This window comes from Actinospica durhamensis (assembly GCF_018139695.1).
Classification (GTDB): Bacteria; Actinomycetota; Actinomycetes; order Streptomycetales; family Catenulisporaceae; genus Actinospica; species Actinospica durhamensis.
Map to the genome: position 1 here is coordinate 1 of NZ_JAGSOG010000003.1, position 57,671 is coordinate 57,671.

General features: G+C 70.7%; 50 protein-coding genes (1 of these 50 running past the window's edge). 27 read left to right on the forward strand and 23 right to left on the reverse strand.

What is annotated here, in order from left to right:
- On the forward strand, positions 1 to 3,414 hold a 3,414-nt coding region (locus tag KDL01_RS00985), incomplete at its 5' end, for a GH92 family glycosyl hydrolase (RefSeq protein WP_212526347.1).
- A 64-nt stretch (positions 3,415 to 3,478) separates the two neighbouring features.
- On the opposite strand, the gene KDL01_RS00990 is transcribed toward KDL01_RS00985, so the two are convergent.
- Positions 3,479 to 4,300, reverse strand: coding sequence for a MerR family transcriptional regulator (locus KDL01_RS00990; protein ID WP_212526348.1), 822 nt, complete (start codon positions 4,298 to 4,300; stop codon positions 3,479 to 3,481).
- 138 nt (positions 4,301 to 4,438) lie between these two features.
- On the opposite strand from KDL01_RS00990, the gene KDL01_RS00995 reads away from it, so the two are divergent.
- Positions 4,439 to 4,798 carry a nuclear transport factor 2 family protein gene (locus tag KDL01_RS00995; protein WP_212526349.1) on the forward strand — a complete coding sequence of 120 codons (360 nt, stop codon included), beginning with the start codon at positions 4,439 to 4,441 and terminating at the stop codon, positions 4,796 to 4,798.
- Here the strand turns inward: KDL01_RS00995 and KDL01_RS01000 are convergent.
- Together KDL01_RS01000 and KDL01_RS01005 are read right to left on the reverse strand one after the other, a co-directional pair.
- Positions 4,792 to 4,965, reverse strand: a complete 174-nt coding sequence (locus KDL01_RS01000) for a hypothetical protein (protein ID WP_307846003.1) — start codon at positions 4,963 to 4,965, stop codon at positions 4,792 to 4,794. The two genes, KDL01_RS00995 and KDL01_RS01000, sit on opposite strands and share 7 nt — an antisense overlap.
- The gene (locus tag KDL01_RS01005; RefSeq protein ID WP_212526350.1) at positions 4,962 to 5,756 is read right to left on the reverse strand and encodes an Lrp/AsnC family transcriptional regulator; all 795 of its coding nucleotides are present in this window, start codon (positions 5,754 to 5,756) and stop codon (positions 4,962 to 4,964) included. Before KDL01_RS01005 ends, KDL01_RS01000 begins: the two co-directional genes overlap by 4 nt.
- Before the next feature lie 99 nt (positions 5,757 to 5,855).
- Here KDL01_RS01005 and KDL01_RS01010 point away from each other — a divergent pair, with 99 nt between their 5' ends.
- From KDL01_RS01010 to KDL01_RS45030, 4 genes are all read left to right on the forward strand, one after another.
- The gene (locus KDL01_RS01010) at positions 5,856 to 6,644 is read left to right on the forward strand and encodes an inositol monophosphatase family protein (protein ID WP_212526351.1); all 789 of its coding nucleotides are present in this window, start codon (positions 5,856 to 5,858) and stop codon (positions 6,642 to 6,644) included.
- 42 nt (positions 6,645 to 6,686) lie between these two features.
- Positions 6,687 to 7,211, forward strand: coding sequence for a hypothetical protein (locus KDL01_RS01015; RefSeq protein ID WP_212526352.1), 525 nt, complete (start codon positions 6,687 to 6,689; stop codon positions 7,209 to 7,211).
- Between the two features lie 176 nt (positions 7,212 to 7,387).
- Entirely contained in the window at positions 7,388 to 8,284 is an 897-nt protein-coding gene (locus KDL01_RS01020; protein ID WP_212526353.1) for a hypothetical protein, read from the forward strand.
- Positions 8,285 to 8,315: 31 nt separating this feature from the next.
- Complete coding sequence (locus tag KDL01_RS45030; RefSeq protein WP_212526354.1) at positions 8,316 to 12,791, forward strand: FtsK/SpoIIIE domain-containing protein; 4,476 nt, start codon at positions 8,316 to 8,318, stop codon at positions 12,789 to 12,791.
- 7 nt (positions 12,792 to 12,798) lie between these two features.
- Here KDL01_RS45030 and KDL01_RS01030 read toward each other — a convergent pair whose 3' ends face one another.
- The 5 genes from KDL01_RS01030 to KDL01_RS01050 all read right to left on the reverse strand — a co-directional run bounded on the left by KDL01_RS01030 (position 12,799) and on the right by KDL01_RS01050 (position 16,890).
- Complete coding sequence (locus tag KDL01_RS01030) at positions 12,799 to 13,203, reverse strand: phosphodiester glycosidase family protein (protein WP_212526355.1); 405 nt, start codon at positions 13,201 to 13,203, stop codon at positions 12,799 to 12,801.
- Positions 13,107 to 14,936 carry a protein kinase domain-containing protein gene (locus KDL01_RS01035; protein ID WP_212526356.1) on the reverse strand — a complete coding sequence of 610 codons (1,830 nt, stop codon included), beginning with the start codon at positions 14,934 to 14,936 and terminating at the stop codon, positions 13,107 to 13,109. The genes KDL01_RS01030 and KDL01_RS01035 overlap by 97 nt, the downstream gene beginning before the upstream one ends.
- 14 nt (positions 14,937 to 14,950) lie before the next feature.
- Complete coding sequence (locus KDL01_RS01040) at positions 14,951 to 15,268, reverse strand: hypothetical protein (protein WP_212526357.1); 318 nt, start codon at positions 15,266 to 15,268, stop codon at positions 14,951 to 14,953.
- A 29-nt stretch (positions 15,269 to 15,297) separates the two neighbouring features.
- Positions 15,298 to 16,206, reverse strand: coding sequence for a hypothetical protein (locus KDL01_RS01045; protein WP_212526358.1), 909 nt, complete (start codon positions 16,204 to 16,206; stop codon positions 15,298 to 15,300).
- 99 nt (positions 16,207 to 16,305) lie between these two features.
- The gene (locus tag KDL01_RS01050; protein ID WP_212526359.1) at positions 16,306 to 16,890 is read right to left on the reverse strand and encodes a sigma-70 family RNA polymerase sigma factor; all 585 of its coding nucleotides are present in this window, start codon (positions 16,888 to 16,890) and stop codon (positions 16,306 to 16,308) included.
- A gap of 199 nt (positions 16,891 to 17,089) precedes the next feature.
- On the opposite strand from KDL01_RS01050, the gene KDL01_RS01055 reads away from it, so the two are divergent.
- Positions 17,090 to 18,955: a right-handed parallel beta-helix repeat-containing protein gene (locus tag KDL01_RS01055; RefSeq protein ID WP_212526360.1), complete on the forward strand. Its 1,866-nt coding sequence runs from the start codon at positions 17,090 to 17,092 to the stop codon at positions 18,953 to 18,955.
- Between the two features lie 20 nt (positions 18,956 to 18,975).
- On the opposite strand, the gene KDL01_RS01060 is transcribed toward KDL01_RS01055, so the two are convergent.
- Positions 18,976 to 20,025, reverse strand: coding sequence for a LamG domain-containing protein (locus tag KDL01_RS01060; protein ID WP_212526361.1), 1,050 nt, complete (start codon positions 20,023 to 20,025; stop codon positions 18,976 to 18,978).
- 131 nt (positions 20,026 to 20,156) lie between these two features.
- On the opposite strand from KDL01_RS01060, the gene KDL01_RS01065 reads away from it, so the two are divergent.
- Entirely contained in the window at positions 20,157 to 28,241 is an 8,085-nt protein-coding gene (locus KDL01_RS01065; RefSeq protein WP_212526362.1) for an RHS repeat domain-containing protein, read from the forward strand.
- Between the two features lie 49 nt (positions 28,242 to 28,290).
- Here the strand turns inward: KDL01_RS01065 and KDL01_RS01070 are convergent, their stop codons facing one another.
- The 3 genes from KDL01_RS01070 to KDL01_RS01080 all read right to left on the reverse strand — a co-directional run bounded on the left by KDL01_RS01070 (position 28,291) and on the right by KDL01_RS01080 (position 30,273).
- Positions 28,291 to 28,737 (reverse strand): hypothetical protein, encoded by a 447-nt coding sequence (locus KDL01_RS01070; protein WP_212526363.1) that lies wholly within the window; start codon positions 28,735 to 28,737, stop codon positions 28,291 to 28,293.
- A gap of 157 nt (positions 28,738 to 28,894) precedes the next feature.
- Complete coding sequence (locus KDL01_RS01075) at positions 28,895 to 29,314, reverse strand: nuclear transport factor 2 family protein (protein WP_212526364.1); 420 nt, start codon at positions 29,312 to 29,314, stop codon at positions 28,895 to 28,897.
- Between the two features lie 38 nt (positions 29,315 to 29,352).
- Positions 29,353 to 30,273, reverse strand: a complete 921-nt coding sequence (locus KDL01_RS01080) for a zinc-binding dehydrogenase (RefSeq protein WP_212526365.1) — start codon at positions 30,271 to 30,273, stop codon at positions 29,353 to 29,355.
- Between the two features lie 152 nt (positions 30,274 to 30,425).
- On the opposite strand from KDL01_RS01080, the gene KDL01_RS01085 reads away from it, so the two are divergent.
- A complete protein-coding gene (locus tag KDL01_RS01085) occupies positions 30,426 to 31,412 on the forward strand; it encodes a LysR family transcriptional regulator (RefSeq protein WP_212526366.1) in 987 nt (328 codons plus the stop codon).
- 91 nt (positions 31,413 to 31,503) lie between these two features.
- On the forward strand, positions 31,504 to 31,677 hold the full coding sequence (locus tag KDL01_RS01090; protein WP_212526367.1) for a hypothetical protein: 174 nt from the start codon (positions 31,504 to 31,506) through the stop codon (positions 31,675 to 31,677).
- A gap of 44 nt (positions 31,678 to 31,721) precedes the next feature.
- Here the strand turns inward: KDL01_RS01090 and KDL01_RS01095 are convergent, their stop codons facing one another.
- Together KDL01_RS01095 and KDL01_RS01100 are read right to left on the reverse strand one after the other, a co-directional pair.
- Positions 31,722 to 32,111 (reverse strand): S26 family signal peptidase, encoded by a 390-nt coding sequence (locus KDL01_RS01095; RefSeq protein ID WP_212526368.1) that lies wholly within the window; start codon positions 32,109 to 32,111, stop codon positions 31,722 to 31,724.
- Between the two features lie 66 nt (positions 32,112 to 32,177).
- Positions 32,178 to 32,381 carry a hypothetical protein gene (locus tag KDL01_RS01100; RefSeq protein ID WP_212526369.1) on the reverse strand — a complete coding sequence of 68 codons (204 nt, stop codon included), beginning with the start codon at positions 32,379 to 32,381 and terminating at the stop codon, positions 32,178 to 32,180.
- Between the two features lie 203 nt (positions 32,382 to 32,584).
- On the opposite strand from KDL01_RS01100, the gene KDL01_RS01105 reads away from it, so the two are divergent.
- From KDL01_RS01105 to KDL01_RS45035, 3 genes are read left to right on the forward strand one after another with little or no spacing between them, the layout of a single operon-like run.
- A complete protein-coding gene (locus KDL01_RS01105; RefSeq protein ID WP_212526370.1) occupies positions 32,585 to 33,166 on the forward strand; it encodes a MauE/DoxX family redox-associated membrane protein in 582 nt (193 codons plus the stop codon).
- Positions 33,163 to 33,705 carry a peroxiredoxin family protein gene (locus KDL01_RS01110; RefSeq protein WP_212526371.1) on the forward strand — a complete coding sequence of 181 codons (543 nt, stop codon included), beginning with the start codon at positions 33,163 to 33,165 and terminating at the stop codon, positions 33,703 to 33,705. Before KDL01_RS01105 ends, KDL01_RS01110 begins: the two co-directional genes overlap by 4 nt.
- Positions 33,698 to 35,626: an ABC transporter ATP-binding protein gene (locus tag KDL01_RS45035; protein WP_212526372.1), complete on the forward strand. Its 1,929-nt coding sequence runs from the start codon at positions 33,698 to 33,700 to the stop codon at positions 35,624 to 35,626. Before KDL01_RS01110 ends, KDL01_RS45035 begins: the two co-directional genes overlap by 8 nt.
- Here the strand turns inward: KDL01_RS45035 and KDL01_RS01120 are convergent.
- Both KDL01_RS01120 and KDL01_RS01125 read right to left on the reverse strand, forming a co-directional pair.
- A complete protein-coding gene (locus KDL01_RS01120) occupies positions 35,593 to 36,504 on the reverse strand; it encodes a hypothetical protein (RefSeq protein ID WP_212526373.1) in 912 nt (303 codons plus the stop codon). The two genes, KDL01_RS45035 and KDL01_RS01120, sit on opposite strands and share 34 nt — an antisense overlap.
- A gap of 82 nt (positions 36,505 to 36,586) precedes the next feature.
- The gene (locus tag KDL01_RS01125) at positions 36,587 to 36,985 is read right to left on the reverse strand and encodes a hypothetical protein (RefSeq protein WP_212526374.1); all 399 of its coding nucleotides are present in this window, start codon (positions 36,983 to 36,985) and stop codon (positions 36,587 to 36,589) included.
- Between the two features lie 274 nt (positions 36,986 to 37,259).
- Here KDL01_RS01125 and KDL01_RS01130 point away from each other — a divergent pair, with 274 nt between their 5' ends.
- The 3 genes from KDL01_RS01130 (at position 37,260) to KDL01_RS01140 (ending at position 40,480) form a co-directional block, all read left to right on the forward strand.
- Positions 37,260 to 38,783 (forward strand): hypothetical protein, encoded by a 1,524-nt coding sequence (locus tag KDL01_RS01130; RefSeq protein ID WP_212526375.1) that lies wholly within the window; start codon positions 37,260 to 37,262, stop codon positions 38,781 to 38,783.
- An 82-nt stretch (positions 38,784 to 38,865) separates the two neighbouring features.
- Positions 38,866 to 39,648, forward strand: coding sequence for an SDR family NAD(P)-dependent oxidoreductase (locus KDL01_RS01135; RefSeq protein WP_212526376.1), 783 nt, complete (start codon positions 38,866 to 38,868; stop codon positions 39,646 to 39,648).
- Between the two features lie 61 nt (positions 39,649 to 39,709).
- Positions 39,710 to 40,480: an SDR family NAD(P)-dependent oxidoreductase gene (locus KDL01_RS01140; RefSeq protein WP_212526377.1), complete on the forward strand. Its 771-nt coding sequence runs from the start codon at positions 39,710 to 39,712 to the stop codon at positions 40,478 to 40,480.
- A gap of 8 nt (positions 40,481 to 40,488) precedes the next feature.
- Here the strand turns inward: KDL01_RS01140 and KDL01_RS01145 are convergent, their stop codons facing one another.
- Together KDL01_RS01145 and KDL01_RS01150 are read right to left on the reverse strand one after the other, a co-directional pair.
- Positions 40,489 to 41,361, reverse strand: a complete 873-nt coding sequence (locus tag KDL01_RS01145) for a YwqG family protein (protein WP_212526378.1) — start codon at positions 41,359 to 41,361, stop codon at positions 40,489 to 40,491.
- A gap of 74 nt (positions 41,362 to 41,435) precedes the next feature.
- The gene (locus tag KDL01_RS01150; protein ID WP_212526379.1) at positions 41,436 to 42,656 is read right to left on the reverse strand and encodes a PucR family transcriptional regulator; all 1,221 of its coding nucleotides are present in this window, start codon (positions 42,654 to 42,656) and stop codon (positions 41,436 to 41,438) included.
- A 289-nt stretch (positions 42,657 to 42,945) separates the two neighbouring features.
- Here KDL01_RS01150 and KDL01_RS01155 point away from each other — a divergent pair, with 289 nt between their 5' ends.
- The 4 genes from KDL01_RS01155 to KDL01_RS01170 all read left to right on the forward strand — a co-directional run bounded on the left by KDL01_RS01155 (position 42,946) and on the right by KDL01_RS01170 (position 46,944).
- Positions 42,946 to 44,043 carry a GH12 family glycosyl hydrolase domain-containing protein gene (locus KDL01_RS01155; RefSeq protein ID WP_212526380.1) on the forward strand — a complete coding sequence of 366 codons (1,098 nt, stop codon included), beginning with the start codon at positions 42,946 to 42,948 and terminating at the stop codon, positions 44,041 to 44,043.
- 66 nt (positions 44,044 to 44,109) lie between these two features.
- Positions 44,110 to 45,966 (forward strand): DUF6461 domain-containing protein, encoded by a 1,857-nt coding sequence (locus KDL01_RS45040; protein ID WP_212526381.1) that lies wholly within the window; start codon positions 44,110 to 44,112, stop codon positions 45,964 to 45,966.
- Between the two features lie 109 nt (positions 45,967 to 46,075).
- On the forward strand, positions 46,076 to 46,549 hold the full coding sequence (locus KDL01_RS01165) for a DUF6884 domain-containing protein (RefSeq protein WP_212526382.1): 474 nt from the start codon (positions 46,076 to 46,078) through the stop codon (positions 46,547 to 46,549).
- Positions 46,546 to 46,944 carry a TIR domain-containing protein gene (locus tag KDL01_RS01170; protein WP_212526383.1) on the forward strand — a complete coding sequence of 133 codons (399 nt, stop codon included), beginning with the start codon at positions 46,546 to 46,548 and terminating at the stop codon, positions 46,942 to 46,944. Before KDL01_RS01165 ends, KDL01_RS01170 begins: the two co-directional genes overlap by 4 nt.
- 49 nt (positions 46,945 to 46,993) lie before the next feature.
- On the opposite strand, the gene KDL01_RS01175 is transcribed toward KDL01_RS01170, so the two are convergent.
- Positions 46,994 to 48,058 (reverse strand): helix-turn-helix transcriptional regulator, encoded by a 1,065-nt coding sequence (locus tag KDL01_RS01175; protein WP_212526384.1) that lies wholly within the window; start codon positions 48,056 to 48,058, stop codon positions 46,994 to 46,996.
- A gap of 104 nt (positions 48,059 to 48,162) precedes the next feature.
- Here KDL01_RS01175 and KDL01_RS01180 point away from each other — a divergent pair, with 104 nt between their 5' ends.
- The 4 genes from KDL01_RS01180 (at position 48,163) to KDL01_RS01195 (ending at position 51,356) form a co-directional block, all read left to right on the forward strand.
- Entirely contained in the window at positions 48,163 to 48,564 is a 402-nt protein-coding gene (locus tag KDL01_RS01180; RefSeq protein WP_307846004.1) for a VOC family protein, read from the forward strand.
- A gap of 116 nt (positions 48,565 to 48,680) precedes the next feature.
- Positions 48,681 to 50,156, forward strand: a complete 1,476-nt coding sequence (locus KDL01_RS01185; RefSeq protein ID WP_212526385.1) for a UDP-N-acetylmuramoyl-L-alanyl-D-glutamate--2,6-diaminopimelate ligase — start codon at positions 48,681 to 48,683, stop codon at positions 50,154 to 50,156.
- Between the two features lie 35 nt (positions 50,157 to 50,191).
- A complete protein-coding gene (locus tag KDL01_RS01190; protein ID WP_212526386.1) occupies positions 50,192 to 50,752 on the forward strand; it encodes a P-loop nucleotide/nucleoside kinase family protein in 561 nt (186 codons plus the stop codon).
- Between the two features lie 4 nt (positions 50,753 to 50,756).
- Positions 50,757 to 51,356 carry an NAD(P)H-dependent oxidoreductase gene (locus KDL01_RS01195; protein WP_212526387.1) on the forward strand — a complete coding sequence of 200 codons (600 nt, stop codon included), beginning with the start codon at positions 50,757 to 50,759 and terminating at the stop codon, positions 51,354 to 51,356.
- Positions 51,357 to 51,388: 32 nt separating this feature from the next.
- Here KDL01_RS01195 and KDL01_RS01200 read toward each other — a convergent pair whose 3' ends face one another.
- The 4 genes from KDL01_RS01200 to KDL01_RS01215 all read right to left on the reverse strand — a co-directional run bounded on the left by KDL01_RS01200 (position 51,389) and on the right by KDL01_RS01215 (position 55,890).
- Positions 51,389 to 52,030, reverse strand: a complete 642-nt coding sequence (locus tag KDL01_RS01200; protein ID WP_212526388.1) for an HAD family hydrolase — start codon at positions 52,028 to 52,030, stop codon at positions 51,389 to 51,391.
- Between the two features lie 24 nt (positions 52,031 to 52,054).
- A complete protein-coding gene (locus KDL01_RS01205) occupies positions 52,055 to 53,935 on the reverse strand; it encodes a transketolase (protein WP_212526389.1) in 1,881 nt (626 codons plus the stop codon).
- Between the two features lie 153 nt (positions 53,936 to 54,088).
- Positions 54,089 to 55,255 carry a ParA family protein gene (locus KDL01_RS01210; RefSeq protein WP_212526390.1) on the reverse strand — a complete coding sequence of 389 codons (1,167 nt, stop codon included), beginning with the start codon at positions 55,253 to 55,255 and terminating at the stop codon, positions 54,089 to 54,091.
- On the reverse strand, positions 55,252 to 55,890 hold the full coding sequence (locus KDL01_RS01215; RefSeq protein WP_212526391.1) for a hypothetical protein: 639 nt from the start codon (positions 55,888 to 55,890) through the stop codon (positions 55,252 to 55,254). Before KDL01_RS01215 ends, KDL01_RS01210 begins: the two co-directional genes overlap by 4 nt.
- A gap of 141 nt (positions 55,891 to 56,031) precedes the next feature.
- Here KDL01_RS01215 and KDL01_RS01220 point away from each other — a divergent pair, with 141 nt between their 5' ends.
- The 3 genes from KDL01_RS01220 to phoU all read left to right on the forward strand — a co-directional run.
- On the forward strand, positions 56,032 to 56,568 hold the full coding sequence (locus tag KDL01_RS01220) for an NUDIX hydrolase (RefSeq protein ID WP_212526392.1): 537 nt from the start codon (positions 56,032 to 56,034) through the stop codon (positions 56,566 to 56,568).
- Between the two features lie 94 nt (positions 56,569 to 56,662).
- Positions 56,663 to 57,262, forward strand: coding sequence for a histidine phosphatase family protein (locus KDL01_RS01225; RefSeq protein WP_212526393.1), 600 nt, complete (start codon positions 56,663 to 56,665; stop codon positions 57,260 to 57,262).
- A gap of 140 nt (positions 57,263 to 57,402) precedes the next feature.
- Positions 57,403 to 57,671 carry the start of a phosphate signaling complex protein PhoU gene (gene phoU / locus KDL01_RS01230; RefSeq protein ID WP_212526394.1) on the forward strand. Its footprint extends 370 nt past the window's final position, so only the first 269 of its 639 coding nucleotides appear in the window; its start codon is at positions 57,403 to 57,405; its stop codon lies off the right edge, out of view.

Below are 57,671 nucleotides of genomic sequence, written 5' to 3' on the forward strand. Positions count from 1 at the left end.
CCCCTGTTCCCCCGCGGCCCCGCCGGGCGCGCCCGGCCGTTGCGCAGCGCGGCGCTCGCGGCCCTGTGCGCCGCGCTCGCGGCAAGCACGCTGACCGTCGGCACCGCGGCGGCCGCCGACAACGCCCAGGTGGCGCTCGTCACCGACCCGGCCGCACTGGTCGACCCGATGATCGGCACCGGGTCCGGCGGCGCGACCGTCGGGCAGGTGGACACCTATCCGGGCGCCACCGCGCCCTTCGGCATGCTGAGCTTCAGCCCTGACACCCCCTCACGGCCGGACGGCGGCGGCTACGACTACGCCGACTCCTCCACTCTCGGCTTCAGCCTGACCCACATGTCAGGGCCCGGATGCGGGGCCTTCGGCGACTTCCCGATCCTGCCCACCGTCGGCGCGATCGGCGACGACCCGATCTCCGCGACCGCGGCGCTCTCGCACAGCCAGGAGTCCGCGTCACCCGGCTCCTACGCCGTCACCCTCGACCCCGGCAGCTCCGGCGCGGTGAAGGCGAAGCTGGCCGCCACCGCGCGCACCGGCATCGCGCAGCTGTCGTATCCGTCCGGCACGTCCTCCAACGTGCTGTTCAAGATGGGCGACGCGCAGTCCGGCAACCAGTCCGCGAGCGTGCAGGTGCTCAACGACCACGAGGTCGCCGGCACCGAGACGGCCGGACAGTTCTGCGGGGCGCAGGGCACCTACCCCGTCTACTTCGCCGCCGACTTCAGCCGCTCCTTCGCCTCCTACGGCACCTGGGACACCGAGCCGACCGGCGCGAACGTCTTCACCGACCCGACCGGCTCGCTCGCCTGGAGCTACCACGAGGTCAGCAGCGGCGGCAGCACCCCGACCATCGCCGCCACCACCACGTCCGACGGCGCCAGCGCGGTCTCCTGGCAGCAGTCCGACGCGCTCGCCAACACCTGGATCCAGGCCACGCCGTCCACCCTGACCCAGGGCGCGACATACCTGGCCAGTGTCACACTGCAGGGCACCGGGGACGTCTACCTCGACTTCTACAACGGCCAGCAGGACGTGGACAGCGCCCCGGTGACCCTCACCGGCACCCCGGTCACGCTCACCATCGCCTCCACCGTGCCGACCGGAGGCATCAACGCGCCGCAGGTCCAGGTGCGTACCGCCGCCGCGGGCGCGGTCGACCTCGCGGCCTCGGACCTCTCGCTGCGCCAGGAGGCCGTCGTCACCAAGCCGGGCACGACCTCCGGCGGTTCGACGACGTCCCCGCTGGCGAGTACCTCGGGCCTGCAGTCCGGGGCGTGGGCCACCTTCGACACCACCTCGCAGTCGCAGGTCACGATGAAGGTCGCGATCTCCTACGTCAGCCAGGCCGACGCGTGGTCGAACCTCGGCGCCGAGGACTCGGGCTGGAGCGAGAGCCAGGTGGCGCAGAACACGTATGCGCAGTGGAACCGACTGCTCGATCGGATACGCGTCGGCGGCGGCACCAAGGCTCAGCAGACCGAGTTCTACACAGCCCTCTACCACGCACTGCTCGAGCCCAGCATTTTCTCGGACGACAACGGGAATTACCTGGGCTACGACAACAAGATCCACACTACGTCCCACGGCCAGGTCCAATACGCGAACTTCTCCGGCTGGGACATCTACAGATCCGAGATACCCCTACTCGCCGTGCTGGTGCCCGATGAGACCAGCCAGATGGTGACCTCGCTGCTCAACGACGAGGCGCAGGGCGGCTGGCTGCCCAAGTGGGGCTTCGCCAACGACTACACGCAGGTCATGAACGGAGACGCGGCCGACCCGATCATCGCCGAGGCGTACGCGTTCGGCGCCCGCGGCTTCGATACCGACGCCGCGCTCGCCGCCATGGTCAAGGGCGCCTCGACCGTGCAGGACAGCAGCGACCTGGGACAGGGCACGTATACCGAACGGCCGCAGCTGTCCGACTACCTCTCCCAGGGCTACATCCCCAACACCCAGGAGAGCGACCTGTCGCCGGAGGACAACGGCGCCTCCGAGACGCTCGAATACGCGAGCGCGGACTTCGCCATCGCGCAGTTCGCCGGCGACCTCGGCCGTGCCGGCACCGCCGCGACCTACCTGCAGCGCTCGCAGAACTGGACGAACATCTTCAACACCGACACCGGCTACATCCAGCCGCGTGACGCGGACGGCCAGTTCCCCGAGTTCGGCCCCACCACCGACGGCATGGGCAGCTTCGGCCAGTCCGGCTTCCAGGAGGGCAACGCGGCGCAGTACACGTGGATGGTCCCGCAGAACCTGCAGGGCCTGATCACCGCGATGGGCGGGGACGCGGCCGCGAACGCGCGGCTGGACGACTTCTTCACCCAGCTCAACGCCGGGCCCAACGAGCCCTACGAGTGGGCCGGCAACGAGCCGGCCTTCGGCACGCCGTGGATCTACGACTACACCGGCGCGCCCGCCAAGTCGCAGGCGATCGTGCACGAACTGCTCGACACGGTCTACGCCGACGATCCCGGCGGCGAACCCGGCAACGACGATCTGGGCTCGATGAGCTCCTGGTTCGTCTGGTCCAGCCTCGGCATGTTCCCGGAGACCCCCGGCACCTCCGTGCTCGCCCTCGGCGCGCCGATCTTCCCGCTGGCCGAATTCGACCTCGCCGACGGCCACCACGTCGTGCTGCACGCGAACGGAGCGTCCACGAGCACGTACGTCAGCGGCCTGAAGGTCGACGGAAAGTCCTGGTCGCAGGCCTGGCTGCCCGGCTCCGCGCTGACCGGCGCGGGCGCGGGCGAGGGCGCGGGCTACGGCGCGTCCACCCAGGGCGCGGGTGGCGGCACCCTGCACGCGGCCACCACCCAGCTCGACTTCGGCCTGAGCACCGACGCGGCCCAGACCTGGGGTACGGCAACCGCCGACGCGCCGCCGTCCTACCCGGCCGGCCCGCTCCAGTTCCCGCAAGGCCGCGAGCCGACGATCCTCGTGCCGAGCGGCGCCAACCTGCTCGGCGACACCCCGACGGCCCAGCTGAGCTGGCAGGGCCCGGTCGCGAACGGCGTCGGCTCGGTCCCGGGCACCATCACGCCCACCACCACGCCGAGCGGTGCCAGCGCCGTCGAGTGGACCGAGAGCGATGCGGCACCGAACACCTGGATCTGGACCGACCCGCCGGCCCAACTCCCGGCGGGCCAGTACTACCAGGCCCAGATCACGCTCCAGGGCACCGGTGACGTCTACATCGACTTCTGGAACGGCGAGCAAGACCTCGTCAGCGCCACCGTCACCCTGACCGGCACGCCCCAGACCCTCACCGTCCAAGGCGAGGTCCCCGAGGCCGCTTCCACCCATCTCCAGATCCGCACGGCCGACGCGGGCCCGGTCGACCTCTACGCCAGCGCCGCGACCGTCCAGCTGCTGACGCCCGAGCAGGCTGGGGGCGATAGCACCGGCTGACCGCCTTGCCCGGCCCCGCGTCCTGGCGCGGGGCCGGGCGACAGCAGGGCCCGAGACGTCCGGGCTATCGGTCGTGGTCTGCTCGGAAGATGGGCCAGCCGATCTCGGTGGCCCACTCGGCGGGGTCTGGGCTGTGCCGGGCGTCGCGCAGGTAGTACTCGCGCAACGGCCCGGCGACGCTGATCTCGTGCCGGGCGGTGTAGGCGCCCAGGACTCCGTAGGTGAGGTCGACGTCGGCCAGCGGACCGTGATGGGTGATGACCGCCAACTCCGCGCCCGGGACCACCAGGGACCCGACCCGGCCGATGGCGCGCACGGGCCCCTGCACCGGGACGAAGACCGTGGCCTGGCCGCGGTCGACCTGGAAGATCTCGCTGGAGTACAAGCCGCCGCTGGGACCGGTCGGGTCCAGGTTCTGGGCCCGGACCGCGGCGTGCAGTTCCGCCAGGGCGCCTTCCCACCACGGCAGCAGGTCGCCGCGCTCCACGTCCGCGGTGATGGCCGCGGCCGGGCAGCGCGGCACCGTGCGGTGCTCGATGGAGGCCTCGGCCGGGCGCCGCAGCAGGTTGCGCAGCGATTCCACCGCCGAGCGGGTCTGGGCCAGCTCGAGCTCCAGGCGGTCTAAGTGGGTGGCGATCAGCGCACCGCGCGCCGTCGCGTCCGTGGTGTTCAGGACGGCTCTGACGTCCGGGATGGGCATCTCGAGGTCCCGCAGCCGACGGATGACCTGGGCGGTGGGGACCTGTTCGGCGGTGTAGTAGCGGTAGCCGGTGTCGGGGTCGACGCGGTCGGGCTCCAGCAGTCCGACCTGGTGATAGTGCCGCAGCGTCTTGACGCTCAGGTGTGTCATGCGGGAGAAGTCCCCGACCGTCAATGCCTGGCTCATGGCGCCAGTATCAACCCTCCCCCTGCGGGAGGGGCAACGCACAACGCCGGTGTTGACCCTCCCGCCGCGGGAGCGGCCAGCGTGGAGACCAGGCCGCCGAAGCGGCGGCCGCACTCCCGCACCACGGAGGTTCCGCTCATGTCCGACACCACGCTGCTCCCGGTCCTGGCCGAGCACGTCCGCGCCGTCAACTCCTTCGACGAGGACGCGATCCTCGCCACCTTCGCCGAAGACGCCTTCGTCAACGACGCCCGCCGCGAGTTCCGCGGCGCCGCGGCCATCCGCCGCTGGGTCGCCAAGGAGCTCGTCGGCGACAAGGTCACCCTGGAGGTGACCGAGGTCGTGGACCACTACGGCGACCAGATCGTCCGCGCCCGCTACGACGGGCAGTACGACAAGACCAACCTGCCCGAAGAGCTGCTCATGACCAACTACTTCACCGTGTGCGACGGCAAGATCAGCTCACTGATCGTCGTCCGCAACCAACCCGGCTACTGACCGGCCGGTGCGTGGCCGGGCCGCTTCACGGCCCGGCCCACCAGCACCGTGTCGATACTCGTGATCGAGAGCGGGGCGAGATCCCAGGTGATGAAGGTGTGCAGGTCCTCGAGGTCGCGCAGCCAGACGGCGGCGCTCAGATTGGCCGGCCCGGTCAGGGCGATCACCCCGTGCACCGCCGGGTGGGCGGCCAGGGCGCGACCGGCCGCGTCCAGATGCGCGGGCGGGACCTGGCATCGACGTCTAGTCCCAGGCGGCGGGGGTCCACGATCACGTGGGTGATCAGTACGCGGTCACGCAGCAGCGCACCCAGGCGCCGTCGGACGGTGGACTCCGGGTGCCCGGTGAGTGCTGCCAGTGCGGCGGCGGTGAGTCGTGCGTCGTTCAGGAGGGCGTTCGCCAGATCCCGGTCGAGCGGGCTCAGTTCCGCTGCCGGCCTACGCGGCGTCTCGGCGGTCTCGGCGGGGGTGAGCTCGCCGCGCTCGGCCTCGGTGAGGGCGTCCAGCCTCCAGTCGGTGGCGTCCGCGTAGACGTGCAGGACCGTCTGGGCGCTGACCGAGGTGATGGCGCTGGTGGCGGGCAGTTGCCTGAACACCAGCCGGCTGCGCTGCCCGGCCTCGGCCGACAGGACGGCGGTGATCTCGTCGCCGCCGGCGGACATGTCGATGAACGCGATGTCGGGACGGGCGGCCAGGGCCGCGGTGATGGTATCGAGCTTGCCTCGCAGCACCTTGATGCGCAGCAGCATCGTCGACCCCGGGCGTTCGCGGGGCGCCGCGGCGACGACCCGGACCGCGCCGCCGCCCAGCAGTGCGGCCAGGCGTCGGTTGGCCACGCGTGCACTCAGGCCCAGGACACGGGCCGCGCGCTCCACGGTCAGCCGGCCGTCGCACTGAAGCGCCGCGATCAGCCGCCGATCGAGCTGATCCAACACCTCTGGCTCCACCTGTTCCCTCATGACCGTCATTTTCGCTCACTCTGGAGCCTCGAACCGCCGATGATGCGCACCCGCTCGCCATAGTTGAGACATCGACACCCCCCGTGATCGGAGAACCGCATGACCAACGCCGCACTCCTGCCGCCGATGACCCAGGCCGCCCGCACCCTGGGAACGTGGCTGGCGGAGCAGGAACGCCCCCGGCCGGCGCGCACCATGGCCGAGTTCAAGGATGTCTTCGACGCCGTGGACACACCTGCGGCAGCGCTGCTGCACGAGCACCTGGACCGGCTGCGCCCCGGAGTCCCGTGGGCCGAGGGCCTCTACTCCCGGCCGCTGCCCGCCGGTGAGATCTGGGTGGTGGACGTGATGGACGGAGCCGTGCAGTACCTGCAGGGCCTGTCTCAGTGGTGCGTCAGCCTCACCCTGGTCAAAGACCACGAGCCGGTGGCCGCCGTGCTGCACAGCCCCGTCCTGGGCGAGACCTACACCGCGGCGCTCGGCCACGGCGCCCACCGCGACGGCACGCCGATCTCGCCCTCGGACAAGCAGGACCTCGCGGTCACCCTGCTGGCCACCAGCCAGCCGCCGTTCATCGCCACGCAGCCCGAGGCGGCAACAGCCGCGGGACGCTCCCTGAGCGCGCTCCTGCCGATGGCCGGCGCCATCCGCAACCTCGGCCCCACCTCCTGGCAGATCGCCGACACCGCCGCGGGCCGCATCGACGCGTTCTGGCAGTACGGCCGCGACAACGAGAACCTCCTCGGCGCCGCACTGATCGCCCGAGAAGCCGGCGCGCAGGTCACCGACACCGCGGGCGCGCCGTGGAAAGCCGGATCAGACAGCTTCCTCACTGCCCCGCCCGCCCTGCACCGGCAACTGCTCCCCCTCCTCGCCGGCCATCGCTGAGAAGTCATCCCGAACTCTGCGAATGAGTGGGAATATAAGAGCATGAGCGTAGTCGACATGCTCCGAGACCGGCTGCTCGCCGTCGACTGGCAGTTCGGCATCGACGAGACCCGCGAGGAGACCAAGGCGCGGATCGCGCTGTTTCGCGAGTTCATGCGGCGCAGCGCGCCTCTCGCGGCCGGATCGGGCGCGCAGCCGGCGCCCTGGCCGTTCTTCGACGTGGCCGCCACGATCGACGCCGAGGTACGGGCGCCGGAGCAGGCGGTGGCCGAGGTCGTCGCCAAGGTGCCGCGGTACCCGGCCACGGCCGTGCGCAGAACCGCGGTGTACGCCCTGCACTATGCCGCGCTCGTCGACGGGGGCAAGGCGCCGGATCCGAGCCGCGACCCGTTCGCCCCGCTCGTGTACATGTACGAACTGGGCGGATCCTTCGCGCCCGACCACGTCGGCGGAATCCAGATCGGCGTCGCCTCGTTCGGCGTGGGCCAAGCGGCCGACTGGCTCGGGCAGCCCGCGCCGGCCGGCCTGCCCGCGTTCCCCGACCTGGCCGGCATCCGGCCCGGTTAGCCCGCGACGACGCCCGCGCCCGCGGGTGGGGGCCGTGGATCGGGACCCCGGTGAACGAATCCGCCGCCGTGGACGTACCGCGGAGCATGGGAATCTCACTGCAAAGGCGGCGGCAGGACCAGCAGTCCACCGCGGTCGAATCGCTGCTGCGGGATCCGGCCACGGCGCACGCGGCGGTGGACGCCTTCGGGCTCACGCAGCGGCCGGAGGTTCGGGCCTGGCCGTTCGTGGCGTCGGTGGGACTGCGCACGGTCACGCTGCGCTGGGCGTTCGGTTCGCTCTCCACGATCCCGGAACCGGAGGCTCCCTGGCGCGCGGGCCACGACGCGCGGGTGTGGATCGCGGATCGCGCGGAGTTGGGCGCGCAAGACGCTGCGGCTGGCGGCAATGGCGATGGCGATGGCGATCGCGATGGCGGGAACGCGACGCTGGCGGTGGGGTGGTTCGAGGAGACCGTGGTCTTCCTCAGCACCTCGCGTGCGCCGGGGCCGATCGTCGTCTCCGGCGCCGTCGGCCAGGATACGACGCTGCTGCGCGAACTCATCGCGGGTCAGTCGGGTGATCCGGAGGCGCAGGCACCCGATGACGGCGGGCCGCACGGTGCGTGGTGGCCGGTGGAGGTCGACCGCGACGCGATCATGCTGCTCGGCCTCGCGATCGCCCGGATGTTCACCGCGGAACAGGCCCGGCTGGCCTGCGAACTGATGCAGGGCACTGGTACTGCCGCGGAGGGCCGGTCCCGCCGGACGACGGTGGTCGAGCATGCGGCCGAAACGGTCGAGCAGGTCGAGCAGATCCCGCAGGAGACCCGGGACGCACGGCCGGAGGATGTCGGAGGTGCCGCGACCTCGGCGCCGGTGACAGCACCCGTACCCGAAACCGTGCCGGCGCCCGCACCCGTCCCGGTATCCGTCCCCGAACCCATGGATGCGGGGACGTCCGTGCCGGCACCCGCCGCCGCACCGGCAGCCGCACCCGCACCCGCACCCGCACCCGCACCCGCCGAAGACGACCTCGACGACTGGGCGGCCGGGTTCGCCGTGTCCAGCGCCGAGGAGACCGCGCACCACTGAGAGAGAACCGGACAACACCATGCGATTCGCCGTGACCGTTCAGGGCCGCAGCACGCCACGCCACGTGCTCGTCGGCGCGGGTCCCGACACGCCGCTCGGGCAGGCCGCGGCCGCCATCGCCGAGGCGCTCGGCGAGCCGGGAGCCGCGCTGTACCAGGGCCCGCGGATCCTCGATCCGAAGGCGCTGCTGGCCGATGCGGGGCTCTACGAGGGCGGCCGCGTCGCCTTCGCCTCGCAGGCCGACGATGCGGTGGAGCCGCCGCCGCTGCTCGAACTGCATGCCGTCTCGGGCTTCGGGGCCGGGGCGATCCACCCGCTCGCCGCCGGGCGCTACAGCGTCGGCTCGGCGCAGACGTGCGCGATCCGGATCCCCGGCGCAGCAGCGCTGGCCGCCGAGATCACGGTGACGCCGGACGGGGACGTGTCGGTATCGGCGCACGACGGCGCCGCCCTGGTCGGCGTCGTCGCCCCGCAGCCCGCTCCCGAGCCCAAGCCGCAGCGCGGCGAGCCGATCATCCCCCGACCGCGACCGCCGGTGGACTCGCCGCCGCCGGGCGCGGCGCTCGGTGCGCTGCGCTGGCCCGCCGACGCTGATCTGGTGGTGGGCGACACCGTGCTTCGCTGGGCCGAGCCGACGCCGCCGGATTCCGCGGTGCAGCCCACCCAGGACGGCGTCGGCCTCGACTTCAACCGCCCGCCGCGGATCCTCGAGCCGGTGCCGCAGAGCCGGCATCGCATTCCGAAGCGCCCGGTCTTCCGCGGGCGCAACCCGTTCCCGATGGTGATGGTGATCGCCCCGGCGGTCATGGGCGTGGGCATGGCGCTGTTCCTGCACAACCTCTTCTACAGCATGTTCGCGCTCTTCTCCCCCGTATTCGCGGTCGCCAACTGGACCACGTCGCGGCGCAGCGGGCGCAGGAACTACAAGCGGGACCTCGCCGCGTACTACGTGAGCAAGGCCGAGAAGGAGCGGGCACTCGACGCCGCGGTGCGCGCCGAACGCGTGCTGCGGCTGGAGCTGACCGCCGATCCGGCCGCCGTGCGACGGATCGCCACCGGGCCGGGCAGCCGGCTGTGGGAACGGCGCCGGCACGACCCGGACCACCTGGTACTGCGCATCGGCACCGCGGATCAGCCCTCGATGCTCGAGGTCGAGGACGCGGATCGCGGCGGGGAGTTCAACGAGCGGGTGCGCTGGAGCGTGCCGGGGATGCCGGTCGGGTTCGGGCTGGCCGATCGCGGCGTGGTGGGCCTGGCCGGGCCGCCGGAGCGGATCAGGCCCCTGGCGGGGTGGCTGCTGGCGCAGATCGCGACGCTGCACAGCCCGCACGGCGTGCGCATCGCGATCCTGACCGACCCGGACCGGGCCGCGGACTGGGAGTGGCTGCGCTGGCTGCCGCACCTGCGCTCGCCCTACGCCCCCGTGCTGCTGATCGGCAACGACCCGGAGACGGTCGGCTACCGGCTCTCCGAGCTGACCGGCACGCTCGCGCGCCGCCAGGAGGCGGCCAAGTCACCGATGGGCCGGGCCGTGTTCGCCGACCCCGACCTGGTGGTCCTGGTGGACGGCGCGCGCCGGATGCGCGACCTACCCGGCATGATGCAGCTGCTCGCCGAGGGTCCCCGGATGCGGATGTTCTTCATCTGCGTGGACGGCGAGATGCGGATGCTGCCGAAGGAGGCCACCTCCGTCGTGGTGGACGACGGCGAGCGGCTGACGCTGCGCCAGGACGGACTGCCGGAGTTCGCGGGCATCCGCCCGGACCTGGCGGACCCTGACTGGTTCGAGGAGGTGGCCCGGGCGCTCGCGCCGTTGCGCGACGCCACGATCGACGAGGGCGGCGTGCTGCCGGACCGGCTGCGGCTGACCGAGCTGCTTGGCCTGGACGCGCCGGACGCCGAGGTGATCGCGGCACGCTGGCAGGCCCGGCCGTCCTCCACGGTCGCGCAGATCGGCATGGGCTACGACGGCCCGCTGGCGATCGACCTCGCCCAGGACGGGCCGCACGCGCTGATCGGCGGCACCACCGGTTCGGGCAAGTCCGAGCTGCTGCAGACCCTGGTGGCCTCGCTGGCCGTGGCCAACCGGCCGGACGAGCTGACCTTCCTGCTCATCGACTACAAGGGCGGCTCGGCCTTCCGCGACTGCGTCGATCTGCCGCACACCCTCGGCATGGTCACCGACCTGGACGGGCATCTGGTGAACCGGGTGCTCGAGTCGCTGGCGGCCGAGTTGCGCCGCCGGGAGCGGCTGCTCGCCGAGTACGGCGCGAAGGACCAGCCGGACTATCTGGCGAAGCGCCGGCTGGAGCCGGCGATGCCGCCGCTGCCCCGGCTGCTGCTGATCGTGGACGAGTTCGCGAGCCTCGTGCGCGAGGTGCCCGAGTTCATCCCCGGCATGGTCTCGCTGGCGCAGCGGGGGCGCTCGCTGGGGATCCACCTGGTGTTGGCCACGCAGCGCCCGGCCGGCGTGGTGTCCCCGGACATCAAGGCGAACACGAACCTGCGGATCGCGCTGCGGGTGCTGGATCCGTTGGAGAGCAAGGACGTGATCGACACCGGCGACGCCGCGCTGATCCCGGCGAACCTGCCCGGGCGCGCGCTGGTGCGCCTCTCGCACCGTTCGGTCGCCGCTTTCCAGACGGCCTACAGCGGCGCGCCGTATCTCAGGGCTCAGGCTCCGGTGACTCCCGCCACCGCGGTCGAGCTGCCCTGGCTGAAGCTGGGCCGCCCCGACGAGCTGCCGCACCCGCAGCGCGGCGCCTCGGCGCCGGAAACCGAGCACGCCGCGTTCACCGAGTACGCCGAGACCGACCTGTCGATGCTGGTTCAGGCCGTGCGCCTGGCCGCGCAGGATCTGAAGATCGAGCCCCAGCCCCGCCCCTGGCTGCCCGAACTGCCCGAGCGGGTCACGCTGGCTCAGCTGCCCGCGCTCACGGTGGCCGAGGACCGGCCCGAGGTCCACGCCGAACTCCCGCCGATCACGATCGGGATCGAGGACCTGCCGTCGGTCCAGCAGCAGCGTCCGGTCACGCTGGACCTCAAGACCTTCACCCACCTCGCGATCCTGGGCACCGCCAGGTCCGGGCGGACGCAGGCGCTGCGCACCGTCGCGGGCGCGCTGGCCGAGCGGTACACGACCGCCGAGGTGCACATGTACGCCGTCGACGCGGCGGGCGGCGGCCTTTCCGTGCTCGACGCGCTGCCGCACACCGGTGCCGTGGTCGGCCGGGCGGACCTCGAACGCGTCGACCGCCTGCTCACCCGGCTCACCACCGAGCTGACCCGGCGTCAGGAGCTGCTGGCGGAGCACCACAGCAACAACCTGACGGAGCTGCGGGCCGCGATGCCCCCCGGGCCGCGCCCCGGGCACCTGCTGCTGTTCGCGGACGGCTGGGAGTCGCTGCACGCGACGATCCACGAGCACGACAACGGCCGCCTGCTCGACGACCTGTTCCGGCTGCTGCGCGAGGGGGCCGCGGCCGGGATCCACGTCGTGCTGGCCGGGGACCGGGGGCTCGCGAACGGCCGGATGAGCAACCTGATCGAGCACCGGCTGATGCTGCGGATGAGCGACAAGAACGACTTCATGCTGCTCGGCATGCGCTCGCAGGACGTGCCGACCCGGGTCAGTCCCGGACGTGCCTGGCAGTCCGGGCAGCTGGTCGAGATGCAGATCGCGCTGCTCGACGACGACCCGTCGGGGCAGGCCCAGGCCGAGGCGCTGCGCCGGATCGGCCGCACCGCGCAGCAGCGCGACGCCGGCACGCTCGCCGTCAACCGCCCGTTCACCGTGGGCAAGCTGCCGCTCGGGATCGACTTCGCCGCGGCGTACCGGCAGCTGCCGGAGGCGAAGCCGCTGGTCGGGCTGATCGGCATCGGCGCGGACGAGACGGGTCCGGTGACGGTGGACTTCTCCGGGCGCGGCTACGCGTTCGTGGTGGCCGGACCGAGCGGCAGCGGGCGCTCGAACACCCTCGCCACCCTGGCGATCTCGCTGCTGGCCTCCCGTACCAGGCTGCTGATCGTCACGCCCAGGGAGTCGCCGCTGCGCCGCCTGGCCGCAGATCCGCAGGTGCGGGTGCTGGCGCACGCCCAGCCGGACGGCCGGGACATCGAGGCCGCGCTCGAGGAGCTCGGCGGGCCCTGTGTGGTGCTGGTCGACGACGTGGACCTGCTCGCCCACGTCCTGGGCGTGGACGGCGCGCTGCGCACCGTGATCAGGACCGGCCGGGACCGCGGCATCGGCCTCGCCCTGGCCGGCTCCGCCGAGGTGTTCCTGCAGAACCCCGGCACCTGGATCGCCGAGGCGCGCCGCTCACGGCAGGGCGTGCTGCTGCAGCCGCAGTCGCTCAACGAGGGCGACCTGATCGGGGGCCGCCTGCCGTTGGAGATCGTGCGGCGCCCGCTCAAGCTCGGCCGCGGCTATGTCGCGCATCCGGCGACCGGAGCGGCGACCGCGGTCGCGCTTCCGGTGACGGAGCTCAAGGGCGGCGACGGGGACTGACCCGCGGTCAGCGGCGCGCGGAGACGGCCAGGGCACTGCGAAGGAGCCTGCCCTGGCCGCCGCGCCAGAGGAAGGCGCCGTCGTCCTGCTTGGGCCACAGCAGGTAGTGCATGCTGCCGAACACGAGGTCCTGCCCGTCGCGGCGCAGGGCCAGCTTCGCGGACTGACCGCCGTCGAGGTGGTAGACGTGCTCGGCGTCCAGGCCGTCCGCTTCGATCAGGCTCGCCGTCTCGGAGCAGGAGACGCCCTGAAAGTGCCGTACCAGGGGCGCGCCGTCGAGCACGCGCAGGTGGAGCACGTCGCCGGCCAGGCCGATCAGGGTTCGTGCATAGCGGGCGCCGGGCAGGAACGGCGAAAGGCCCAGGGACGCGTCGTACCCGGCGAGGGTCCCGCCTCGGGCCGCGGTGGCCACGCTGGGGCCGATGGAGAAGCCTGATGCGATCGCGGCGGCCGGCAGGCCGTCGACGGTGAGGATCTCGACCGGGTCGCCCGGACGCACCTGGCCCGCGCGGCCGCGCAGGATGAAGGAGCCCTCGAACAGGTCGGCGCCCCCGCCGGGAACCACCGCGGCGACCACGTGCCTCTTGCCGTCCAGGGCGATGACCAGATCGACGTCGCCCGCCTCGCCCGGCGGCGTCCGGTTCGCCGCGCGGTCCACGCCGGCAGCAGCGCCACGCGCGCGGCCTCGGCGTACTCGACGCGGCAGTTGGCGGCTCCGTAGACGCTCAGGCTTCCCTCGTCCGCCGGCAGCGCGGGGGTCTTCGAGCCGATCCAGGCATACTCGCGCTCACCGATGCGCAGGGTGCCGCGGGCATCGAGCTCACGCAGCTGGACGCCGCCGTCCTGCCCGACGATGAATGCGGGCTTCGCGACCGTCGGCAAGGACACGGTGATCCCGTCGCGGGCGCAGAAGTCGAGACAGGGATCTGCCGGTTCGTACTCGAAGTCGTCGGAGATGAAGGAGAACGAGCCGTTGACGGCCGCGATCATGCGGTCCGCGCCGTCCATCAGGTCCGTGAGGTAGAAGCCCGCCGTGCTGCTGTGCACGCCCACCGTGGCCCGCCGCGTGTCCACGGCCAGCTCGTACGCGTTGGTGAAGCGGCCGTCCTCGAGCTCGATCGTCCGCGCGGTGAACGTGACGCCGGGCGCGGCCTCCAGCCGACAGGGGCTCAGCCGGATGGCGAACGGCGACTGATCCTTCGCCACCGATTCCACGTCGACGATCCGTGACCCGAACGAGCCGCGCAGTTCGACCGCGTCCTCGCCACGGGCCGCGTAGGCGAGGCCGTCCGGGCCGAACAGCGGCGTCGGCGGCGGTTCGGACGCGTGCGCGGGATCGTCGTCGTGCGGCTGCGGATGGGTCTCGAGCTCGGCGAGCAGGGCGCCGCCATCGGCGAACCTCTGCCCGGGATCGGGCCGGAGGCAGCGGGTGACGATGCCGGCGAGGGCGCTCGGTGTGCCAGGGGGCAGTGACACCTCCGGCGACGGCAGCACGCCGGTGAGGGCCTGGAACATCAGGATCCCGAGACAGTAGACGTCGCTGGCCGGACCGATCACGCCGCCGGCCGTGTGCTCGGGGCTCAGATAGCCGACGGTGCCGATGCAGTGGGCGTCGCCCGGGTCCTGCTCCGACACCCGGTGCGCGAGGCCGGGGTCCATGACGCAGTAGTCGCCGCCCGCGCGCTGCCTCACGTTGCCCGGGTTCAGGTCGCGGTGCACGATCCCCTGGGCGTGCAGGGCGGCGAGCGCCTCGGCGAGATGCGCGAGCAGCCGGGCCGCGCGACCGGGCGGCCACGGCGTGCCCAGGAGCTTGTCCAGATCCGTGCCGTCGAGCAGTTCCTCGACCCAGGCGACCCCGTACGGCAGCGCTCCGCCGTAACGCAGTTCCCGCATACCGTCGAGCATGCGCACCAGGCGCGGCGAGTCCACCGCCGCGAGTACCGCGGTCTCCCGGCGCGCGCGGTCCAGCACCGCGGCGTAGGCCGGGCCGGGCGGAGCGAACATCGCCTTGACCGCCACGGCCCGGCCCCCGCGCAGCGCGCGCAGCACGAACTTCTGCCCGCCGCGGGCCAGCGGGATCAGCTCGGTCACGCCCAGGGCCCCGGCCAGGTCGGCGAAGACCGCCTCGGACGAGTCCGGCATCATGGCCCGGCCTCGGCTCAGCTGCTGGACGGGTTCGCGACGTTGTACGCCAGCTTGCCGTCCATCGACTGCAGGTTGGAGACCAGGCTGTTGAACATCGAGGCGAAGCTGTTGATCGCCTGCACACACTGCACGGCCGAGGTGTTGAAGGTCTCGTACTGGGCCCAGATCGCCGGGCTGGTCTGCATCATGTAGAGGCCGCCGCCGTCTTGGAGCAGCGCGTCGACCTTGTTGTAGAGCGTCGTGAGCTCCGGCGAGATGGTGTTGTTGGCCGCGTTGTTGAGCAGGGCGGCGGCCTGGGTGATGTTGTCGTAATTGATATCGATGTCGGGCATGGCGGTCGCTTTCTCTCGGTGGTGGCGCTCTAGTAGTTCGCGGCGGGCAGCGCGTCGGAGCCGTCGCCGTTGCTCGAGGAGTCGGGCGGCGTGGTGTCCACCCACGAGGAGTTCCAGTCCGCGCGGGTGTAGGTGGTGGTCGTGTTGGACGAGCTGTTGAGATCCGTCATCGTGGCGTTGCCGTTGGTGTCGGTGGCCACGGTGATCGTGTCGGTCGAGCCGTCCGGGTTGTTCACGACCTGGGTGTAGTTCTGCACCGGCGAGCCGTGGGTGCCCCAGCCCTGGTCGGCCTGGAACGTGGTGGTCTCGCTGTAGGTCATGCCGTTGACGGTCACGGTGGTGGTCTCCGAGGAGAACACGACGTTCGTCGCGTGCGTCGACTTCTGGTCCGACGGGACGTTCGCGTCGGTCATGGTGGTGAACGTGGTCGACGCGTTGTTCCCGCTGGCGAGCACGTACGGGCTGGCCGGGGCGGTCGGCTCGGGCTCGGTGAAGGTGTTGCCGGCCGCCTCGGTCGCGGCCTTGTCCTTGTACCACTGGTCCAGCGCGGCCGGGTAGCGCAGCACCGCGGACATCGCGGAGCTCATGTTCAGCCCCGCCGCCTGGGACGCGTCGGTCTCCATGAAGCTGTCCGCGACGCCCTTGAAGTACCCGGCCATCTTGTCCAGCGCGTCCATCGCGTTGGACATGTCGGTGGCCCAGGACTCGTAGAAGCGGCCGAGCGCCATGTACAGGGTCCCGCTGGGGCCGAGCTCGGAGTTGTTCGAGTTGCTGGCGCCGGGCACCTGGTAGACCACGCCGCGGCCGACGGACCTGGCCGCGTTCTTGATCTTGTCGATCTCGGGCGACAGGGCTTTGATGTCGTCCGCCGCCTCGTTCAGCAGGCTGTAGTCGACGACGAGTGTCTGGTAGGTGTAGCTTCCACCGCTCTCGCTCATCTCCGGCCCTCCGCTCCCGCCGCCGTGCTCGTGTTCCGCTCAGTGGGTACGGGCGGGAGCGGCGGAACGTTCACCCGTCCGAAACAGCACTCGCGGGACTCAGCCGCAGGCGCCCCGGCAGACGACCTCGGTCAGACAGCGCCGCTCGCAGCCGACCGCGGCGCGCACCGCCCGCAGCCCGTGGTGCACCCGGGATTTCACGGTCCCCTCGGGCACGCCGAGCGCGGTGGCGGCCTCGGGCACCGTACGGTCCATCAGATAGACCTGGACCAGGGCGGTCCGATGCACCTCGCTGAGCTCGCGCAGCGCCCCGACCACGATGGCGCGGTCGAGCACGCGCTTGTACGGCTCGGCCGGCTCCACGGCCTCGTCCAGGGGCTCGGGCTCGGTCTCCAGCGGACGCACCACCCGCGCCCGGAAGCGGTCGATCGCGATGCGCCGGGCGACGGTGAACAGCCAGGGGCGCAGGGTCTGCGGGTCGGCGTTGAGGGTCTCGAGGTTGCGCCAGGCGCGCACCATCGTCTCCTGCATCAGGTCCTCCGCGGCCTGCAGGTCCCCGTGGGTCCAGTTCAGCAGGGTGCGCAGCAGCGCGGCGGAGTGCAGATGGTAGATCGTGCGCATCCGGGCGGAGGCGTGCGCAGCCGACGCAGGGGGCCGCTGCCCGGCGCAGAGATCGATCACCATGACCAGCACAGTAGCTGTTCCGGAACCCCGGTACCAGCGGCCACAAGGCTGCGACCTGCGATTAAGCAAGAATTGACGCAGTGTTCATATATGCAGCGGGCCCAGTTCGCCCGCGGCGTCGCCGGGGCGCCCCCGGGTGTTCGTTCCGCGTTCACCGGTGAACGACGCGGCCCGCCCGGACGTAGCCGTAACCGTGGACATGTCAGGAAGCACCGCCGCGCGCACCGGGCCCGTGATGAGCCTGCTCGCCTCGGCCTCGGACGGCGCGGTCGTCGAGATCCCCGCGGGCAGCTACCGGGAGCAGCTCTCGATCGCGCGGCCGGTCACCCTGGTCGCGGCCGAGGGCCCCGGCTCCGTCACGATCGCGCTCGAGCGGCCGTGCGCGGTGCGCGCGGACACCGAGATGCGCGGCCTGACCATCGAGGGCGCGGGGCTGATGGCCGGGGGCGAGGTCCGGCTGAAGCTGAGCGACTGCGTCGTGCGCGGGGCGGCCACCACGGGCGTGGGCCTGCGCGACGACGCGCGGCTGCGGGCGGAACGGAGCCGGATCACCAGCGTGGACGGCAACGGGCTGTTCCTCGGCGGCAACGCGACGGCCCGGCTCTCGGGCTGCGAGCTCGGCGAGAGCGCGTTCAGCGCCGTGCACCTCGCCGGGCACGCCGACCTCGAACTCGAGGACTGCGTCGTGTCCGCCAGCCGCGAGCACGGGGTGCGCGCGACCGAGGCCTCCTCGCTGCGGATCGACGGCGGCACGATCCGGGGCAGCGGGCTGAGCGGGATCAGCGCGGAGACCACCGGCCGGGTCGTGCTCAGCGGCTGCACCGTGCACGGGACCGAACGGGCCGGGATCCTGGTCGGCGCCGGCACGACGGCGCGGATCGAGCACTGCCGGATCGAGGAGGCGGGCGGCTCCGCGCTGGTGGTGTGGACCGGGGCGACGGCCCGGGCCCGCGGCGTGGTGGTAGCCGGGGCCGGGAAGAACGGGGTCTTCTTCGCCGCGGACGCGCACGGCGAGTTCGAGGACTGCGAGATCTCGGGGACGGCCTATCCCGCGGTGCACGTGGGCGAGCGCGCCGATCCGGTGCTGCGCTCGCTGCACATCCACGACGTGGATCAGGACCTGGACATCACCGCGACGGCGCGGCCGAGGCTCGAGGGGGTGCGGGTGAGCCAGGTGACCGTCTCCACCCTGCCGGCGCCGGAGCGCGGCGAGGCGCGGCAGGAGCCGGCCAGGACCCTCGATGAGCTCATCGCCCAACTCAACAGCCTGATCGGCCTGGACTCGGTCAAGCGCGACGTCACCGCGATGATCAACGTGATGCGGCTGGCCAGGCGGCGGATCGAGCTCGGACTGCCGCCGCCACCGACGAACCGGCACCTGGTGTTCGCCGGGAACCCCGGCACCGGCAAGACCACGGTGGCCCGGCTCTACGGCAAGATCCTGCACGCGCTCGGCATGATCGAGCACGGGCACCTGGTGGAGACCGACCGCGGCATGCTGGTCGGCGAGTACGTCGGCCACACCGCGCCGAAGACCACCGCCGTGTTCCGCAAGGCGCTCGGCGGCGTGCTGTTCATCGACGAGGCCTACTCCCTCGCCCCGGTCGGCGGCGGCAACGACTTCGGCCAGGAGGCGGTCGCCACGCTGGTGAAGCTGATGGAGGACCACCGCGACGAGGTGGTGGTCATCGTGGCCGGATACCCCGGCGACATGCGGCGCTTCATCGACTCCAACCCCGGTCTCGCCTCCCGCTTCACCCGGACGCTGCTGTTCGACGACTACTCCGCCGACCAGCTCGCCGAGATCGTGCGCAACCAGGTCGTCGAGCACCGCTACGAGCTCGGCCCCGGGACCGACGCGGCGATCATCCGCTTCTTCGCCTCGCAGCGGCGCGAGGCCGGCTTCGGCAACGGGCGTTCGGCGCGGCAGCTGTTCCAGACCCTCACCGAGCGGCACGCGCAGCGCACGGCCCTGATCGCCGAGCCGACGGCGCCGGACCTGATCGTGCTGCTGCCCGACGACGTGCCCGGCACACCGACACCGCCGGAGGCCGACGGGCGATGAACTCAGAACCCTCCCGGAACTCAGAACCCTCCCGACGCCTCGGACGTGCTCAGCGCGACGTCGAAGACCTCCACGTCGCCGACCAGTCCGTGGAACGCGTCCGACGCCTGGCTGTTGTAGACCGCGCCCCCGACCATCAGGTCGCCGCTGCTCGCGAAGGGCGTCGGGTCGTTCACCGTGCTCTGCCACGCCCCGTTGACGTACAGCGACATGTTCCCGTTGCTCCCGTCGTAGACCCCGACGAGGTGGGTCCACGCGTCGAGCTTGGCGGTGTCGGCGGCCTGGGCGTGGATGCCGGTCGGATTGACGGTGTTCGTCGCGACGCGGGAGAAGGCCCAGCAGTTGCAGACCAGGAGGTACTGCAGATAGAAGCCGCTGTCCACGCCCGCGCCCTGGCTCACCACGGTCGCGGCGTACTGCGGCGCGGTGGGGTCCGAGGTCAGGTAGACCCAGGCCGAGACCGTGAAGCTGTGCCCGCTCGCGGTGTCGAGCACCGGACCCGAGGTGCCCATGTAGCTGTCGGTGCTCCCGGCGAACACGGCCGCGGCGCCGTCCCAGGACACGTTGTACGTCGAGCCGTCGTGCGATCCGGCCGTATCGGCGGCGCTGTGGTTGAGCGGCCAGTCGCCGATCGGCTTGGGCGCACTGGCCGTGGCGGTCACGACGTGCGTGACGACGGGAGCCGTCTTGACGACCGTGACCACGCTCTCGGGCGCCTTCGGGGCCGAGGGAGTCAGCCTCTTGCTCGGCGACTCGGCGGGGTCGGCACTCGGGCTCGGACTCGGCTTGGCGCTCGGGCTCGGGCTCACGGCCGGCCGGGTGGAGGCGGTCCGCAGCGGGAGTGTGGCCTGCCCGGCGTCCGCGGCGTTCACGGTCGGGGCATGGCCGCCCTGATATGCGACCAGGCCGGCCGCGCCGCCCGCCAGCGGCACGATCACCGCCACGGCGACCAGTGCCCTTCCATGCCGCACGGTGCGCCGCACGCGGGGTGCCGGCGCGCTCCGGGCGTCGTCGGACTCCCACACGAAGCGCTTCGGCTGCTCGGGATCCGTCCTGCGGTCACGCACCATCTGCGCACACTCCTGTGGTTCTCGTCCTGGTGGCCTCGGCGAGGGCGGCCGCCGGGATCCGGCAGCGCCCCCGATGCTGTGGTACGCGCCCGAACCGAGCCGCGTTCACCCCGAGCGAAGACGAGCGTGCGATGACGCGGCCGAGCGACTGGTCGGCGCTGGGCCTGTCCAGCGACCCGACCCCCGGCGACCCCGATCAGGTGCAGGACGTCTTCAACCTGATCAACTCGCTGGCCACGGACTACCAGACCATCCTGGACACGATCAACAAGGTCAACGGCTACGCCACCACCGGCAACCTCGTCGGGGCCACCGCGGACGCGCTCAAAGCGCAGATGAACGGCCGGATCACCCGGTTCGTGCAGAGCGCCCAGACGGCCTTCAGCCAGGCCGCGCCCGCGCTCCAGACGTACATCAACGCCCTCAACGACCATCAGGGCACCGCCGACAGCCTGCTGACACAGGCGCAGAACTCCGGCCTGAAGTCCGACGATCCGAAGGTCAAGGGCTGGGCCACCTCGGCCAACCAGGCCGGATCCGACCTCAAGGACGCGGAGGGCACCGCGGCCAAGGCCATCCAGAACCTGCCCGGGCCGTCGGACCCGCTCAGCCCCTGGCAGGAGTTCCTGCAGATCCTCGGCTGGATCGCACTGCTGCTGATCCTCCCGGCGATGATCTTCGGCGGCGTGATCGCGCTGGTCGAGTTCGTGGTCAACGCGATCTTGTTCGTCAACGCGCTGGTCGAGTTCGCGCAGGGCAACCTGAGCCTCGGCGGCCTGCTGCTCGCCGCGCTCGGCGTGATCGCGCCGACCACCCGCGGCATCTCCCTCGGCGAGCTGGCGGACCTGGTCAAGGGCATCGGCTCGTTCATCAAGGGCGGATTCGTCGACATCCGCGCCGGGCTGACCGACTTCATGGACCTGCTCAACACGACCAACTTCAGCGACCTGGTCACGGTCGAGAACCTGATGAAGCTGGGCAACTTCGTGCTCAAGGGCGGCGTCTGGGTCTTCACCGGGCTCAAGGACCTGCCAAGCACCCTGATCACCGCGGGCACGACGTTCGCGGCCAAGCTGGCCGACCTGATCGTGGCGGGCGGCCTGAAGATCTTCACCAGCGTGCGCACCGGCAGTTTCCTGAGCCTGATCCTGCCGATCGACGCGGTCGAGGTGCAGCGGCTCGGCCTGCTCGAGGGGCTGCGGCTGGGCTTCCTGGACCGCGGCCTCGGCATCACCGCCGACCCCGTCACGAATCTCAGCAACCTGAACAAACTCGCCCTCGCCGGGGTGCGCACGGGCGAGTTCCACTTCGCCGGCTTCAGCTATCTCGACGTTCCGCGCCCGGCCGCCGTCAACCTGAACCTGGCCCGGGGTCTGGACGCGGCCGTGCCGAAGCTCAACACGGACTTCACCATGGCCTCCCTGGACGCGCACCTCGAGGCCTCGCACGTGTCCCTCGGCAACCTCGCGGCCGGGTTCACGCACGGCTCGCTGGAGATCGGCGCCATCAGCATGCGCATGCCGCGCACCGCTCTGGGCCTGAACCATCTCGAGCTCCCCGACCTGCGTTTCCCCAAGGAACTCAACAACATCGGCCAGGGCACCGTCATCGCGAAGATGAACGATCTGTCCTTCGTGACAGTGCACGAGGACAAGCTGCCCGCGAACCTGGACGTGAACACGGGCGCCGTGAGCGTGCCGACGCTGCACACCGCCGACCTCTCGGTACCCTCGATCCACGCCGGGAACGTGAACGTCGCGGCGGTCCACACCGCCGACGTGAACGCCGGGAGCCTGCACGCCGGCGATCTGAACCTTCCCGGGCTCAACCACCTGAGCGTGCCGAACCTGGGCGCGAGCTCCGTACACACGGCAGGGAACCTCCGCGTCTCCGTGCCGACGCTGCACCTCGGCAACCTGAGCACGACCGACCTGCACGCCGTGGACCTCGCCTCGTCCTCCGCCACCCGCCTGCCGACCGCGCAGGACATGCCCAACCTCACCGCCATCGCGCACACGCAGGTCAACGTCGCCGAAACGCACGGGCTCGCCGTCACGCAGACCGGCGCCGGAGTCAGGATCGAGAGCACCACGGTCTCCGCCGGCACCGGGCACATCGACCCGGCAGGCGCGGTGCATCTGAGCAGCCCGGACGTCGGCGCACTGCAACACCTCGCGCCGACCGAGACTTCGACCACCGTGCACCTGTCCGCGACGACGCCGACCCCGCACCTGGACACCCCGCAGATCGACGCGACCCGGCTGGCCGCGGACCCGCACGGCACCGGCGTGCCGGCCGAGATCAGGGCCCTGCAAACCAACCCGGAGATCGCCGTCCACGCGGGCGATGCCGGCATGCACGTGGACATCCGCGAGGCCCAGATCGGCATCGACGGCACCGTGAAGTTCGACGGGGCCGCGACATTCGACGGAACCGTGAACTTCGGCGGCGCGGCGAAGCTCGACGGCGAGGTGAAGGCCGTGGCGCCCGCCGAGATACCCACCGTCACCGTCCACACCGAGCAGCCGACCACCATCCCGGCCGTGTCCAGCTCCTCCGTCGACGAGACCGCCGCCCACTCCGCGGGCGCGCGCGGCACCGATGTCTCCAGCCACTTCACCGAGCCGGATCTCGCGGGCGTGCCGGGCCTGATCGACCCGAACGCCGAGCGTCTGGCCGTCTCGTGGTCCGACTTCAAGCAGGCTCAGTACACGTACATCGAGGCCAAGGCCGAGCACGACCTCCAGTTCTCCGGGGCCGACCCTCAGGACGGCGTGGCCGGCGCCGCGTTCAACGGCAAGGCGCCGCAGACCGACGCGCAGATCGACGCGGCGGCCAAGCTCGACGCCGCCACGAAGCAGTTCACCGACGCGAACACCGGACTGCACGAGCTGCAGACCACCGCCGCCGCGCTCACCCTGCAAGACCACAGTGACCTGACGGCCTCGCTGCTCGCCCGCCCCCGGCTGGTCGGCGGTGCCCGCCCGGGCGACCGGCCGATCGCGGTCGATCCGGACACCGGCGCGACCACGGTCGCCATGCGCCCGCTCGGCCCGGACCACCAGCTGATCATCTCCTTCGGCGCGGACCGCACCGAGTTCGCCGAACTCGTCAACGTGCACACCGGCGACGTCGAAGTCGGCGGCACACTCACCGAGATCGACGCGCACGGCGGATTCCAGCTCCACGAGGCGGACGGCTGGCGCACCTGGCAGTTCGACGCCTCGGGCACGCTGACCGTAGAGCCCAAGCAGCTCTTCGACCACTTCGGCACACCGACACAGGGCCTGCACATCGACCACGGCGCCGGGCTCGCGCACACCGCCAACGACGACGGCACCACCGACGCCTGGAGCTTCCGGCCGAAGGACGACGGTTCCGGCGACTTCCGGCTCGCGATCCCCGGGCACGACGAGATCTGGCAGGACTTCGGCGAGGACGGCCGGATGGTCGGCTACGGCTTTCCGCTCCAGCACGCGGACGGCCACGCGATCGGCCACCTGGAGATCGACGTCCGCTCCACACCGCAGTTCCACAACGCGACCGTCGTCGGCCAGGACGGGGTCCGGGTGCCGCAGACGAACGCCGCGATCGACGGCCGGACGATCCTGATCACCAGGAACGACGGCAGCGTGATCGAGGTCTCCGACCGGGCCGGGTACGGCGAGCTCGTCGCCGCCGAACTCAGCGCGAGCCTCGGCGGCCGCGACCTCGAGTCGGTGCACGTGGACTACGCCGACGGCACGGCGAGCTTCCACGCCCCCGGCCTGCCGGACCAGCGCTGGGACTTCGCCCACGACGACGCGCACGCGGGCTTCACGCTGACCAGCCAGGACGGCGTGCACACGCTCACCTTCACCGCGGACGACGAGCTGCGCTCGAGCAGCCTGACCACCCGCGACCCGGTGACGGGCGACCTGACCGACCTGCACTTCGCCACCAACCACATGCCCGGCCCGAACGACGCCCCGCACACCTTCGAGGACGGCGACGGCACCGTGCTCGGCGGATTCCGGGCCGACCGGACCGCTGCCGGGCATTTCACCGTCACCGACACCCAGCACGGCAGCTACACCGACGGCTCGTTCACCGAGTTCGACGCCGTCACCGGCTCGGTGCGTACGCAGCGCACGAACCTCGAGGGCTTCGGCGGCCTGCACGTCCACGAGGACCACCTCAACCCGGACGTCGGCACCGGCACCCCGACGACCGGCGTGCGCGGCCCCGACGGGACTGCGCAGCCCGCCTTCAGCGCCTACCGCACCGACGCCGGCCACTTCATCGCCACCGACGCCCACGGTTCGTACGCCGAGTTCCACGGCGTCAGCGGCGAGATCCACTACCAGCGGCTGGTCCTCGAGGACTTCAACGGCCTGCACGTGCACGACGACCACGTGAACCTCACCGCCACCGGCCACTCGACGATCACGATCCGCGACGCGGACGACGCCGTGCTCGGCCACTTCGACGCCACCCGGTACGGCGACGAGCACTTCATGGTCACCGACCTGCGGCCGGGACACACGCAGGACACGTACACCGAGTTCCACGGCATGACCGGCGAGATCCGCACCCGGCGGATCAACCTGGAGCGCTTCGGCGACCTGCACATCCACGAGGACCACGTGCACGCCGACCCGGCCACCGGGGACCCGCGGATCACCATCCGCAACGACGACAACGCCGTGCTCGACGGGTTCCGGGGCGAACGCGCGGACAACGGGCACTTCCACGTGACCGAGACCGGTCCGGGACACCTGCCCGGCTCCCACGTCGAGTTCGACGGCGTCACCGGCACGATGAACTACCGACGCACGGACCTCGAGAGCTTCAACGGCCTGCATCTGCACGAGGACCACATCAACCTGGACCCGGACCGCCACGCGCAGACCACCGTGCGCGCCGGAGACGACACGATCGTCGGCCACTTCGACATCACCACGCCGCAGGCCGGGATCATCCGTCTCACCGACAACCGCCCCGGCCTGACCCTCGACGCGTTCGCCGAGTTCGACAGCGCGACCGGCACGATGCTGACGCGGCGGATCCACCTGCAGGACTCCAGCGGCCTGCGCGTGCACGAGGACCACGTCAACCTCGACGCCGACGGCAACCCGACGCTGAGCGTGCTCGACGGCGGCGGCGCCGACGTCACCCGCTTCACCCCGGCCCGCACCGCCGACGGGGGCGGCGTCGTCCTGACCGACACGGCCGCCGCGCATCTCGGCGACACGCGGACCTTCGACCTCGGCGGCCGGCTCACCGGCGCGCACATCACGATCCTGACGGCCAAGGGCCTGCGCACCGGCGACCACTTCGAGGTCCGCTTCACCGAGGCGAACGGCACGTGGACCGGACGCTGGACCCGCGTCGACGCGGCCGTGCGCGACCCGCGGCTGCCCGAGGCGTACAACGGCTCCGGAGCCGCGGCGATCAAGAAGAACGGCACGCTGGAGCTGGCCGGCGCGGACAAGACCGCCCTGTTCACCCGCGAGCGGCTGACCCTCGGCCAGGAACTCGACGTGCTCAAGTTCCCCAACGGCAAGCGGCAGTGGACCTCATGGGACGACGCCGGGCACCTGACGGACTCCGGCTTCCGGCGCTTCGCGAACGAGGACGGCGGAGTCGACGCCAAGGACGTCGACTCCGCCGGCCTGACGATCCGCCAGTACCGCGTCGGCATCGACGGCGGCCTGGTCCGCGGCGAACGGCTGCCCGACGGCACCTTCCGCTGGACCCGCTTCGACAAGGACGGCATGCCGAAGCTGGCCGGGACCCGGACCAGGCCCGCGCTCGGCGCCTTCGGCTGGAAGGACACCTTCCGCACCGGAACCGGGACCGAGCTCGCCCAGGAGCACTGGAGCGCGTTCAACCTCCCCGCGCACGGCGGCCACTACCGCGAGCACGGGATCTCCGGCGACGCGCGGGCCGGGTTCGGGGTCAAGCCCTCGTTCAAGGAGATCTCCCAGCAGGGCAAGGACACCGGCAGCCTCGAGGTGATCGGCGGCGGCCACACCCTCGGGTTCACCCGGTACTCGGAGCAGCGGATCCCCGACTTCCTGTGGAAGTGGAAGACCTCGAAGTACGGCACGATCGACTTCCCGACCCGCGGCTTCTTCATGGGCGACTCGCGCTTCCAGGTCTTCAGCTGGGTGGAGAAGGACGCGCACGGCGTGGAGATCGCGCACGGCGTCCGGGTCGCGACCCCGGACGGCTCGACCTTCGACTTCGCCGGGAACGGGCTGCTCGCCCGGAGCGTGATCAAGCTGGAGAACGGCAACAAGATCGAGATCGGCCGCGACGCCGACGGCCGCTGGGACACCTTCGCCCTGGACCCGGCCCGGCCCGATCTACGCCCCGCGAACACGCTCGATTGGCGCGAGGTGCGCGGCGACGGGACGGTGGCGCAGTCCGGCATCCGCACCTTCGAGGACGACAAGACCTGGGTCGACACGTTCCGGCACGACGGAACCGACTACGTGGCCAGATACGTCACCGACACCGGCGACGTCGTGCACTTCACCTCCGACATCAAGCCGCGCTTCGACCCGGGCCAGGCGCGCGGGGCGCGGTTCTCGGACGTGACGCCCACCGGCCGGATCCCGTCGATCACCCGCAACTCCATGGGCCAGCTCATCGGCCGCACCGACCACTTCGACGGCCGCGGCGCGGGCGACATCGTCGCACACGGCGATCCGCGCGCCGGGAACTGGAGCTGGCGCGACCCCCACACCGGCGTCGACGGCATCCGCGTCTCCGGCCGCAACACCCCGCGCAGCGGCTCCTGGGACGACTCGTTCACGGACTTCGAGGCGCACAACGGCCTGAACTTCCCGGTGCGCGACTTCCGGGCGCTGGACAAGGGCGCCTCGATCCGGGCCTGGCGCGGCGCGGACGGCGAGTGGCGCTCGGCGAAGTTCGACGGGAAGGGCGACCTCGACGCCGCGAGCACGGCCTTCCGTGAATGGAAGAACTCGCACGGGTTCTACCAGGGCCTGCCCGACGGGCTGCGCACCCCGAAGACGGCCGACTGGCGCGACTACCGCATCGTCGGCAATCAGCGCGTCGTCGTGCGCGAAGCGATCGACGGCAGGGTCCGCGTCTACGGCGACCCGGGGCAGTACGGCACCGACGTGTGGAAGGAGTACGACTTCGGATCCGTCTGGCGCCAGCGCGACCCCGTCGTCTCGCGGATCACGACCACGGACGCCGCGGGCGTGGCCACCGTGGTGCAGCGCACGAACTTCCTGGAGAAGGAGTCCTTCCAGAAGCAGTGGCGGCTCACCGACGGCGCCGGCCGGCTGCTGCGCTACCGCGGCATCCGGGGCGTGGTGATGGAGAGGGACACCTTCGGCCGGTGGCGGATGGTGGGCACCGAACGTGAGATCAGGGGCCTGGTACCCGAGCTCAACGAGTTCCGCGGCTGGAACCGGATGATCCGCGAGGCCAACCGGCTCGAGTTCACCAAGGAGGACGGCGCCGTCGGCACGTTCCACGCCTCGTGGGCCAGGATCAGCGAGAAGACCGCGATGGACTTCCTGCAGGACTTCCTGATCGACGTGGGCGCCAACATCATCATCACCGGCGCCACCGACGGCTGGAACTTCACCCCCGGCCAGTGGGGCAGCTTCTTCGCCGGCGGCGCCATCCGCAGCGGCGTGAAGGCCGGCTACGGCGTACTCACCGAGACCGCGCTCAAGGGCTTCCGCGACGGCCTGCGCAACATCGACGGCGGCAAGGACTGGAACCGGCAGCCGTACAACAACGACAAGCACTGGGACAACGAGTGGGCGGGCAACGAGAACCCGCAGCGCTGGCGCGCCGGCACCTTCGACTTCTTCATCGGCAACACCGCCGTCCCCGCCCTCGGCAGCTTCATCGCCACCCTGGTGACCGGCTCCACCTTCGGCTTCGGCAAGGAAGGCCTCACCCTCGACGGCGACCACCTCTGGCAGGCCGCCGGCCTGAGCCTGGCCGGCGGCCTCGTCGGCGGCCTCACCTTCGGCGCCGTCAAGACCTTCGGCCACCTCAGCCTGTCCGGCCGCTGGTTCCACCAGGGCGGCCTGCCCGACCTCGCCCTCACCTTCGGCGAGAAGCTGGCCATCGACTACCTCGTCAACGACCTGCTGGCCAACAAGACCGGCCTCACCGGCAGCTCCATCGCCAAGATAGTCGACGCCGGCCAGGACTCCGAGAACAGCACGGAGAACGGGTGAGAGCGGCGGTTCGGCAGTTCGGCAGCGCCGCTCGAGGTGACCTCTTGTATCAGGCGTCTGCGCTCTGGCCATCGGCTGACACAGCCGGCTGCGCCTGGCTCGCCATGCTGTGAGCGGCGTGTGCCTGCGCGAGGGCGGCCTGGACCGCAGCCTGCTCGCGCACCAAGTCGCGCTCGTAGGTGACCGCGCGCTTCTTCTGTCGGCTGCGCGCGCGGCGGTGCAGGTTCGCGGAGCGTACACCACGGATCGAGTTGATCAGCAGCAGGACCGGAACGATGAAGGCCTGAAAGAAGACGAGGTATTGCCCACCGTGGAACAGGAAGATCAGGTAGCAGCCGTAGCCGAGGAAACCCAGCCCGAAGAGCAGATTCAGCACGCGACCGGCTACGTTCAGCCCGGGCAGGACGCTCAGGCCGAGAAGCAGCACGCCGGAGACCGCCAGCAGGATGCAGTACCAGGAGAAACCTGCATGATTGTTGAAATCGAGGTTGCCCACGATATCCCCCCACGATTATTGATATGAGTACCTTCATGACGCGGAACGGAACTATAGCGGCCGCCGGTTGACCCACACAACGCGCTTGCGGGCCCGGTTCGTGCCGACCCCGTAACGGCCCGGCCCGGACCCACGCCGTTGTGGGTCCGGGCAGAGTTCAGGCCTTCGGCGGACCGAAGAGGGTGGCGGCGACGTGGTGGGTGTCTGCGTACTCGCGGACGGAGGTGATCTCGCCGTCGCGCACGGTGAAGACGCCCACGCACCGGTTGTCATAGGCGGCGCCGTTGGCGGCCAGGGCCTTGGAGGTCCACTCCGCCACCACTTGTTCGCCGGAGGCGAAGGCGTCGATCAGTTCGATGACGACCGGGGCGGAGGGGTCGAGGTAGGCGCCCATGCCGCCGAGGAAGTCGTCGACGATGGCGTCGCGGCCCTCCCACAGGCGGGAGATGGGCAGGCTGCCGGGGTAGAGCCAGGTCGCGTCCTCGGCGAAGCTCTCTCGGATGGTCTGGGCGTCGCCGTCGCGGACGGCCTCGACGTAGCGCACGACGACGGCCTTCGGGTCCAGGACCTTGTTCATGGTGGTGCTCCTTCGTTCTCTGATGCAGATGAATGATGTCAGGCGATGGTGAGTACTGCGTTGCCGCGGATCGCCCGGCCGCGCAGGCGGTCCAGGACCTCGGCGGTCCCGGCCCAGTCGGCGGTCAGGCCGATCTCGGGGTGCAGACGTCCGGCGGCGACCAGGCGGACGAGGGTGGCGAGGTCCTCGCCGTAGGGGGTGTCGAAGTCCGCGTAGGAGAAGTGCCGGATCACGGCGGAGGTCGGGCCGTAGAGGAAGTCGAAGAAGTTCAGCGTGGCGGGAGTGCGGCTGGCCTGGCCGAACCACACGAGCGTGCCGCGCGGGGCCAGCTTCGACGCGGCTGCCGCCAGGTTCGGGCCGCCGGTGGATTCGAGGACGAGGTCGAACGGTCCTGACGCGGCGGCCACCTCGTGCACGATCTCGGCCGCGCCCAGCTCCAGCAGCCGCCGGCCGCGCTCGGCCGAGCCGGTGACCGCGGTGACCAGCGCGCCGGCCGCCGCCGCGAGTTCGACGAAGTAGTGCCCGACCCCGCCCGAGGCCCCAGTGATCAGGATCCTGCGACCGGTGACGGCTCCGGCGACGCGCAGCAGCCGCAGCGCGGTCAGTCCGGCCAGGGGCAGGGCCGCGGCGGTCACACTGTCCACCTCGTCCGGCAGCTCGGCCAGGGAGCCGGTGGGCACCGCGACGTACTCGGCCCAGCCGGCCTGCGCCGGATGCCCGGCCACCCGGCGCCCGACCGCCGGCCCGGAGCCGTCCGCCGCGGCCTGTACGACGAGCCCGGCGATGTCCTTGCCCGGCCGCCAACCGGGCGGCGGCGCCTCGAGCAGGAAGGTCTCCCCGCGGTTGACCGAGTACGCCTCGACCTTGACCAGCGCCTCGTCCGGACGCAGCCGGGGCTCCTCGACCTCGGCGAGCTCCACGCTCGCGGCCGGGTCCCCGGTGGCGATCATGGCCTTCATGACAGTCCCCTCACCTTGCTCGTCCTCGTCGCCCGGCTGCCTCGTTCTCGGCGTCCCGGCCTCGAGACCCAGGTAACCGCGAAGCAGCCCCCTGTCTCCAACAACCGCCGGGACGGTTTGACAACCATCGGAGATCGGCCAAGGTAGAGAGCGTGGATCTTGACCTCGCTCAGGTACGCGCGTTCCTCGCGACCGCCGACCGGCTGCACTTCGGCCAGGCAGCCGAGGACCTGTCCCTCAGCCAACAGGCGCTCTCCAAGCGCATCGCACGGCTGGAGGCCGAGTTGGGCCTGCCGCTCTTCCTGCGCAGCCGGCAGACCGTCGAGCTGACCGAAGCCGGCCAGCGCTTCCTGGAGCCGGCCCGGCAGCTCGTCGCGGCCGGGGACCGGGCGGTCGCGGCCGCGCGCCACGTCGAGCGGCCGCTGCGCATCGACGTCTGGGGCCACCTGTTCGCACCGATGCGCACGCTGCGCCAGGCCCTCGACCGGCTGCCGGACCAGCCGGTCGAGGTCGGCGCGGCGCGGGACCTGCCCAGCGTGGCCGACACCCTCGCGCGGGCCGAGACCGACGTCGGCTTCGGCCGCGTCCACCGCAGCCGCGGGGGCGACGGCGAGGCTTCGGCGGCCGGCCTGACCCACCGCCTCGTCCGCCTCGAACCGCTGGACCTGGTCCTGGGCACGGGACACCCCCTCGCCGGCAGGACCGAGGTGCGTCCGAGCGAGCTGCGCGACAGCATCCTGTGGTGCCCGGCGGCCGTGGAACGCCTTGACCTGCTGCAGAGGTTCTCCGACGAATTCGGCGTGCCGACCGCGTCGGGCCCGGCGAACCTCGGCCTCGACCACTTCCTGGAGCAGGTGGCCGCCGACCCGCGCCGCGTCGGCCTCATCCCCGCCGACCTGGAGCCGGCCGAGCATGCGCCGGTACGGTTCGTCCCCTTGGTCGACCCGACGCCGCTCTACGCCTGGTCGCTACTGTGGCGCCCGGCGGACGCGCACCCCGGCATCGAACCGCTGCTGCGCGCGTTCGCCGACGTCGGCCGCAGCAGCCGATGGCTGGAGTACCGGCCGGGCAAGGACTGGCTCCCCGACACGGACACCGCCGACCTCGGGACGAGTCCGCTCAGGCGGCCTGGCGTGTGATCGCAGGGTTCGTCGGCCTGCGGTGCGGCCACAGCGGGAGTACCAGGCGCAACCGCCGTTCCGGGCCGATCAGGCGGGTCAGCACCCGGGCATGGACGAGCCCGCGGCCGCTCTGAGCCGGTGGCGCCACGCCGAGCGGGCCTTGAAGGGCTCTGAATCACCACTTCCCGCCGAGGTCAGAAACCTGATCGCGACTCTGATCGCGCGGGGCGTCGACGGCGAATCACCGGGCGGGGCGGCCCACTCCGCCGAAGTCGATCAGTGACCTGTCTTGCTCGTTTGAGCGCCGCGCAATCCATCGGGGCGGCGTCAGAATTTGCGCACGACCTTCGCGAGCAGGCGTTCGGCGTTCACCGGCCCCCACACGCGTGAGTCAACACTCTGTCGCCTATTGTCCCCGTGCACGACGACGCTGCCCGCCGGCACGCTGCTCCCGTCGCCGGTCTGCACCACACGCTTGATCACCAGGACGCCGTCCTCGGCCGCGGTCGCATCCTCCCCCGGCACGCGCAGGAGCACGACGTCGCCGACGCGTACCTGAGCGCCGCGCAGATGACGGATCAGCACGCGGTCGCCGGAGACGTAGGTCGGCGCCATGCTCGGGCCGCGCACGACGACGACGCCGTACCGGCTGCGCAGCGCGGTGACCGCGAACAGGAGGCACAGCGCCGCGAGCGCCGGGGCCAGGGCGTAGAACACGGGTGGACCTCCTCCGGATTGACGGCCGCCGGCCGGCCGGGACCGGCCGACGGCCGAACATGCATGTCAGCAGCCGAACAGGTCGCCCCAGTAGTAGACCGTGCACACGCGCTGGCCGCAGGAGTTCAGACAGTTACCCTCCGCCTCGTAGCTGGCGTACCAGGTGACGTTCTGGCAGTTGTTGAACTCGTAGGCGCAGGCTTGGGCTTCGGTGGTGGGCAGCACGCCGCGCAGCACGCGGTCACCGAGCCGTCCAAGGGCGTTGAGCATCGCTTTACCGTCCCTTCGTGTGGCTTGCAGGATGACTGCAAGAATATTCACAGAATCGTCAGGTTAGCAATGAGGCAAAGCAAGATTCTTATGATGAACCCAAACAGGGCCCTTGACCGCGAAGCAGCCAGCTGATAACCCTGTATTCAGTCAGCAAGAACAGAATGACCTGTCGCAATCCAGTAACGGATCACTGTCTGATTGTGAAGAGGTGCGCCATCATCTGGTCGTTCGAAGCCCAAGCCCGGCTCTCCCTCAGCGCGGTACTGGCCTACTCGGTCGTCGGCAAACTCGCCACGCGGGCGGCGCGCGACGCATACGTCGAAGCGGTCGCCTCGTTCGGCGGCCTCGGCCCACGCGGCGCCCGCACCGCCGCCCAAGTGCTCGCCGCCGTGATCATCACCGCCGAGGCGGTCCTCGGCGCGGGACTGTGGATCGCCGGATACTCGCGCGCCTGCCTGATCGGCACGGCCGTGCTGCTGCTCGTGTTCGCCGCCGCGCTCGGGCTCGGACTGCGCCGCGGAATCCACCGATCCTGCGCGTGCTTCGGCTCCGGCGGCGCGCCCGCCCGGCCGCTCGAGGTGGGGCGCGACGTCCTGCTGGCCGTGGTCGCGCTGCTGGGCGCGGCACGGGACGCGGCACCCACCGGAGCGCTGGCCGGACCCGCCGCAGCGAGCGCGGACCGCCTCCTGATCGCGCTGTTCACGGCCGTACTGGCAGCCGGCCTGCCCGAGTTCGCCGACATTCTCAACCCACGCAAACTCACCCCACGGAGCACAGCATGATCGCACTGGTCTGCGGCCTGGTGATCCTCGGCGTCATCGAACTCTTCCATCTGGCGGTCACCGCCTCCCTCGTCCGCCGGCTGCGCGAGCAGGGTCCGGCAAGCCCCGCCCCGGCGGAACAGATCGGCGGCCCAGAGGTCGGCGAACGGACACCGGCCGCCCGCACCGTTCCCGGCGTCCCCGAGGACACCGAGGTACTGTTCGGGTTCTTCAGCGTCGGCTGCCCCTCCTGCCGCACCGAGGCGCCGCGTTTCGCCAACGCCGTACCCGCACTCGGCGACGCCGGCGTGCACCCCATCGCCGTACTGGCCGGGCCGGGCGGCACGGAACGCGACGAGTACGCCGCACTGCTCGACCGCGTCGGCACGCCGGTACTCGACGACGCGGCGCGCGCGGCGTTCCGCTCCTTCGCCGTGCGCGGCACTCCCGCCTTCTTCCTGGTCCGCGGGGACGGGACCGTGCTCGGCAAGGGCGCGAGTGCCGCCGCCGCGCTGATCGCCTCCAACGCCAACCGCGAACCCGCGGCGGCCGGTGCGTAATCTACTCAGGGTCCTGCGTCTGCCCTGGCGCTGCGCCCCGGTCCTCGCCCTGGTCCAACTGCTGGCCACCACCGTCGCCGGCCTGGTTCCCGTCGCCGCCGCCGATCTGACCGCCGAGCTCATCGACCGGCTCGGCACCGGGCACCCGGCGCACGGCGCGCTGCTCTGGCCAACCGGCGCGCTGATCACGCTCGCCGCCCTCGGCGCCCTGCTCCAGCACGCGAACCGCTACGCGTCGCGAGAGCTGACCCGGCGGGTCGGCCTGCACACGCAGCAAGAACTGTTCGGCGCGGTGGCCGCGCGCGACGACCTCGCGACCCTGGAGAACCCGGGCTTCCACAACCAGGTCAGGCTCGCCCAGCAGGCCGCCGCCTCGGGTCCACAGCAACTCGTCAGCACCGTGCTCTCGATCCTGCAGAGCGCGATCGCCACCATCGGCTTCCTGCTCAGCTGCGCCGCCTTCGCGCCGCTGCCGACCCTGCTCGTGATCCTCTCGGCCACGCCCGGCATCGTGGCCCAGCGACGCCTCGTGCGCCTGCGCGCGAACGCCACGGTCAGCTCGGCACCGCACCTTCGCAGACAACTGTTCTACGTCCAACTCCTCCTGGACCTGCGCGCGGCGAAGGAGATCCGGCTGTTCGGCATCGGCCTGCCACTCCTGCACCGGCTGCGCGAGGAGACCGATCACGCGAACCGGCTCGACCGCACCGTCGACGTCGCGACCCTGCGCACCGACGCCGCGCTCTCCCTGCTCACCGCGGTCGCATCCGGCGGCGCGCTCGGATCCGTCGTCTTCGAGATCGCCCACGGCAACGGCTCGGTCGGCGACCTCGCCGTCCTGATCGCCGCACTCGCCGGCGTGCAGAGCGGCGTCGCCGGAATCGTCAGCCAGATCGCGAACCTCTCGCAGACGCTCGCCCTGTTCGGCCACTACACGAGCCTCGTCCACGACGGCCCGCACGCGCCGAGGCCCGAAGCGTCGTCGGCGGCCGCAGCCACTCCCCCGGCAGACCGTCTCGCTCCGTGCATCCGCTTCGAGTCCGTCTGGTTCCGCTACGACGAACACGGCCCCTGGATCCTGCGCGACCTCGACCTGTGCCTGCCGCCGGGCGTCGTCGTGGGGCTGGTCGGGCTCAACGGCGCGGGCAAGTCGACGCTCGCGAAGCTGCTGTGCCGCCTCTACGAGCCGACGCGCGGCACCATCACCTGGGACGGCGTCGACATCCGGACGATCGCCATGGCCGAGTACCGCTCCCGGGTCAGCGCCGTGTTCCAGGACTTCATGACCTACGACCTGTCCGCACACGACAACATCGCGCTCGGCGCGGCCGGTGGTGACGGCGGCGGGAGTGGCGGCGGTGGCGCTGCCGACGGTGACGGCGGCGAGCCGGGCTTCGGCGTCACGCGCGAGGCCGTGCAGGACGCGGCCGAGGCGGCCGGCGCGCACGAGATCGTCACCCGGCTCCCGGTCGGCTACGACAGCATGCTCAGCCGCATGTTCGCCGACGCCCGCCCCTCGACACCCGGCGCCGCCGTCCCCGGCGTGCTGCTGTCCGGAGGCCAGTGGCAACGCGTCGCCCTCGCCCGCGCCGCCGTACGCGGCCGAGCACGCCTGTTCATCCTCGACGAACCCGCCGCCAGCCTCGACCCGTTCGCGGAGGCCGAGCAGCGCAGCCGCATGAGGACCCTGCTCGAGGGCAAGACCGGACTCCTGATCAGCCACCGCCTCGACGCGATCCGCCGAGCCGGCCACATCGTGGTGCTGCGCGAAGGCAGGGTGGTGGAACAGGGTGCTCACGATGCGCTGCTCGCCGCCGACGGCGACTACGCGCGCCTGTTCCGCCTCCAGGCCCAGGGCTTCGGCGACGAAGTCGAGCCGCGAGTGGGTCAGTCCGTCGGGCAGGGCTCGGACAAGAGCTGAAGCCTGGCGTCCGCCGCTTCGTGAGCCTGGGGAACGAGCGGATCCCGGGCGATCTCACGCAGCCGCTGCCGGACTCCGACGCTGTCAGGTGCCGTTGCGCACGCGAGGATCTGGACTTCTTCTTGGCAGTCGAACAGACCCTCTTCAGCACACGCCTCAGCCCAGGGCGCACGGCACCCGACGAGCGCCTGGAGGAAATTCGGCCTGGCCAGCGAATGAGGAGTGGCCTCCCAGGCGGCCATGAGGTCGCCGACCGCGTCAGGCGCGCCGATTCTTCCCAAGCCTCGTGCGGGAGTCTCGGCCGCGCACCAATCGCCGCCGGCGACGTAGCCGTTCAGGGCCGCGTGCAGCGTCCCGACATCGCCGGTGTCTCCATGCTCGGCCAATACTCTGATCCCGAGGCGCGCCAGCGTGGGGCTTCCGCCCACACTCCATACGCGGGCCCGAGGAACGGCGGCCGACCCCAGGTGATCGAGTGCCTGCGACATGCCGGGAACTCCCGCCGGCGGGTTGTCCCGGCAGATCTCTTCAGCGAGGTCGAGAACACGATGCTCACCTCGCCGCCCCAGTTCCGCCAGCGCGTGGGCACGTTCTTGGCCACCGGTCGCGACACCCCGGACCAGGTCATCAAGCGAGGCTTCAGTCGCTTCCTGCCGTCGCGCTCGGTATGCGGATCCCGCCCGTGGCCTCGCTTCGCGCGAGGCGGAGATCTCGTCGAGGATACGTCGCTCCATCGGGGCCAACGGCAGTCCCAGCCGATGTATGAGTCCGGCAAGATAACTGTCACGCTCATCGCAGGCATGATCCCAGCGCAGGTCCTCGAACAGGCACTCGTACACTGCCTCGGCCGCGGTCGGCTCGGTCTCCGCGCGTTGCACCGCGATGCCACGTCCGCGACGCAACTGCCCCCGAAGGTCCCAGGGCTGTCGTAATCAGTCATCGAGGCAAGTATCAGCGGCACTATCCCGGCGTCGCGAGTCCTTTTACCCGCGAGACGACCTTCGCCTCGGCGGGAGCGCACAGTCCGAAGTGAGCGATCACTTCGTCGGCAACCTGACCAGGTGTCCGGAGCGTGTTCTCGAGGCGCAGGTAGTCCTCGCGCTCGTCGAACATGCCGCCGGAGTTCAGCTGGTAGCGCGTGTCGAGCTCCAACAGGCTGCGCCGGGAAGACTCCAGGTTGCGCTTCGACGGCTTCTCGGCCAGGCGCGATTCGCCCACGTTGCGCAGCAGTCGTTCGCTCTGGGGTGCCTCGAGTTCCAGGAACAGCACACGTCCACCGCGTTCGCGGAACGGCCTCGCATACGCCTCGACGGCCTCGTGGTCGCCCAGATCGTCGAACGCCCAGACGTAGGTGAACACGAGGCCAGGACCGTGGGGCCTGTTATCTGAGGCGGGGTGATCGCGCGCCGGCCTCGGCCTCAGCCACCGTCACCATCACCGTCGTTCGGCGGGATCGTCCATCGAAGTACCGCCCCGCCGGACGTCCCCGACTCACCGTGCCCGGATACACCTGGCCGAACTCCGAGCTCCGAACTCCGAACTCCGAGCTCCACCTCGAGCACCGCGATCGACACGGTCGGGCCGTCGCTGCCATCATGATCCGATGCCTGATTCGCCTTTGACGGAGTCGTGGATGCTCGGCGTGGCCGGCAACTCGGCCGCGCCGTCGAGTGTGTTGCTGCGCCTGCTCGGCGAAGAGGGCCGACCCGCGTGGCGGACGCTGTGCCGCGAGCGCGCTCTGCCCGAGGACGTCATCGAAGCGGTCCTCACGCATCCCGCGCGCGCCGTGCGTGTCGGCATCGCCCGTAACCCGTATGTCGAGCCGGAGCAACGCGCCCGGCTCGTCGAGGACGCCAACCCTTGGGTCCGTGCCGCCCTGGCCACCGGTCCGTCGCACATGAGCCGGCCCAAACCACTGCCCGACGCCACGATCGTCCGGCTGCTCACGGCGCGCTATCCGGACGGCAATCCGGCTACGATCGCCGCGCGCGAGATCCGCGAGGAACTGTCGGGCTCCGGCCAGGTTCCCCAGTCGTTTCGGCGGGCCGCGCTCACCCACCCCGACCCCCTGGTTCGGGCCTTCGGCGTGAGCATGTGGCTGTTTCTGACTCCCGAACAGCGCGCGCCACTGCTGATCGACCCCGCCCCCGAAGTGCAGGAACCGCTCCGATGGCACCTACGCCTCTTGGACCCCGAGACGGCGGCCGAGCAGCTGCCCGATCAGGACTGCCACTACCGCTATATGATCCTGGCCAACTACGCCGTCTCCCCCGCTGTCGCCGAACGCTGCTTCGCCGAGCAGCGCAATCTGTGGGCCCTGGCCGGCAACCCGCACACCCCGTACGAGTTCGTCCAACGACTCGCGCGCGAGGCCGATCCGGCCATCCGCGCGCGTGTCGCCGCTCGAAGCGATCTCGACCCGGATCTCTACGCGCGGCTCGCCGAGGATCCCGAACCCGTGGTGCGCACGCGAATCCTGGTGCACGAGCTGCCACGCACCGAAACCCAATGCCGGATCATCGACTCTTTCATAGGCAGATCCGCTGACGATATCGGCATGATCCGCGAGTGGTCGTTCAACCCGGCGCCGCCCGAGTGGTTCGCCTCCTGCGCGCTCTCCGGCCACCCGCTGCTGCGCCGGATCGCCGCGAGCTTCGCTCAGCTGCCAACCGGCTTGGCCGAGCGGCTCGCCCAGGATCCCGACGACGACGTGCGCCACCTGCTCGCGTACAACCACCCCCTCGCCCCGCCCCATCTCCTGCTCGAAGCCTTCATCGCCGGCCGCCGAAGCCGCCGCCACCTCCTCGGCGATCCGCGGCTGCCTCGCACCGGCCTGGCCTACCTGCTCGACCACCAGGACCCTGAGGTACGCGCCCTCGCCACCGCCGACACCACGCTGCCCCAGCCGCCGGTGGCGCAACTCGCCGACTCCGAGTCCGCGCGGCCGCTGCCGCGAGCCCACTGCTCCCGGCCGAGCTGCTCGCGGAGCTTCTCCACGACCCCGAACACGCCCAGGCGGCCGCGAGCAACTCGGGCCTTCCCGCGCAGCGCCTGCACGAGCTGCTCGACCAGGCCGGGATCCCGCGTTCACCGGGTGGTGGGACGCCCCGGAACGCGAAACCCGCGCTGCCCTAAGCTGCACGGATGCGCAGGATGAGGCGCCTGGCGGGTTCCGCCCGCCGGGCCCCTCGACGTTCGCCGCCGATCTCACCTCGTGCGGCGCAGATGAAGGAGGAATCGTGGACGGTGCCGTGGCGCAGCCCAACGGGTTCGACTTGACCGGCCGTGCCGCCCTGGTCACCGGTGCCGCGCGCGGCTTGGGCCGGGCCATCGCCCTCGCGCTCGCGGCGGCCGGTGCGGACGTGGCGCTCGGCCTGCGCGACGAGGCCTCAGGCGTCGAGCTCGCGGCACAGATCGAGGCGCTCGGGCGGCGCGCGCTGCCGCTGCAGATGGACGTCACGGATCTCGGCCAGATCGAGGACGCGACCGCGCGTGCCGACGAGTACTTCGGCGGGATCGACATCCTGGTCAACAACGCCGGGATCGCCATCGGGAACCCGGCCGAGAAGGTCGAGCCCGCGGACTACGACCGCGTCATGGCGATCAACGTCCGCGGCACGTTCTTCACCTGCCAGGCGGTGGGCCGCCGGATGATCGCCCGGGGCGGCGGACGGATCGTCAACCTCTCCTCCCAGGCCGGCCTCGTCGCGCTGCCCACCGAATCCGTGTACTGCATGACCAAGGCCGCGATCTCGCACCTGACCAAGTGCCTCGCCGTCGAGTGGGGCCGCCACGGCGTGGCCGTCAACGCGGTCGCGCCGACGTTCATCGACACCCCGGGCACCGAGCCCGCGCTCGCGGACCCGGCGTTCCGCGCCGACGTCGTGGAGCGGATCGCCGCGCTGCACCGGATCGGTGTGCCGGACGAGGTCGCCTCGGCCGTGCTCTACCTCGCTTCCCCCGCGGCCTCCCTCGTCACCGGGCACACCCTCGTGGTCGACGGCGGCTGGACCGCGCGCTGAAGTCGAGCTCGAAGTCAAAGCCCTGCCAGACCCTCACCGCTCATACAGGAGAACACACATCGTGACCAGCATCCTCGTCACCGGCTCGACCCAGGGCATCGGCCTGGAGACCGCCGCCACGCTGATCGCGGCCGGGCACAAGGTCGTGCTGCACGCGCGCGACGCCGCCCGTGCCGCCGAGGCCCGCGCCGCGCTGCCGGACGCCGCCGGAGTCCTCGTCGGGGACCTCGGTTCCCTGGCACAGACGCGCGAGATCGCCGAACAGGCCGGGCAGCTCGGGCCGTTCGACGTGGTCATCCACAACGCGGGCGTCGGCGGGGGCGTGCCCGAGCGGTCCGTCACCCAGGACGGCCTCGAGCGCATCTTCCAGATCAACGTGGTCGCGCCCTACCTGCTGACCGCGCTCATGCCGCGCCCGGCCCGCCTGGTGTACCTGACCTCGGGACTCCAGGAGGACGGCGAGGTGCACTGGGACGACCTGCAGTTCGGCAGTCGCGAGTGGGACGGGATGCAGGCCTACAGCGACTCGAAGCTCTACGACGTCATGCTCGCCTTCGCCGTCGCGCGGCGCTGGCCCGACACGATCGTCAACGCCGTCGACCCGGGCTGGATCAAGACGCGGATGGGCGGACCCGCCGCCACCGACACGATCGAGCAGGGTGCTGACACGCCGGTGTGGCTCGCCACGGGCGAGGAGGACGAGGCGACCCGATCAGGCCGCTACCTCAAGCACCGCCGTACCCTCACGGCCAACCCGGAAGCGCTGGACGAGAAGCAGCAGGACACGCTGCTCGCGCGGCTCGCCGAGATCACCGGCGCGCAACTGCCGTAGGTTCGGCGCTATTCGCACTGCCAGGTGAAGGTGGCCCGGTCGAAGCGGCCCGCGGCGAGGTCGTCGCGGCGGATCAGCCAGTAGAGCCGGCCGGCGTCACCCCAACCCATGGCGGTGCGTGCGTCGCTGTCGATCTGGGCGAGCAGGACGAGTTGGGCGGCGGTGTCCTTGCGGGCCTTGGCGTCCTGCTCGTCGTCGGCCGGGTGGAAGATGTGGGCGCCTTCCGGCTCCACTTGGCCCTGGAGCGGCAGCGCGTATCCGCCGATGCGGTGGTGCGGCGAGTGGTCGCGGCGGAACGCGGTCAGCGCCTCCCAGAAGTCGGCGCCGTCGGGGTCGGTGGTGGGGTAGTCGCAGTAGCCGACCGCGTCGTCGGGGTCGCCGAACGCCGCGATGAGCGCCGGGTTGCCGTTGTCCGGGACGGTGGTGATCATCTCGCCGGCGAGGTCGAGGCGCGGGTACGGGTCGGCTCCGTCGGGACGGGTACGCGGGGCCGTGGCGCTGCCGGCCGGGACGTACAGGACGCGGGTGCCGTTGATGACGCTGTCCGGGTCGTTGTAGGCGACCGAGCTGTCGCCGAGTCCGTCGAAGTAGAAGAACAGCAGGGTGCCGTCCTGCGGCAGCGGGATGTCGAGGTGCTGCGTCGGCACCTGGGAGCAGTCGAGGGCCGCGACGAAGTACAGCGGCCCGTGCCCCTCCCACGTCGGCCACGCCACGTCAGCGGGCAGGTCGGGGTCGCCGCCGAGGTAGCCCACGCGCTGCTCGCCGGGCTCGAGCGCCCGCAGGTGGAAGGCGGGGCGCAGCAGTCCCATCCATGTCTCGGCGTCGGCGGCACTGAAGTACTGGAGTCCGGCTTGCGCCAGCGGGGAATCGCTCATCTGCATGGACTTCATCGTGCCAGGCCCCGTCGGGACCGAGCCAGGGCTGCGCCGCAGGATTGTTCCTACGGACAATGGTCTTAGTTCCGAAGAGGCAGCTGCCGTCCGGCGCGGAGCGTTCTCGACGTGTTGAAGCTCAGGGCGTACGCGGCGGCCGCGAGTTCGGCGACGCCGTGCGGTTCGGAGAGCGAGCGGCCGGTCAGTTCCTGTACGCGGCGGAGTCGGTAACGGACGGTGTTCGGGTGGCAGTAAAGGGCTTCCGCGGCACGCTCTGCCGAGCCCGCGTGCTCGAAGTAGGCGTGGAGCGTCTCGAGCAGCGGCGTGCGGTCTTCCGGGGGCAGGCCGAGGACGGGGCCGAGTACTTCGTCCGCGAGGCGGTGGCCTTCGGCGGGTTCGCACACCATCAGCGCGGCCAGCGGGCTCGGGTCGAACACACGCACTTCGGCCTTGCCGTCCGGCAGGGCGCTGAGTGCCGCCTGGGCCAGGCGCAGGGCGCGCGGGGTGTCGGTGAGCGCGCGATAGAGCGGGCTCACGCCGGTGCGTGCCAGGGCGATCTCCCCCAGGACGGCCAGCAGCGTCTCGTGTTGCTTGGCGGCTACGGAGATCACGCCGAGTTGCTGGTTCGGAGTCAGCCGCCACGCGGAGACGATGCCTTGGGCAGCGAGTCTGCGCTCGACGCCCGGCAGGCTCGCCTCGGCCAGGGCGTGGGTGTCCGCGGCCACGACCACGAGCTGTCGGTCGGCGGGAAGGCCGAGAAGCGCCGCGGCTTCCCAGGGGGCGGCATCAGGGCTGCGCTGTCCTGTGAGTAAGGCCTCTACCAAAGCGGAGCGCCGCTGCTGGCTGGCGAGCAGCAACTCGGCGGTCGCCGCCCGGTATGCCTCGGTGAGCGCGAGAGCGTGCTGGTCGGTCAGCCGCAGGATCATGCCCGCCGCCGTGAGCAGCGCCTCGGTGGCCTCGGGCCGTGCTTCGTGGCGGGCCCGCTCGGCCAGGGCGTCCCACAGCGACGTGAAACAGATCCGGTAGCACTGCAAGACCTCGGGCAACGGCGCACCCTGCTGAGCCCGCCGGCGGCCGGTGGCCTCCGGGGCGGCCAGGTCGAGCGGAGCCTGCGGGTGGCCGATCGCGGTGACCAGGAAGCGGAGATTGCGCTCGATCGAGCGGCTCAGCTCCTCGGCGGGCACGACCTGCTCGTCGCGGTAGAACGCAATGCGCTCGACGGTCGCGGCGCACGCGTCGGAAATCAGCCGGGGCAGCTGCGCCTCGGCCCACGTGGCCAGCTCGGCCAACTCGTTGCGGCTCATGGACTTGCCGAACTCCCCTTCTCCTGGCCAGTCCCGCCAAGCCTAGTTCCTCAGCCGACCCCTTCCGGGAGGGGCATGTCGGCCGTAGCCGGCAGTGAAGCTTTCACTCCGGCGTACCGCGCGCGGCGCCATGAGCTGCCCAGACGAGTTCGGATCGGACCAGGTTCGCAGGTAGCTGCGACAAACGGCAGGGGGCCGCTTAGCGTGAAGGTTCTGACGACGCACGCAACCGATCCTCAAGGCAGGTCGAGGGCAGGCGACTCGCCGCGGACCACCAAGGAGGCTATCCGTGACAAAGTTCGGTAGGGCCACCCGCATCGTGACCGCAGTGCTCTTAGGCCTGGGGTCGCTCACGGTGGCGAGCAACGCCCAAGCGGCCACCACGCAGCTGTGCCAGGAGCAGACGGCTCCGGCGGTCGGCGGCGTCTACAACGTGCAGAACGACGAGTGGGGATCGGGCGCCGCCGAGTGCATCACCACCGACGGAAACGCCGACTTCAGCGTGGCCGACTCGGCGATCGACAACGCGACCAACGGTGCTCCGGGCGCCTACCCGTCGATCTATCAGGGCTGCCACTTCGGCGTCTGCACCTCGGGCGGGCTCACCTCGACACCCGTTGAAGTGTCGAGCCTGACGACCGGAAAGGTCACCACGAGCTGGTCCACCACCCAGCCCGGCGGCAGCAGCGACTACGACGTCGCCTACGACGTCTGGTTCAACCACACCGCGACGACCACGGGCCAGCCCAACTGCACCGAGCTCATGGTCTGGCTCAACCACAACGGCCCGGTCCAACCGTTCGGCACCGAGGTGGCGAGCGGCGTCACCGTCGGCGGCCGGGGCTACAACGTCTGGGAAGGCAGCCAGTGGTTCGGTGACACCGTCTCGTACACCATGACGACGTCGGCCACCTCGGTCAGCGGCCTCGACCTCGCCCCGCTGGCCCAGGACGCGGTCAGCCGCGGCTACCTGTCCAGCTCCTGCTACCTCATCGACATCGAGGCCGGCTTCGAGATCTGGCAGGGCGGCGCCGGACTGGCCACCAACTCCTTCTCCGTCGCCGTCAACGGCGCCGCCCCGGTGCCGCCGTCCTGCACGGTGGCGTACACGCTCAACAACAGCTCCGGCGGCTCCATGCAGGCCAACATCGTCGTGACCGACACCGGCAACAGTCCGCTCAACAGCTGGACCCTGACTTGGACCTTCCCTGGCGACACGAAGATCACCAGCATGTGGGCGGGCGACTACAGCCAATCGGGCGAAGCGGTCACCGTGACCAACGCCTCCTACGACGGCACGATCGCGCCCGGGGCCTCGGTCGAAGTCGGCTTCAACGGCACCTATACGAGCAATGACGCGGTACCGACCGGGTTCACCTGTAGCTGATCCACCTGCAAGACTGCCGGTGCGTCTCGCGCAGGCGTCCCAGGGGACGGCGACAGGAGGAACGCGGTGGAAGGCAATCCCGACGCAGCAGTCGACGAGCTCGCGGCGGCGGTCGCGCTGGTGATGCCGGGGCTCGTCGGCGTCATCCCGCCCCGGCCCGCCGCCGCGCTGGGCAGGCTGGGCAGGTCGGTGGAGGTGTCCTCGCTGGCCGCCGCCGGTGCGGGACGCCCCGAGGAGAGGGTCACCGGCCCTCAGCTCAAGCCGCACCGGTTGACGGCCGACCAAGGGGGAGGCCCGGCCGTGCTCGCCGCACTGGCATCGCTCGAAGTGATGCTCGCCGAGCGGCTGCTCGGCGCCCTCGAAGTCGCGGTTGAAGCCTTGGACGTCGCAGCGTTCGAGGTTGCCGGGCTGGACGTAGCAGCGTTCAACGTCGCGGGCCCGACGGCGTTGGCCGGTCAGGCGCCCCGCACGCACGGCACGGTGGTTGCCTTCGTGTCATCGAGCGACGAGAGCGAGGCGCGCCGGGCGGCCACCTTCGTCGAGAAGCTGCGTCCTGGAACCGCCGCACTGGTCGAGACCGTGACGCGGATGCTGGTGGCACACGAGTCGATCGCACCGCTGCTGGCCACGGTCTCGGGCGAGGATGAGCGCTCACTCGCGAGCGCTCACGGCGCCGGATACCTGGCCTTCGCGGTCGCGACGGTCTCCGCCGTGATCAAGTCGGCCGATCTCCCGGCGTACGCCGGCGGCCCGTCGGCCGTCATCGGACTGGCTCTCGGCGCGAGTGCCATGCTGCTGCGCGAAGTGGAGATGCCGCCCGGCTATACCGAAGCGGTGCTCGCGGAGGCGCGGGCCCGCTTCCTCCTCCCTCGCCATACTCACGGCTCGGTGTCACTCGCCGAGGGCCGCGGCTTCGCACTCACTGACGGCGCCTGGCCCGAGACCTCGGACTTCAGCGGCAACGGGCTGGTCGCCGTCGGATCCAGCGGTGTGGTCATCCAGACCGGCGCCGCGGCCGGCGCGGTGCGCGTGGACCTGGCAATACGCGAGGGCGCGCCCGAAGAGGTCGACACGAAGACCTGGGACGAGGTCGTGGAGGTGAGCTGGAATGCAGCGCGGGGGCTCGCGTCCGTCGTGGGGTCCGGTGAGGGCGAATCCGACGCGCGACTCAAAGCACAGACGCCGCCCTGGCCAGGGCACTACCGGCTTCGCGTGCACGTCAGCGGCAGAGACGGCGACCGCGATGAAGAACGCTACAAGCTGGTCGTGTGGCGCGCACCGGCCGCGCCCGAGATCGTGCACCGGGCAGTCGACCGTCTCGGGCACCGGCTGCGCGGCGAACCGGAGCCGAGTACGGTCGTCCGGCCGGAGGCCGCCTACCGCTGGATCAGCGGGTCGTTCCTGCGCGAAGCCGCCACGGTCACGATCGCCACCGGCGTGACGCCCGAGGAGCTCATCCGCATCTTCGGCGGCGATCCCGACCGTCCGGAGCCGACGGCGTCCATCAGCCACGAGCAGCACGAGGACCGCAACAAGCTGATCGCCTCGATCGCCGTCCTCGACATCGGCGGCGGGGTGCTGGCCGTCGAGGACAACGGTTTTCAGGGCGCTGACAGCGAGATCGTCCGCAAGCTCTCGCGCCAGGGACGTGCCGCCAGCATGTACTGGAACGTCAACGCGCTCACCTGCCTGACGCTCGCCGAGGGCGGTCGGCTCCTCGAGTCCTTCGAGCCGGGATTCGCAGGGTACGAATCGGATCACCCGGCCACCGTGGAAGCGTTGCGCGGCATCGATTTCGAGGACTACCGCGACAAACACGAGAAGGGCCTCGTCGCCGTCGAACGCTTCACCGGCCACGTCTTCACCGAGGAGGCACTCGAACGCATCACGTCGCAGGACGTCGTCTACCGGCTGCCGAACTAGCGCGGCATCAGGCTACCGTCGCCCTGTCCGGCAGCGGACGTCTCCCAGGCCCGTGCTGTCGCCCGCCCCCGGGTTGGCGCGCCGCGCCGCGATCGTGTACCTATCTGCCATGCCCATGCACCCCGGCGTTGATCCCGCGACACCGTCCGCCGCGTCTGCGGCCGCCTCGTCGACCGCAGTGTCCGTCATCCTCGTCGGAGGTGGAAAAGACCAGCTCAGCGAGCCCGCCGCGGCCCGTGACCTGTACGTCAGCCCGCTGTTCGTACGCCGGCGGGCCCGGGCCGAGGCGAGCGGTGTGCCGTGGTTCGTCATCAGCGGCCGCTGGGGGCTGCTCGCCCCCGGCGACGTCCTCGCGCCCTACTCCTTCTCGCTCGCCGAGCAGTCGGTGAACTACCAGCGGGCCTGGGGCCGCTTCGTGGCCGAGCAACTCTGCCTGGCCAGCCCGGTCGGCCGCGGCGACATCGTGGAGATCAGCGCCGGCGGCGCCTACGCCGCCGCGCTCACCGCCCCGATCGAGTACCTCGGCGCCCGGGTCCGCCGGGCGACCGCGGGCACGAACGATGCGGGTGACGAGCCACGATGACCCCCGGACACCCGCAACTGCTCACCCCCGAGCAGAAGCTCGCCGACGCGAAGAAGCTGTTGAACCTCCCGCGTATCGTCGTGATCTGCGGCTCCACCCGCTTCATGACCGAGATGGCCGAGGCCGATCTGCGGGAGACCACAGCCGGGAAGATCGTCGTCAAACCGGGCTGTGACGTGAAGTCGCCGCACGAACTCTGGTCCGATCCCAGCGAGGCCGAGGCGCTGAAGGTTCGACTCGACACTCTGCACCGGGCGAAGATCCGGCTCGCTGACGAGGTACTCGTCGTCGGCGACTACATCGGAGACAGCACCCGCGCCGAAATCGCCTACGCCCGGTCGCTGGGCAAGCCCGTGCGGTTCACGCACCCCGAAGTCGACCCTGACGCCGCCTGACCGCCCGACCCACACCCTCCGCAGGCATCATGTGGGATTGATCATCCAGTCACACGGTCGGATTCGGGCTGTGGTGGCGCTGTCCAGTCCGACGCGCGCTGGCCGCGAGCCGGTCGGCGAGTGCGAGGACGCGCTCGCGCAGTTCGTCCGGGCGCTCGATCTCGAACGGCAGGTCCAGCGCGGCGAGCAGCGGCGGCAACCAGTCGAGTTGCTCGACTCGTAGTTCGACGCGTAGCCAGTCCGCGGTCTCCGGTTCGGTCTCCAGTTCGGTCTCCGGTTCCGCGCTCTGTCCGCCTGGTCCGGCCGGTCCACCCGGCGTGCGTTCGATGGTGGCGATACTCTCCGGCAGGCGGGTTCGGATCCGCTCGACCGTTCCGCGGATCCAGACGGTCACCTCGTGGCGGTACGGAGCCGTGGCGAGGCCGGCCACGACGCGCTGGGCCGGATCGATCCCCTCGGGGGGCTCGAACGATCCGGGCTGCGCTCTGGCGCCCGTGATGCGATCGAGGCGGAAACTGCGTTCCTCGCCGCTGCGGGCATCGAGAGCTCTGACATACCAGCGTTCCCCATGGCTCACGACCCCGTACGGGTGCAGGGTGCGGTCACTCACACGGCCCTCGCGGTCGGTGTATCTGACCGAGACCGGTCGACGGTGGCTGACCGCGTCGGCGACGGTGAGCAGGACTTCGGGGTCCGGGGCAGCGATCCGGCCAGGGCCCGAGGTGAAGGAGAGCGCGTCGAGCACGCTCTCGAGCCTGCGGGCCAGGCGTGACGGCAGCACCCGGCGGATCTTGGCCGCGGCCGTCTCGCTCGCCGTGCCCATCGGCGTCGTCAGCCCCGACCGGCTCCCGGCGATCAGGCCGAGCAGCACGGCGAGCGCCTCGTCGTCATCGAGCATCAGCGGCGGCAGACGGTAACCGGGGGCGAGCCGGTAGCCCCCGTAGCGCCCGCGCACCGACTCGACCGGAAGGTCGAGGTCGATCAGCTGGCCCACGTAGCGCCGCACCGTGCGGCCGTCCACGCCCAGCCGGTCGGCGAGCTCGGCCACGGTCCGCACGCCGCCGGACTGCAGCAGCTCCAGCAGCATCAGCACGCGGCCGGTGGGTCGATTCACGCTTCCCCACTCTACGCGAATACCGCGAATACCGGACCGATTCTGTCCACTATTGGGACTAGCGTGCGAAGCACAAAGGTATTCACCACCCGAGGAGGATCCCCGTGGACTTCGTTTCGATCCGCGTCATCACCGGTGACGTCGCGCGCCTCGTCGCCTTCTACGAGACGGCCACCGCCGTTCCGGCAAGCCGCTACACCGAGGATTTCGCCGAGCTGCGCACCTCGCGCGCGACGCTCGCGATCGGCAGCACCCGCACGGTCGCCGCGTTCGCGCCCGGCGCGGCCCGTCCGGGCGAGAACCACAGCGTCATCATCGAGTTCCTCGTGGACGACGTCGACGAGCTCTACCGGCGCCTGGCCGGGACGGAGATCACCGTCGTCAACCAGGAGCCGACCACCATGCCGTGGGGCAACCGGTCCCTGCTGGTGCGCGACCCCGACGGCAACCTCGTCAACTTCTTCACCCCCGTCACCCCCGACGCGGTGAAGAAGTTCGCCCGGTAGCAGCCGGCCACGGGTGCTCGCGTCGCAGTACCGCGAGCACCCTGAAGTGCGATGGAATAGGAGGTCCCAGGCCCGCGTGACCTGAGCACCGTCCGATCGAAGGAGCGCACTGCCCGATGAAGCTCGCCGACCTCCTCGATCAGCACCCGTATCGACTCGTTCGAGGCACCCTCGAGATCGAGATCACGGCCCCGGTGACCGCCGACACCCGCAGCGTCGAACGCGGGTCGCTGTTCGTGGCGGTCGCCGGGCGCCGGCATGACGGCCACGCCCTGCTCCAGGAGGCTTTCGACAAGGGCGCGGTCGCGGCTCTGGTCACCGATGCCGAGAGCCGGGCGCCGGAGGGGATGACCGTCGTCCGCGTGCCCGACACCCTGGCCGCGGCCTCGCACGTCGCGGCTCGCCAGCAGGGGGAACCCGGGCGGTCGATGGTGGTCGTCTCGATCACCGGAACGAACGGCAAGACCTCGGTCGCGGCCATGCTGGAGTCGATCCTCAGCTCGCTCAGCCCGGCCCCGGTCGGCGTGATCGGAACCGGTGGGACGCGCGTCGATCTCAAGCCCCTGCCTCTTTCGGTGAGCACTCCGACCACGCCGCAGGCCATCGAGCTGCAGGCGATCCTGCGCGCCATGGCCGACCGGCAGGTGGGCACCCTCGTCATGGAGGCGTCCTCGCTCGCCCTGTTCCAGCACCGGGTGGACCACGCGTTCACCGACATCGGCGTGTTCACCAACCTCTCGCCCGACCACCTCGACGACCACGGCAGCATGGACGCCTATCGGCAAGCCAAGATGCTGCTGTTCTCCGGCCTGGCCGGCCTGGCGGTGGCCAACGCCGACGACCCGGTCAGCGCCGAGATCCACACCCTGATGCCGGGCCGGGTGACGAGCTTCGGTATCGAGCAGGACGCCGACTACCGGGCCACCGACATCCAGATCTCGCCCGCCGGCACCACATTCACGCTGCACCACCGGGGTCGGGAGTACCGGGCCAAGGTCCCCGTCCCCGCCCGCTTCGCCGTCTCCAACGCCCTGGCCGCGATCGCGGTCTGCGGGCTGCTGGGCTACGAGCTCGACCGCGTCCTGCCCGCGCTCGAGGCCCTCGGACAGATCCCCGGACGCATGCAGACCCTGCGCCTTCCGAACGGCACCACCGTCGTCATCGACTACGCCCACAGCCCCGACTCCCTGGAGAAGGTGCTGGACACGCTCCGCGAACTGGCCGGGGACGGCAGGCTCATCACCGTCTTCGGCTGCGGCGGCGACCGCGACCCCGGCAAACGCGCTCCCATGGGCGTCATCGCCGGACGCCTGTCCGACCATGTGATCATCACCAGCGACAACCCTCGAACCGAAGACCCCGAGTCGATCCTCGACGCGATCGAACGGGGCCTGAGCACGACCGACGCGACCTACGACCGGCTCCCCGACCGCCGCGAAGCCATCGCCCGCGCCCTCGGCGCCGCCCGACCCGGCGACACCGCGCTGATCGCCGGCAAGGGCAACGAGGACTACCAGATCATCGGCGACCGCACCACGCCGTTCCAGGACATCGCCGTCGTGCGCGAACTCAGCGCTGAGCCGATCGGGTGAGCTTAGAGTCGCCCGATGCGGCAGGATGATCCATCGTGAAGCGCAGAATCGTGATCATCTCCGGTGCGCCGGGCTCCGGGAAGACGACGCTCGCCGGGCCGCTCGCGGCCGAGCTCGGCCTACCGCTGTTCACCAAGGACACGGTCAAGGAGACCCTCGACGACATGCTCGGCGACCAGCGCAGGGACGGCGTCGAGTGGTCGAGCCGGCTCGGCGCGGCGGCGATGGAACTGTTGTGGCGGTTGGCCGGTGACGCGCCGGCGTGTGTGCTGGAGGCGAACTTCCTTCCCGGCCATGAACGCCAGCGGCAGAAGCTGTCCGAGCTGACGCAGGGCGGGCTGCTGGTCGAGGTCTACTGTGCGTGCCCTGCGAAGGTGGCCGACTCGCGGTATCAGGCTCGGCACGGCACGCCCGCTCGACACCGCATACATACCAACAACATGACGCTCGAGGGGTATGCGGCGTACGCCGGTCCGGTCGGGCTCGGGCCCGTGGTCGAGGTCGACACGACGACGCGCATGACTGTCGCGGAAGTGGCCGAGCGGGTGCGTTCGGAGGCCGTCAAGGCGGGCCTCGGGCTCACGCACGGAGAATGAGCACGTGAGTCACGTCCACGTCGTATACACGCACCCCGGCAACCGGGGCTTCACGCGCGAGATCCTCGACGCGTTCCTCGGCGGTCTTGAGGAGGCGGGCCACACGTACACGGTCTCTGATCTGTACGTGATGGGGTTTCGCTCGGAGCTCACGGCGGCGGAGTACGAGCGTGAGTCCGGCTACCGTGCGGACGCTCCCGTTCCCGACGACGTCGCTGCCGAGCAGGCCAGGCTGGATGCCGCCGATGCGTGGGTGTTCGTCTACCCGGTGTGGTGGGCCGATTGTCCGGCGCGGCTCAAGGGCTGGTTCGACCGGGTATGGACAGTGGGGTTCGCGTACAAGGGGCCGGGCGCGCGGGTGGTGGATAAGGCGCTGGTGCTGTGCACGGCCGGGTACAGCATCGCCGAACTCGAGGCGTCGGGCTGCTATCAGGCGATGAAGACCGTGATGCTGACCGATCGCATCGGGCAGCGGGCCCGGTCGAGTGAGTTCGTGGTCTTCGGCGGCTCGGTGCCGGGTAAGGACGCCAACGGCGCCGAGCGCTGGACCGTGGAGAGGGACCGACATTTGGCGCACGCAGCAGCCTTGGCCCGGTCGATCTGAGTCGAGCGGATCGACGCACACCGTATACACCGTCAGGCTACATCGAGGATGATGTCCTTCAGCTCGATCAGAGCATCGATTCGATAGCTGGCCTTCGAGAAATCCTGCGTTTTCGCGAATTCGTTAAAGACGATGGCACAGTCGATACCGGCCGCCACTGCCGAGTTGAGTCCTCTGGATGAGTCCTCGACGACGAGGGTCTCTTCCTTGGCGGCCCCGAAGCGCTTGAGACCGGTCAGGTACGGCTCCGGGTGCGGCTTGGCGAGCTGGTAGTCTTCGCGAACCAGGACGAAGTCCATGAACTGCCTGATGTGCCGCTTTTCGTGGATGGTATCGAAATCCACACGCTTCGCCGTGGTCACGATGGCCATGCGGACGTGCTTGGACAGTTCGGCGAGGGCTTCGACGACGCCTTCGATCTCGATGGATTCCGTTCTCAGATATTCCTGGTAGTAAGCGTCGCGTGCCTCACGCTGCTTCCCGATGGTCTGTTCGTCGATGCCTGCCGCCCTGGCTTGCACCCACGTGCCCAAACCCTGGTTCATGTCCCTGAGGTACTGGTCCTTGTCCAAAGCCACGCCGATGTCCGCGAGTGCGCGTTCTCCGGCTTTGAAGTACCAGAATTCGGTGTCCACCAGAACGCCGTCATGATCGAAGAGTATGTACTTTCTCACCGTTGATCCTGTTCATGGTCCTGTTCAGCCGTGGACGAGGGCGCGTGCCGCGGCGACGATGTGCGTGGCGGAGATGCCTGCCGCGTCGAGTGTCTCATGCGGCTCTCCGGAGCCGGGCAGCGAGCGGACGGCCAGGCTGCGCACCGCGGCCGGGGCATCGTGCGCGGCAAGGGACTCGAGCACGGCGGAGGCGAGGCCGCCTTCCGGGTAGTGGTCCTCGGCCACCACGATCCGGCCGGTCTCCGATGCGGCCCGCACCAGCGTGGCGGCGTCCACCGGCTTGACCGAGTACAGGTCGATCACCCGGGCCGCGATGCCCTCCTCGTCGGCCAGCACCTGGGCCGCCGCGAGCGCCTCGTACACGGTCACCCCGGCCCCGATCAGCGTCACCTGGTCCTGGCCGGAGGAGATGAGCGTCTTGGACCCGCCGACCTCGAAGCTCTCGCCGTGCGGGTAGAGCACCGGGTAGGCGCCGCGGGTGATGCGCAGGTAGGAGACCCCGGCGAGTTCGACCATCACGGCGGCCAGCGCCGCGGTCGAGGTCGCGTCGGCGGGGTAGAGCACCGTCGAGCCGTGGATCGCGCGCAGCGACGCGATGTCCTCCAGCGCCATCTGCGAGGGCCCGTCCGGACCGATCTCCACGCCCGCGTGCGATCCGACCAGCCGGATGCTGGTGCCGCTGATACCGGTCATCCGGATGAAGTCGCTGGCCCGCGCGAAGAAGGCCGCGAAGGTCGAGGCGAACGGCGCGTACCCGCGCACCGCCACGCCCACCGCGGCCGCCACCAGCTGCTGCTCGGCGATGAAGGCCTCGAAGAACCGGTCAGGGTACTGTTTCGCGAACAGCTCGGCGTAGGTGGAGTTGCTCACCTCCGCGTCCAGGGCCACCACCCGCGGGTCGGCCCCGAGCGCGGCCAGCGCGTCGCCGTAGGCCCGGCGGGTGGCCACCTTCTCACCCTGATCCCACCGGGGCAGCTGCACGACGGCGCCCCCGGCCGCGACCTGCCGGACCTCGCTCGGCTCGGGCAGCGGGCCGCGCACCCGGATGTCGCCGGAGGCGCCGAGTTCGGCCAGCGCCCGCTCGGCCATCTCCGCCGGCAGCGGTTTGCCGTGCCAGGACGGGCTGTCCTCGATCTCGGAGAAACCCTTGCCCTTCACCGTCTTCGCCAGGATCGCGAAGGGCCGGTCGCTCTCACGGGCCCGCGCGAGCGCCTTGTCCACCTGCTCCACGTCGTGCCCGTCGATCACCACGGCTTCCCAGCCGAAGGCCTCCGCCTTGCGCCGATAGCCCTCGAGGTCCCAGCCGTGCGCGGTGGCGCCGCGCTGGCCGAGCCGGTTGACGTCCACGATCGCGGTGATGTCGGCGATCCCGGCCGAGGAGGCCCGGTCGAACGCCTCCCATATCGAGCCCTCGGCCAACTCGCTGTCGCCGCACAGCACCCACACATGCGCGTCACTGTGGTCCAGCCGGGAGGCCGCCCAGGCCACGCCGACGCCGTAGGGCAAGCCCTGGCCGAGCGAGCCGGTCGCCACGTCCACCCACGGGAGAATCGGCGTCGGATGCCCCTGCAGCCGGTGGCCGTGCCGACGGTAGGTGGTCATCAGCTCTTCGTCCTCGACCACGCCCACCGCCTTGTACACGGAGTACAGCAGCGGCGAGGCGTGCCCCTTCGAGAAGATCAGGTGGTCATTCGCGGCCGAATGCGGATCGTCCCAGTCGTAGCGCAGGTGGCGGGTCACCAGTACCGCAAGCAGGTCCGCCGCCGACATGCTCGATGAAGGGTGGCCGCTGCCCGCGCTCGTGGAACACCGAATGGAGTCCGCCCTGAGCTGGCCGGCCAACTCCCGCAGCGCCGCCGCATCCGCGGTGGGAGTCAGCGTCTGGCGCGATGAATCATTCGTCATGCGTTGTCATCCCATTCGGACGCGGCATCGAAGCGCTTCGACCATGTGATCGTTCCCAGTGTCGGTGAGTCGCAGATCGCTGTCAAGAACAGGATCTACAGCCGAGTTCCGGGAATAGGACAGCCGGGAATCGACGCAGCCGAGGTGCTCCCGTCAGCTTTTCCGCCTGCGGATAAGGTCCTCGAACTCGAGCCCGTCCAGGATTTCGAGCTGGGCCACCTCTCGTCTCAGACTGCTGAGACCGAGTTCGGCTTCGGTCCGACCGGCGGCCGCTCCAGTGGAGTCGTGTTCCAAGTACGTCGACGGCACGAGGAGGGCTCCTGCGGCTGCCAGGACCACACCAGCACTGAGCCAACTACCCAGGTGGAAAAGAACAAGTCCGAGCGCCGCGGCAGCCGTAACGACAGACGGCCCCACGATACGCACGAGGCGTCCGAACTGCCTGCGCCTCGCGGCGAGCAGCGCTTCTTCCTCCAGCGCCACCAGGCGCATCTGCGCCTCCCGCAGCCGCTCGCGAATGGGCGCCTTCAACTCGGCCGTCCGCGTGCCCAGCCACGCCTCCAGTTCCTCGCGGTCGTCCCGGTCGAGCAGGGAACGCAGTGCCTGCACGATGGCCAGGGTGTACTCGTTGCCCTCCTCGAGGTCGAGCGCCAGCGAGCGGCGTGCGTACGCGCGGACGACCTCGGCGTTCCAGGGGATGGGGCTGAGGTAGCGCGCGACTTCCATGAAGTCCCGGAAGGACTTCACGAACTCCGGCAGCATCTTGTTCAGCAGGACCCAGGTGCGGTGATACTGCATGTCCTCACGGAAGAGGGCCTTGAGCCGCTCCACGCCCGCCGCGGACATGGGGTCGTACTCGCTCACGATGACGACGCGGTCCGAGACGCTCTCGCTGATGGCCACCGCGGCGTACTCGTCCGACCCGGCCTGGGCGTCGAGGAAGATGTAGTCGTAGGTCTCCCGGTACTCTCGCACGGCCGCGTACAGGGCGGCACGGTAGGCCTCGAGCGGGACGTCCTCGGTGTTCTGAAAGCCGTACGTCGCCGGAAGTACGTCGAGGCGGGAGGAGATCTCAGTGGTGAAGAACCCGAACCGGTCGTACTCGAACAGCCCCCTGGGCGGTTCGACGGCGGAGGCGTCGTCTCGCGCCTCGACGATCTGGTTGAGGTAGAGCAGGGTGAGGCCGTTCGTCGCGGCATCGGTGTCGATCATCAGGACTCGCTTGCCCATCGAGGCCAGGAAGGTGCCGAAGGCCGCCACGAGGATCGTCTTGCCCGAGCCGCCCTTCGCGCTGGCCATGCAGTAGACCTTCGCGCTCATGCCACCGCCTCCGGGTCGTCCTGGGCCGCGGACTTCTCCGGCACACCCGATGTCGGCGCTGTCCCGTTGGATCCCGGGGTTCCGCCGACGGCCGGTTGGTCCGACCGGTCGGGCGGGCCGGCCATCCAGGTCGCGGCGGCGCTGCGGCTGGCGCCGATGGCCGCGGTGGCGGCGGCCTGGTTGAGTACCGGCGAGGTCGGATGGAGTTCGTTGATGACCTCGATGAAGGCCTCGGTGAGCTCCGCCGCGCTGCTCGGCCGGAATTTGATCAGCTGGATGTAACCGTTGATCTTGAAGCTCGTGCTGAGGAGCCGATCGTGCGCCTCGGTGATGCTCTTGGTCTGCTCCGCGAGGTATCCGGCCTGGCAGCAGGGGTCGCCCTGGAAGACCAGGTACGCAGATCGGAATTTCAACATCAGGGAGTTGTTCTTCTCGTCGAGCTCCATCAGCATGCCCCCGATCTTGGCCTGGTAGCCGCCTTCCAGACTCGCGTTCGCCAGCTCAGCGCTTTTCATCTTGGCCTTCAGATTCGCCGAGCCCTCCCGCAACGAGAGCGGATAGGCGTCACTGACGTCGCGGTGGACGAACTTCGTGGTCTTGTCGGGACATTTCACCCGCTTCAGCTTCGGCCCCACGCGCGATCGGTCCCCTCCCATGGTGAAGATCTGGCTGCAGAGTAGAGTCCGAACAAGGCCGGGGTCTCCGTGTTCTCCGAATCGTTGCAGAGCTCCTGCGGGACCCGCCGTAAAGATCATCAGCATGGTTGAATGCCGGGCATGCCGACGATGCCCGACCCGCCGCCGTTCTCACGTATCAAGATCCGTACCAGTGCGCTGGTCTTCTGCGGTGACGAGGTCGCGCTGATCCGGCGCGAGCGTGCGGATTCGGTGCACTACACCACGATCGGCGGGAACGTGGAGGACGGCGAACCGCTCCCGGACGCGCTGCGCAGGGAGCTGGCCGAGGAACTCGCCCTCGACCTCGATCAGGCTGAGGGCGGCGAGCTGCTGTGGGTGCTCGATCAGCGCGTCTCACGGCCCGGTCCCACACCGCCACCGCGCAAGCTGCATCTGATCCACCGCTTCCACGTCACCCCGGCGGTGCGCGCGGGCCTGGCCGTCCAGGAGCTCGACGAGCAGCCCGACGGCTCACCCGAGGTCGGCACGATCGCGTGGGTCGACTACCGCGAAGCCGCCGACCTGCCGCTGTTCCCGCCCATCGGCCCGGTTCTGCGCGCCCTCGCCGATCCGCGCGCTCCCGTCACCGACGCCGCACTGGAGGCGGTGACGGACGCGAACTACACGTGGGTGTGAGCAGGGGCGCGGGCGCGCCGATGCGGGCCGCGGACCGTCGGACACGCGATATTCCGTGGCCTCACATCGACGTGACGTGGTAGGACTGGCGCTCGTGTTCGACTTCGAGACCGTATACCTGGCCCGGCACGGGCAGACCGAGTGGAACGTGGAAGGCCGGCGGCAGGGGCGGCTCGATTCGCCGCTGACGCCCACGGGTCTCGCGCAGGCGCGGCGAAATGCCGAGGACGCCCGCGCCGAGCCGATCGACGCGCTGTTCTGCAGTCCCATGGGACGTGCCCGGACCACCGCGGAGGTGTTCGCCGCAGCCTTGGGGCTGGCGGCACAGGTGGTGGAGGAGCTCGCCGAGGTCGATCACGGGCGGTTGTCCGGGCTGGTGCGGGCGCAGGTGGAGGCGGGTTGGCCGGGGTTCGAGCAGGCGCGGGCGCGCGACAAGTACTTCTGCCGGTTTCCGGATGGGGAGAGCTATGCCGACGCCGATGCGCGGGCCGCTCGGGCGCTGGAGGCGATCGCCGGCTCAGGTGCGCGTCGTCCGCTGCTCGTCTCGCACGAGATGATCGGCCGGATGCTGCTGAAGAACCTGGCCGGGCTCTCGCGTACCGAGGCGCTGGCGCTCAGCCACCCGTCCGACCTCGTGTACAAGGTGCGCCCGGACCGGCGCGAGTTCGTGGCGCTGTCCCCGGCCACGGCGTGACATCCAGGATTACGCCGCACGACGCCATCTGTTCACCTTCGGCACGGAGTTGCGCGTCCGGCGGCCGGTAGCGTGGGGTGTACGCGATCCCCCGTGATCCACCGTGATTTCCCTGATGGAGAGATTGGAGCGGCGACGCGATGCGCGATGCCTACCACGAGCAGTTGGACTCGGTCGGTCACACCCTGGTCGAGATGGCCGGTCTGGTCGGCCGCGCCCTGTCCCGGGCCACCACGGCGCTGCTGGAGGCGGACCTGGCCACCGCCGAAGCGGTCATCTCCGCCGACGACGCCGTGGACGCGCTGCACCGCGAACTCGACGTGCGCACCCTGGACCTGATGGCGCGCCAGCAGCCGGTGGCCGGCGACCTTCGTACCCTGGTCACCTCGCTGCGGATGAGCGCCGACCT

Bases quoted from the DNA above. Each gene is read 5' to 3' on its own strand.
- KDL01_RS01050 (WP_212526359.1), bottom strand. From the start codon at position 16,890: ATGGTGATCGATCTCTGCGCCGGGCAGCGGCCCCCTGCGTCGGCTGCG.
- KDL01_RS01010 (WP_212526351.1), top strand. From the start codon at position 5,856: ATGACCAACGCCGCACTCCTGCCGCCGATGACCCAGGCCGCCCGCACC.
- KDL01_RS01035 (WP_212526356.1), bottom strand. From the start codon at position 14,936: ATGATGCCGGACTCGTCCGAGGCGGTCTTCGCCGACCTGGCCGGGGCC.
- KDL01_RS01110 (WP_212526371.1), top strand. From the start codon at position 33,163: ATGATCGCACTGGTCTGCGGCCTGGTGATCCTCGGCGTCATCGAACTC.
- KDL01_RS01220 (WP_212526392.1), top strand. From the start codon at position 56,032: ATGCCGACGATGCCCGACCCGCCGCCGTTCTCACGTATCAAGATCCGT.
- KDL01_RS01055 (WP_212526360.1), top strand. From the start codon at position 17,090: ATGTCAGGAAGCACCGCCGCGCGCACCGGGCCCGTGATGAGCCTGCTC.
- KDL01_RS01165 (WP_212526382.1), top strand. From the start codon at position 46,076: ATGCCCATGCACCCCGGCGTTGATCCCGCGACACCGTCCGCCGCGTCT.
- KDL01_RS01090 (WP_212526367.1), top strand. From the start codon at position 31,504: ATGGACGAGCCCGCGGCCGCTCTGAGCCGGTGGCGCCACGCCGAGCGG.
- KDL01_RS01080 (WP_212526365.1), bottom strand. From the start codon at position 30,273: ATGAAGGCCATGATCGCCACCGGGGACCCGGCCGCGAGCGTGGAGCTC.
- KDL01_RS00990 (WP_212526348.1), bottom strand. From the start codon at position 4,300: ATGAGCCAGGCATTGACGGTCGGGGACTTCTCCCGCATGACACACCTG.
- KDL01_RS01205 (WP_212526389.1), bottom strand. From the start codon at position 53,935: ATGACGAATGATTCATCGCGCCAGACGCTGACTCCCACCGCGGATGCG.
- KDL01_RS01150 (WP_212526379.1), bottom strand. From the start codon at position 42,656: ATGAGCCGCAACGAGTTGGCCGAGCTGGCCACGTGGGCCGAGGCGCAG.
- KDL01_RS01040 (WP_212526357.1), bottom strand. From the start codon at position 15,268: ATGCCCGACATCGATATCAATTACGACAACATCACCCAGGCCGCCGCC.
- KDL01_RS01130 (WP_212526375.1), top strand. From the start codon at position 37,260: ATGCTCGGCGTGGCCGGCAACTCGGCCGCGCCGTCGAGTGTGTTGCTG.
- KDL01_RS01065 (WP_212526362.1), top strand. From the start codon at position 20,157: ATGACGCGGCCGAGCGACTGGTCGGCGCTGGGCCTGTCCAGCGACCCG.
- KDL01_RS01185 (WP_212526385.1), top strand. From the start codon at position 48,681: ATGAAGCTCGCCGACCTCCTCGATCAGCACCCGTATCGACTCGTTCGA.
- KDL01_RS01170 (WP_212526383.1), top strand. From the start codon at position 46,546: ATGACCCCCGGACACCCGCAACTGCTCACCCCCGAGCAGAAGCTCGCC.
- KDL01_RS01045 (WP_212526358.1), bottom strand. From the start codon at position 16,206: ATGAGCGAGAGCGGTGGAAGCTACACCTACCAGACACTCGTCGTCGAC.
- KDL01_RS01075 (WP_212526364.1), bottom strand. From the start codon at position 29,314: ATGAACAAGGTCCTGGACCCGAAGGCCGTCGTCGTGCGCTACGTCGAG.
- KDL01_RS00995 (WP_212526349.1), top strand. From the start codon at position 4,439: ATGTCCGACACCACGCTGCTCCCGGTCCTGGCCGAGCACGTCCGCGCC.
- KDL01_RS01060 (WP_212526361.1), bottom strand. From the start codon at position 20,025: ATGGTGCGTGACCGCAGGACGGATCCCGAGCAGCCGAAGCGCTTCGTG.
- KDL01_RS01210 (WP_212526390.1), bottom strand. From the start codon at position 55,255: ATGAGCGCGAAGGTCTACTGCATGGCCAGCGCGAAGGGCGGCTCGGGC.
- KDL01_RS01100 (WP_212526369.1), bottom strand. From the start codon at position 32,381: ATGCTCAACGCCCTTGGACGGCTCGGTGACCGCGTGCTGCGCGGCGTG.
- KDL01_RS01145 (WP_212526378.1), bottom strand. From the start codon at position 41,361: ATGCAGATGAGCGATTCCCCGCTGGCGCAAGCCGGACTCCAGTACTTC.
- KDL01_RS01005 (WP_212526350.1), bottom strand. From the start codon at position 5,756: ATGAGGGAACAGGTGGAGCCAGAGGTGTTGGATCAGCTCGATCGGCGG.
- KDL01_RS01015 (WP_212526352.1), top strand. From the start codon at position 6,687: ATGAGCGTAGTCGACATGCTCCGAGACCGGCTGCTCGCCGTCGACTGG.